This is a genomic window from Chitinophaga sp., assembly GCF_035538455.1.
Lineage (GTDB): Bacteria > Bacteroidota > Bacteroidia > Chitinophagales > Chitinophagaceae > Chitinophaga.
Window position 1 is genome coordinate 1 of the sequence record NZ_DATLKJ010000125.1, and the last position, 52,235, is coordinate 52,235.

General features: G+C 46.4%; 42 protein-coding genes and 1 riboswitch. Of the genes, 18 read left to right on the top strand and 24 right to left on the bottom strand.

Going from position 1 to position 52,235, the window contains the following annotated elements:
• Nucleotides 1-435 (bottom strand): mechanosensitive ion channel family protein (locus VM802_RS14855; RefSeq protein ID WP_325531802.1); only part of this gene is annotated, 435 nt, incomplete at its 3' end.
• 502 nt (nucleotides 436-937) lie between these two features.
• On the opposite strand from VM802_RS14855, the gene VM802_RS14860 reads away from it, so the two are divergent.
• A complete protein-coding gene (locus VM802_RS14860; protein WP_325531804.1) occupies nucleotides 938-1,894 on the top strand; it encodes a DUF3078 domain-containing protein in 957 nt (318 codons plus the stop codon).
• Between the two features lie 7 nt (nucleotides 1,895-1,901).
• Here VM802_RS14860 and panD read toward each other — a convergent pair whose 3' ends face one another.
• Both panD and VM802_RS14870 read right to left on the bottom strand, forming a co-directional pair.
• The gene (gene panD, locus VM802_RS14865; protein ID WP_325531806.1) at nucleotides 1,902-2,303 is read right to left on the bottom strand and encodes an aspartate 1-decarboxylase; all 402 of its coding nucleotides are present in this window, start codon (nucleotides 2,301-2,303) and stop codon (nucleotides 1,902-1,904) included.
• 117 nt (nucleotides 2,304-2,420) lie between these two features.
• Nucleotides 2,421-2,585 carry a hypothetical protein gene (locus VM802_RS14870; protein ID WP_325531808.1) on the bottom strand — a complete coding sequence of 55 codons (165 nt, stop codon included), beginning with the start codon at nucleotides 2,583-2,585 and terminating at the stop codon, nucleotides 2,421-2,423.
• A 48-nt stretch (nucleotides 2,586-2,633) separates the two neighbouring features.
• Here VM802_RS14870 and VM802_RS14875 point away from each other — a divergent pair, with 48 nt between their 5' ends.
• Both VM802_RS14875 and VM802_RS14880 read left to right on the top strand, forming a co-directional pair.
• Nucleotides 2,634-3,581, top strand: a complete 948-nt coding sequence (locus VM802_RS14875; protein WP_325531810.1) for a phosphotransferase family protein — start codon at nucleotides 2,634-2,636, stop codon at nucleotides 3,579-3,581.
• A gap of 65 nt (nucleotides 3,582-3,646) precedes the next feature.
• Nucleotides 3,647-4,987 carry a nucleotide disphospho-sugar-binding domain-containing protein gene (locus VM802_RS14880; protein ID WP_325531812.1) on the top strand — a complete coding sequence of 447 codons (1,341 nt, stop codon included), beginning with the start codon at nucleotides 3,647-3,649 and terminating at the stop codon, nucleotides 4,985-4,987.
• A 232-nt stretch (nucleotides 4,988-5,219) separates the two neighbouring features.
• Here VM802_RS14880 and VM802_RS14885 read toward each other — a convergent pair whose 3' ends face one another.
• The 3 genes from VM802_RS14885 to glk form a co-directional block, all read right to left on the bottom strand.
• The gene (locus tag VM802_RS14885; RefSeq protein ID WP_325531814.1) at nucleotides 5,220-9,161 is read right to left on the bottom strand and encodes an RHS repeat domain-containing protein; all 3,942 of its coding nucleotides are present in this window, start codon (nucleotides 9,159-9,161) and stop codon (nucleotides 5,220-5,222) included.
• A gap of 282 nt (nucleotides 9,162-9,443) precedes the next feature.
• Nucleotides 9,444-10,745, bottom strand: coding sequence for a chloride channel protein (locus tag VM802_RS14890; protein WP_325531816.1), 1,302 nt, complete (start codon nucleotides 10,743-10,745; stop codon nucleotides 9,444-9,446).
• Nucleotides 10,746-10,787: 42 nt separating this feature from the next.
• A riboswitch (Fluoride riboswitch) is annotated at nucleotides 10,788-10,859 on the bottom strand.
• A 9-nt stretch (nucleotides 10,860-10,868) separates the two neighbouring features.
• Entirely contained in the window at nucleotides 10,869-11,927 is a 1,059-nt protein-coding gene (glk, locus tag VM802_RS14895) for a glucokinase (RefSeq protein ID WP_325531818.1), read from the bottom strand.
• 99 nt (nucleotides 11,928-12,026) lie between these two features.
• Here glk and VM802_RS14900 point away from each other — a divergent pair, with 99 nt between their 5' ends.
• Nucleotides 12,027-13,808, top strand: coding sequence for a glycoside hydrolase family 15 protein (locus VM802_RS14900; protein WP_325531820.1), 1,782 nt, complete (start codon nucleotides 12,027-12,029; stop codon nucleotides 13,806-13,808).
• A gap of 95 nt (nucleotides 13,809-13,903) precedes the next feature.
• On the opposite strand, the gene VM802_RS14905 is transcribed toward VM802_RS14900, so the two are convergent.
• The 6 genes from VM802_RS14905 to VM802_RS14930 all read right to left on the bottom strand — a co-directional run bounded on the left by VM802_RS14905 (nucleotide 13,904) and on the right by VM802_RS14930 (nucleotide 21,990).
• On the bottom strand, nucleotides 13,904-16,090 hold the full coding sequence (locus VM802_RS14905; RefSeq protein ID WP_325531821.1) for a bifunctional alpha,alpha-trehalose-phosphate synthase (UDP-forming)/trehalose-phosphatase: 2,187 nt from the start codon (nucleotides 16,088-16,090) through the stop codon (nucleotides 13,904-13,906).
• 240 nt (nucleotides 16,091-16,330) lie between these two features.
• Nucleotides 16,331-17,293 carry a Gfo/Idh/MocA family protein gene (locus VM802_RS14910; protein WP_325531823.1) on the bottom strand — a complete coding sequence of 321 codons (963 nt, stop codon included), beginning with the start codon at nucleotides 17,291-17,293 and terminating at the stop codon, nucleotides 16,331-16,333.
• A gap of 10 nt (nucleotides 17,294-17,303) precedes the next feature.
• Nucleotides 17,304-18,212 (bottom strand): EamA family transporter, encoded by a 909-nt coding sequence (locus VM802_RS14915; protein ID WP_325531825.1) that lies wholly within the window; start codon nucleotides 18,210-18,212, stop codon nucleotides 17,304-17,306.
• Nucleotides 18,213-18,227: 15 nt separating this feature from the next.
• Nucleotides 18,228-18,845 carry a CGNR zinc finger domain-containing protein gene (locus VM802_RS14920; protein WP_325531827.1) on the bottom strand — a complete coding sequence of 206 codons (618 nt, stop codon included), beginning with the start codon at nucleotides 18,843-18,845 and terminating at the stop codon, nucleotides 18,228-18,230.
• Nucleotides 18,846-19,082: 237 nt separating this feature from the next.
• Nucleotides 19,083-20,279: a glycosyltransferase family 87 protein gene (locus VM802_RS14925; RefSeq protein WP_325531829.1), complete on the bottom strand. Its 1,197-nt coding sequence runs from the start codon at nucleotides 20,277-20,279 to the stop codon at nucleotides 19,083-19,085.
• A 73-nt stretch (nucleotides 20,280-20,352) separates the two neighbouring features.
• On the bottom strand, nucleotides 20,353-21,990 hold the full coding sequence (locus tag VM802_RS14930; RefSeq protein ID WP_325531831.1) for a hypothetical protein: 1,638 nt from the start codon (nucleotides 21,988-21,990) through the stop codon (nucleotides 20,353-20,355).
• Between the two features lie 109 nt (nucleotides 21,991-22,099).
• On the opposite strand from VM802_RS14930, the gene VM802_RS14935 reads away from it, so the two are divergent.
• Genes VM802_RS14935 through VM802_RS14950 form a run of 4 tightly spaced genes read left to right on the top strand, consistent with a single transcriptional unit; the run spans nucleotide 22,100 to nucleotide 25,659 of the window.
• Nucleotides 22,100-22,987: a decaprenyl-phosphate phosphoribosyltransferase gene (locus VM802_RS14935; protein ID WP_325531833.1), complete on the top strand. Its 888-nt coding sequence runs from the start codon at nucleotides 22,100-22,102 to the stop codon at nucleotides 22,985-22,987.
• The gene (locus VM802_RS14940) at nucleotides 22,987-24,318 is read left to right on the top strand and encodes an FAD-binding oxidoreductase (protein ID WP_325531835.1); all 1,332 of its coding nucleotides are present in this window, start codon (nucleotides 22,987-22,989) and stop codon (nucleotides 24,316-24,318) included. The genes VM802_RS14935 and VM802_RS14940 overlap by 1 nt, the downstream gene beginning before the upstream one ends.
• 22 nt (nucleotides 24,319-24,340) lie before the next feature.
• Nucleotides 24,341-25,072: an SDR family oxidoreductase gene (locus tag VM802_RS14945; protein ID WP_325531837.1), complete on the top strand. Its 732-nt coding sequence runs from the start codon at nucleotides 24,341-24,343 to the stop codon at nucleotides 25,070-25,072.
• Nucleotides 25,069-25,659, top strand: coding sequence for an HAD-IB family hydrolase (locus VM802_RS14950; RefSeq protein ID WP_325531839.1), 591 nt, complete (start codon nucleotides 25,069-25,071; stop codon nucleotides 25,657-25,659). Before VM802_RS14945 ends, VM802_RS14950 begins: the two co-directional genes overlap by 4 nt.
• A gap of 87 nt (nucleotides 25,660-25,746) precedes the next feature.
• Here the strand turns inward: VM802_RS14950 and VM802_RS14955 are convergent, their stop codons facing one another.
• Both VM802_RS14955 and VM802_RS14960 read right to left on the bottom strand, forming a co-directional pair.
• The gene (locus VM802_RS14955) at nucleotides 25,747-26,526 is read right to left on the bottom strand and encodes an acyl-CoA desaturase (protein ID WP_325531841.1); all 780 of its coding nucleotides are present in this window, start codon (nucleotides 26,524-26,526) and stop codon (nucleotides 25,747-25,749) included.
• A gap of 112 nt (nucleotides 26,527-26,638) precedes the next feature.
• Nucleotides 26,639-28,282 (bottom strand): ABC transporter substrate-binding protein, encoded by a 1,644-nt coding sequence (locus VM802_RS14960; RefSeq protein ID WP_325531843.1) that lies wholly within the window; start codon nucleotides 28,280-28,282, stop codon nucleotides 26,639-26,641.
• A 46-nt stretch (nucleotides 28,283-28,328) separates the two neighbouring features.
• Here VM802_RS14960 and VM802_RS14965 point away from each other — a divergent pair, with 46 nt between their 5' ends.
• Nucleotides 28,329-29,963, top strand: coding sequence for a M1 family metallopeptidase (locus tag VM802_RS14965; protein WP_325531845.1), 1,635 nt, complete (start codon nucleotides 28,329-28,331; stop codon nucleotides 29,961-29,963).
• A gap of 112 nt (nucleotides 29,964-30,075) precedes the next feature.
• Here the strand turns inward: VM802_RS14965 and VM802_RS14970 are convergent, their stop codons facing one another.
• Both VM802_RS14970 and VM802_RS14975 read right to left on the bottom strand, forming a co-directional pair.
• Nucleotides 30,076-30,735, bottom strand: coding sequence for an NADPH-dependent F420 reductase (locus VM802_RS14970; protein WP_325531847.1), 660 nt, complete (start codon nucleotides 30,733-30,735; stop codon nucleotides 30,076-30,078).
• Between the two features lie 151 nt (nucleotides 30,736-30,886).
• Nucleotides 30,887-31,624: a menaquinone biosynthetic enzyme MqnA/MqnD family protein gene (locus VM802_RS14975; protein ID WP_325531849.1), complete on the bottom strand. Its 738-nt coding sequence runs from the start codon at nucleotides 31,622-31,624 to the stop codon at nucleotides 30,887-30,889.
• 69 nt (nucleotides 31,625-31,693) lie between these two features.
• Between VM802_RS14975 and purB the strand changes: the two genes are divergently transcribed.
• Nucleotides 31,694-33,037, top strand: coding sequence for an adenylosuccinate lyase (purB, locus tag VM802_RS14980; protein ID WP_325531851.1), 1,344 nt, complete (start codon nucleotides 31,694-31,696; stop codon nucleotides 33,035-33,037).
• 423 nt (nucleotides 33,038-33,460) lie between these two features.
• On the opposite strand, the gene VM802_RS14985 is transcribed toward purB, so the two are convergent.
• Nucleotides 33,461-33,790 (bottom strand): YraN family protein, encoded by a 330-nt coding sequence (locus tag VM802_RS14985; protein ID WP_325531853.1) that lies wholly within the window; start codon nucleotides 33,788-33,790, stop codon nucleotides 33,461-33,463.
• 297 nt (nucleotides 33,791-34,087) lie between these two features.
• Here VM802_RS14985 and manA point away from each other — a divergent pair, with 297 nt between their 5' ends.
• A complete protein-coding gene (manA, locus tag VM802_RS14990) occupies nucleotides 34,088-35,290 on the top strand; it encodes a mannose-6-phosphate isomerase, class I (protein ID WP_325531855.1) in 1,203 nt (400 codons plus the stop codon).
• 87 nt (nucleotides 35,291-35,377) lie between these two features.
• Here manA and VM802_RS14995 read toward each other — a convergent pair whose 3' ends face one another.
• Entirely contained in the window at nucleotides 35,378-36,325 is a 948-nt protein-coding gene (locus VM802_RS14995) for an NADP-dependent oxidoreductase (protein ID WP_325531857.1), read from the bottom strand.
• Nucleotides 36,326-36,532: 207 nt separating this feature from the next.
• Here VM802_RS14995 and VM802_RS15000 point away from each other — a divergent pair, with 207 nt between their 5' ends.
• Nucleotides 36,533-37,825, top strand: coding sequence for an O-acetylhomoserine aminocarboxypropyltransferase/cysteine synthase family protein (locus VM802_RS15000; protein WP_325531859.1), 1,293 nt, complete (start codon nucleotides 36,533-36,535; stop codon nucleotides 37,823-37,825).
• 93 nt (nucleotides 37,826-37,918) lie between these two features.
• Here VM802_RS15000 and VM802_RS15005 read toward each other — a convergent pair whose 3' ends face one another.
• The 3 genes from VM802_RS15005 to VM802_RS15015 all read right to left on the bottom strand — a co-directional run bounded on the left by VM802_RS15005 (nucleotide 37,919) and on the right by VM802_RS15015 (nucleotide 41,548).
• Nucleotides 37,919-38,461 carry a hypothetical protein gene (locus tag VM802_RS15005; protein WP_325531861.1) on the bottom strand — a complete coding sequence of 181 codons (543 nt, stop codon included), beginning with the start codon at nucleotides 38,459-38,461 and terminating at the stop codon, nucleotides 37,919-37,921.
• Nucleotides 38,462-38,515: 54 nt separating this feature from the next.
• Complete coding sequence (locus VM802_RS15010) at nucleotides 38,516-40,936, bottom strand: AsmA family protein (RefSeq protein ID WP_325531863.1); 2,421 nt, start codon at nucleotides 40,934-40,936, stop codon at nucleotides 38,516-38,518.
• 72 nt (nucleotides 40,937-41,008) lie between these two features.
• A complete protein-coding gene (locus VM802_RS15015) occupies nucleotides 41,009-41,548 on the bottom strand; it encodes a thioredoxin family protein (protein WP_325531865.1) in 540 nt (179 codons plus the stop codon).
• Between the two features lie 123 nt (nucleotides 41,549-41,671).
• On the opposite strand from VM802_RS15015, the gene VM802_RS15020 reads away from it, so the two are divergent.
• Entirely contained in the window at nucleotides 41,672-43,900 is a 2,229-nt protein-coding gene (locus VM802_RS15020; RefSeq protein ID WP_325531867.1) for a multicopper oxidase domain-containing protein, read from the top strand.
• 115 nt (nucleotides 43,901-44,015) lie between these two features.
• On the opposite strand, the gene lepA is transcribed toward VM802_RS15020, so the two are convergent.
• A complete protein-coding gene (gene lepA / locus VM802_RS15025; RefSeq protein ID WP_325531869.1) occupies nucleotides 44,016-45,806 on the bottom strand; it encodes a translation elongation factor 4 in 1,791 nt (596 codons plus the stop codon).
• A 198-nt stretch (nucleotides 45,807-46,004) separates the two neighbouring features.
• On the opposite strand from lepA, the gene VM802_RS15030 reads away from it, so the two are divergent.
• The 3 genes from VM802_RS15030 to VM802_RS15040 all read left to right on the top strand — a co-directional run bounded on the left by VM802_RS15030 (nucleotide 46,005) and on the right by VM802_RS15040 (nucleotide 48,378).
• A complete protein-coding gene (locus VM802_RS15030) occupies nucleotides 46,005-46,262 on the top strand; it encodes an acyl-CoA-binding protein (RefSeq protein ID WP_325531871.1) in 258 nt (85 codons plus the stop codon).
• Between the two features lie 228 nt (nucleotides 46,263-46,490).
• A complete protein-coding gene (rocD, locus tag VM802_RS15035; RefSeq protein ID WP_325531873.1) occupies nucleotides 46,491-47,729 on the top strand; it encodes an ornithine--oxo-acid transaminase in 1,239 nt (412 codons plus the stop codon).
• 7 nt (nucleotides 47,730-47,736) lie between these two features.
• Nucleotides 47,737-48,378 (top strand): VIT1/CCC1 transporter family protein, encoded by a 642-nt coding sequence (locus VM802_RS15040; protein WP_325531875.1) that lies wholly within the window; start codon nucleotides 47,737-47,739, stop codon nucleotides 48,376-48,378.
• Here VM802_RS15040 and VM802_RS15045 read toward each other — a convergent pair.
• Together VM802_RS15045 and VM802_RS15050 are read right to left on the bottom strand one after the other, a co-directional pair.
• Nucleotides 48,375-48,755, bottom strand: coding sequence for a hypothetical protein (locus VM802_RS15045; RefSeq protein WP_325531877.1), 381 nt, complete (start codon nucleotides 48,753-48,755; stop codon nucleotides 48,375-48,377). The two genes, VM802_RS15040 and VM802_RS15045, sit on opposite strands and share 4 nt — an antisense overlap.
• Nucleotides 48,756-48,935: 180 nt before the next feature.
• Nucleotides 48,936-51,116 (bottom strand): S9 family peptidase, encoded by a 2,181-nt coding sequence (locus tag VM802_RS15050; RefSeq protein ID WP_325531879.1) that lies wholly within the window; start codon nucleotides 51,114-51,116, stop codon nucleotides 48,936-48,938.
• 280 nt (nucleotides 51,117-51,396) lie between these two features.
• Between VM802_RS15050 and VM802_RS15055 the strand changes: the two genes are divergently transcribed.
• Nucleotides 51,397-51,654 carry a hypothetical protein gene (locus VM802_RS15055; protein WP_325531881.1) on the top strand — a complete coding sequence of 86 codons (258 nt, stop codon included), beginning with the start codon at nucleotides 51,397-51,399 and terminating at the stop codon, nucleotides 51,652-51,654.
• A gap of 90 nt (nucleotides 51,655-51,744) precedes the next feature.
• Nucleotides 51,745-52,235, top strand: a 491-nt coding sequence (locus VM802_RS15060; protein WP_325531883.1) for a trimeric intracellular cation channel family protein, incomplete at its 3' end; no start/stop codon positions are given.

Sequence of the window (52,235 nt, forward strand, 5' to 3'; positions counted from 1 at the left end):
AGTGGTATTAAGGATATCGATCTGTTCAACAAACCCTTCCTTACCATCTGTTGTAATATATTCGCCCACCTTAAATGGTTTAAAAAACAGGATGATCATCCCGCCCGCGAAATTGGACAGGCTGCCCTGTAGGGCCAGACCAACTGCCAGACCTGCAGCTCCCAGCACTGCTACGAAGGAAGAGGTTGCAATACCCAGCATCGATGCAACGGTGATCAATAACAACCCCACCAATATAAAACGTAAAAAGCTGGACATAAAATAAGCGAGGCTAGCCTCGATGTTCCGTTTTAATATCTTGTTCTCAATAAACCGTGTTGTTTTTCGGATAATGTACAATCCCGCAAATAGTGTGGCGATCGCCAGCAATACGGATGGCCCTGTGGTAAGCAGATAGTTGATAACGTAATTCCCAATTTCGGAAAGTGATTTCATGATGGAGTGTTTTTAGTAGAAAAGTAAAAAAGGGGGTGTAGTACTATTTATCATAGTTCAATTGTGATGTTCAGATTTAAGTTGTTGTGTAGGCTTACTGAAACCCGTTTGTAATGGTTACCTGAGAATGTAAAACAATATAGATATGGATACCGTTTGTAAAGGTATAAAATATGAAGATGTAGAAGCTTTACTGGTAGCTATTTTCCTGTATTTGGACAATTTTTTTCATGAAATTACCAGAATGACGCCTGTTTCAGGTATTCATTTTATTCATTTCGATTTTGAATGAATAAGCTGCAAAAAAATTAAGTAAATTAGATTGAAACTGATATGGAAACCCCAATAACATCACTATTATTTATCAGAGATTATACAGCGCTAAAACATTTTCAATTATTGTAGATAAGCGACAGGTTAATCAGCCTGCCTGGGTCACTGCAAGACGGCCACCCTTGCTGCGTGATCCTCTTTATACCGGATTACTGACGAAATACGCACTATGAAAACATTATTGATCATCTGGTCGATGTTACTCCCGGTGACCGAATTACAGGCACAGGTAGATAGTATCCGGTTGTTTAGAGAAGAAGCCCAGAAGAAAATGGACCTGAGTGACGCAGACACGCTCATGCGGAAATGGAGAAGGGGTATTTCCGGCAATCTGACGATCAATCAGACCTCATTAAATAACTGGGCTGCCGGTGGTGATAAGTTTTCAATGGCCCTGGGAGGAAACTGCCAGATTTTTGCCATCTATAAAAAAGACAAAGTACAATGGTTGAATATTGCAGACCTGGCTTACGGCATTGTTAATTCGACCTCTTTGGGAAGCAGGAAAAGCGATGACAGGATTGATCTTTCGTCTAAATATGGCCACAGGATAAACCTTAGATGGTATGGGAGTCTGTTGGTAAACCTGCGGACGCAGTTTGCAAAGGGATACCAATATCCGAAAGACTCTGCAGCCATTTTTACTTCCAGTTTCTTTTCACCAGCATATTTGCTGATATCGCCTGGTATAGACTATAAATATGACAGTGCCCTGTCAGTGCTTTTTTCGCCATGTACCGGCCGTTTTATTATGGTGATGGATAAGTATTTGTCTGGCCTGGGCAATTATGGTTTGGATACCGGTAAACATGTACGGTATGAGTTGGGGGCGTACATCGCAATCAACTATTACAAAAAGATCGTGAAAAATATCAGTTATCGCGGACGAATAGATTTTTTCTCAGACTACAGAAATCATCCGGAAAATATCGATATATTTTTTACTAACCTGCTCGAATGTAATATCAATAAACTAATCGCTGTTATCTTAACCTTTGATCTGATATACGATGATAATGTCCATGTTGTCACAGACGAAAAGACCGGCACCACCGGGGCTCGTATGCAGATTAAGCAGGTTATAGGGGTCGGAGTATGTGTAAAGTTTAATGAGCATTGGCATTGATGCCCGATTACTTTTCATTATCATGCATTATACTCTCTTGAAATAAGACATTGCGGGGGACACTTTTGACCTTGTTATACTCATCCGGAAATACCGCCACAGGATGATGGTGTTGGGCTTCTTCAGGACTCATCGCTGCAAAGGACATAATAATCACCTTGTCACCTACCGCACATAACCTGGCTGACGGTCCGTTGAGGCAGATCACGCCGGAGCCGCGTTTGCCGGTAATTACATATGTTTCGAACCGTGCAGCATTGTTTACGTCCACTACAAGTACCTGCTGATACTGGATTAACCCGGCGGCATCCATCAGGTCTTCGTCGATGGTAATGCTGCCTACATATTGCAGATGAGCCTCTGTAATGGTTGCAATATGGATCTTTGACTTTAGCATGTTTATGGTCATGATAGTTCTGTTGAAGCGTGAATTAAAAAGAGAACAGTTGTCTGCAAGTATATTTTTTAATTCCTGAAAGCCTTGGTAAGAACGTGCTTTTTTTAGGTAAAATCATGCTGATAGCGCTTAGTAGAGTGAGGTGCCTTCGTTTTTGGTGCTAAAGAAGGCAGGAAAATGCCAGTTTTCCACGTAAAAAATATTGAACTTACGGGAGTGTACTTTGCCCACACCGGATGGTCGTGTGTTACTGGTAAGAAAACCCACTGATATGGTCTCCTGTCTTAAATTCATCAATTATGAAGTTTACAGTGGTGTCTATAACAACAAAATACAGTTGCTATGAAAACATATCAATTGAAAATACTGAAGGATTTTCTGCAACGATATTATATAAACGCCAGGGAGGTGAAATGGATAGGCAGTGGATGGTTTTCGGATGCATATAAGTTTACTTTCAATAACAGCACCTATGTATTTCGTATAAATTCCTTTAAAACGGATTTTGAAAAAGACCAGTTAGCGGCAGTCCGTTTTAACAGCCCGAAAATACCTGTTCCTGTAGTAAGGGGGATTGGAAACTTCTCCGAAGATTTGTTTTACTGTATTACGGATTTTCAACAGGGCTACACACTTCATCAGATCAGGAAACGCTATGGTGTCAAGGGCGAGCTGAAGTTAGTTCCACAACTATTGCATAGCCTGGAAAAGATACACGGCTTATGCACGGACGAATATCCAGGCTGGGGACTTACCAACGCCCAGGGAACAGGCAGATTTGCCAGCTGGACCGATTTTCTGACTGCACCGTCTGAAGAGAAGACCACGTTAAATGCTACTGCTGATCTTTCCTGTATGACTCCTTACGAGAACCTGCTGGGGCAGCTCAGGGCACATATGTTCTCATTTCTGGCATTTTTACCGGAGCGAAAATGCGTGTTGCATGGTGATTTTCGCAATGGCAATCTGCTTATACAATCAGGAAAAATAGCCGCCGTTCTGGATTGGGCAGAAATGAGCCTTGGCGACCCGCTGTATGATATTGTAACAATGGAAACTCCCTGGGAGGAAGAGCATGTACCTTATACATCTTTATGGAAAAAGGCATCAGAGCGAGTTGGCAGGCTGGAGCCCTTCTTTGAGGAGCGGGTTACCTGTTATCGTATTCACAGGGCCATCTTTGAAATAGAAGCCCATGCGCTGTTTAATAAACCAGACATTGCAAAAAAGATTGCAGCCTGGGCCGAGAAAAAACTCCGGTCGCCACAACGATCGGTTGTCAGCTATTAAGATATTTCTATCGATGTACTTATCCGATCAGAGTTGAATAATGAGATATTTTTAATCTTATATCAATGCCAGTTTCCGTTTTATTCATTGTGTCTGCATATGTAGGGCATTTTAATTCTGTAGCTGGTCTGGCTGCAGCTCTTCGCAGGAAAGGTGTAGAGATTTATATCGCCGGATCACCTGTACATGAAAATGCTGCGCGCAGAAACGGATTTAGTTTTTTGTCTACACCCTATCTGGACATTATTAGTACTCCCTTTGGGATAGACCGGAAATTTACAGGAATGAATTTCCGCGGTGTCCTGAAAGAACGGATGAAGAATAAAGAGATCATGGCACGTTTTCCGGAGGTGGTTAGTGATATCCAGCGGCTATGCCGCGATGTCCGCCCGGACATCCTGTTTTTTGATCCGTTTATGCTGTTTTATTATCCGGCATTTTATCCATATTGTAAAACCATATTCGCTTTATCACCTTATCCCTTACTTGATCCGGACAGAATGGTACCGCCGTATACCAGCGGCCTTATTGAGGAAAATGAAAATGTCCTGTTCAACAAAACCATTTTGGTATGGTGCCGGCAGTTTATCAGATACACTTTGTGGTCGTTAAAAGAAAGATGGGTATATGGTGCCTCTCTTTATACCATGATGCGGCGGCTATCGCAGCTCTGTAATTTTCCGGTGAAAGGAGAGTGGGCGCCACGGTATGTTTATTTCGACGTGCATTTCAAATCGGTACCTGAGTTGGTTCTCTTTGGGAAGGAGTTTGAGTTTAAAAGGAAAGCGCCACTAAGGACCAATGTATATTATATAGGTCCCTGTGTGGATGCTGCAAGAGAAGAAGCACCGATTGATCTCCATACTATTGACATTCAGGATAAGCTTATCTTATGTACGCTTAGTACTATTTCATTCAATGATGACATCAATATAAAAACCCGCTTTTTCGACCAGCTGATACAGGCTATGCGAGATCGCCCGGAATATACTTTAATAGCAGCACTGGGCGAGGGACTCCGTCCGGCTGATTTTAAAGATATTCCAGGGAATGTGTACCTGTTTATCACCGTTCCGCAGTTAAAAATATTGTCAAAGGCCGATCTGTTCATCAATCATGGGGGTAGCAATAGCATCAAGGAAGCAATTCACTTTGGTGTACCCGTTATTGTTTATCCCAATATGGCTGATCAACCAGGTGTAGCCGCCAGAGTGGAGAGCCATATGATCGGAAAACGTGGAGACTTCTATAAAGACAATGCATCACACATCGGAGAATCAATAGATGAGGTACTGGGAAACCCGGTTTATCTTAAAAATATGTACCTGATGAAAGCAAGATTTGCGGCTTATACCCAAAAGCCAGCAGCACTATATAAATATTTAAAAGAGATTGGCAGCTATTAAAGAGCGAATAAGTTGTTATTTCAGGTGGAAAGGAGGACTGGATAATCATATTCTATTCCTTCTAGGGAGTTTATATATTTAACATAATATTAATTATGAGATAATAAAAATCTGTTAAGTATAAGAATTTATAGCCTAATGGATTAAGTTCCATATATCAGCGAGGCTAATAAAAAAGCCGCAGCGATAACCGCTGCGGCTTGCCTGTTTGAAAATTAGTTTGAGTCCAAGATTATTTTCGGTACCCCGTTCCTGGTAAAATGTTATGAGTATAACTGAAATAATCATAAGGCGTTCCCTGGGCATTAAAGAACCATTCAGACACCACTCCTGATTTAATCAACACCTCGCTGCCGCTAAACGTTACAGATCGATTCGTTGTGGTTACCTTTTTATTGGAGTCGTATACTTCCTCGTAGTTTACGGTAATGTTATTGGCATTCACCTTATTGCCCTGGAGGTCCCGTAATACAATATAGATATTGGCCGTACGCTGGTAGTGTTCCGTTTCATCTATAACGCTTAATTCCCGCTCTTCAACACTGGCCACAATTACCGATGGAGCCGGACAGTTATTGGTAATCCCGAGATTGATCCATCTTGTTGTGTTGTAGGTCGGACTCAACGGGTTCATATCTTTTTGCTCTTTCTCTTCCTCACCGGTATTCTGATTACTGGCGTCTTTCTTACAGCGTTTAACACCAGTATCCGTCCATTTTTCAAGCGGGCAACCTGCGCTCACTCCTCCATCAACCCACTTAACAGTATTATAAGTAGCGCTGGCTGGGTTGAGATCTTTCTGTTCCAGCTCCACACGCCCCGTATTGTATCCGGCAGCACTCAGCTGGCATCTTGAGTTGCCTGTTGCTTTCCATAAAGGATCACTTGTATCGAGCACTTTGTATTTGTAATCAATAACCTTGAGTATTTTTCCCTGCACATCACGGATCACTCGTAACCGCGCAAAACCGTCATATTCATAGGTCACGATCTGGTTGTTGACATCACATTTACTGGTAATGCCCTGGTAAGGATCAATCGTATAAGTTGTTATCTGCCCATCACGCGGGTACATCTTTAACTCATCAATCAGTCCTGTACCGCTAACTGTGATCTCCGTGACATTACTCACTTCATATTGGTAGTATTTCCAGCTGTTATTGCCTGTGACTCCGGTAGTAGCCGGACTTGCACCATTCACCTGTGGTACCCCATTCTTAGCCCAGCAGGATACAATGTATTTACGGGCTGCTATCGCCGGAGTTTTAATCACACCACTGGTAAGGCTATACGCTTTTCTGCCAGTGATTCCATCAGCTACGCGGGCAGTCGACGGCGCCAGCCAACGGCCATTATCACTGTCGTATTCAAAACTGGTGTAGGCAATGTCATTGCTATCTGCATTGATACTGATAGCTATGGGCAACGAATTATTATATCCCCATATATAACTTTCACGCTGGCCGCCGTTTGTAGTTAATGTTCTCAGGTTAAGACCAGGAAGGTCATACACCTGGGAAGTCCTCAATACGTACCTGGCATCTTTCTGTAGCCCGATATTATAAGTCGTTTTCACAAAACTGCCTGCAGGTATAGGATCCGCGGTTTCCAGCACATGGGCTGTACTGTGTACAATTTTGCCGGTGCTCAGTTCGGTGTAGGTGTTCAATACGCCGCCCGTTACAAAGGTCTGTGTACCAGATCGGAGAAGACTGCGTTGTTCTACCGGATAGTTGATCTGGTATGCCGTCAGCATTTTGTTGTGTACATTGGATGCATCGGCAGACGAAAAATCAAACGGATAATAAAGTTCTGTTCTTTTAATTTTACCTTCACTGTTCTGCTCCTCTGTTGCTATTACCACCCTGTAGCTGTTATTATAGGTAAGATCCTTCACAGTTGTAACATAAGTATTCAACGCCTGATCATACAAAGTAGTAGTTTGCCTGGAGGGGTAGAACCCATAATATACCAGTGAATAGGCAGCCTTGGTAGTGGCAAATCGGCCATCCTGGCTCTTGCACACATCAAACCGGGTACCGTTTACAGCTTTTGCAAACTCTGTTGCCGGATCACCTACTACCGCATACTCACTGGCATTTTTCTGCAACAACTTACCGGTATTATTGTAAACCGCCTGTTCCAGCAACTGACCTCTTTTGAAGTCCAGCGATGTGAAAGGCACATAGGGAACATTCTGACGGTTATAGGAATTAATTGTTGGAATATCCTTATAACCATTGTCATGATTGGTAAACTTATAGATCGTATAGCCACCGTCTTTTTCTTTTTCCACCACTTCTGAATAGCCTACCGCTAGTCCGGAGGTATTCAGCGATACAGGAATAATAGTATTTGGTGTATAAATGGAATAGGTGAAATCCATTCCGTTATTATCCTTGCCACTCACGGCAAACCCGTACTGCGGCTTTACATCCAGTATACCGCTGCCCGGCAGGGTTGCAGGAGAAACACCCGCCGCATAGCCGGTCACGTAGTAGTATTCTTTTTCTTTCGTTTTACCCGCTTCATCTGAGCTTACAATCTTCGCAATGCGCAGACCACCGCCGTCTCCGGTGAGACTAGTCAATGAAATCCGGTCATTGGAAACAACCTTCGTATACTTATTCATCTCATAATAGAAACTTGTTTTTCCTCCGGTTGGATAATTAATCGTCTCCAGTATCCTGGCCTTTACATAATCTATATTGGGGTTTTTGGCAGTCTGGTAATTCACATTACTTACACCGGCAGGATTTTGTGCGCCGTTGTGGAATCCCCAATGGTCGCCCATTCCCTCAAGATAATTGGGCATTTCAGTACTATTGTACCCGAAGCTGTAATCTCTCGTCCTTCCGTTGAGGTTATCCTTGAATGACAGGCTATTCAGTTCCAGTCGTTTAAGCGGATTATTATTGTAATTGAAGAGAACTGACTCGTAGGTTTTGGCGTTGTTCTTTTCTGTGATGTTGATGCTGTCCAGTTTCAGCCAGACGAAGTTTTTGTACTTCTGATTTTCCAGGCTGTGTGTTATATAATAAGGAATATCTCCTGTCGCCTGTAGCATTTCCAGGTAATAATCTGTATCTGCTGCTCCATAGAACTTCCGGCTGATATTGGAATAATATACTGACGGATAAGTATACTCATCGCTCTTCGACATATTGAAGTCTATCCGGAAACTCTTGTTTTCTATTTTACGGAGATATACCGGCGAGATGATTCTCCCATTAGGAAAAGAACTGTAGGAAAAAGCGTCGCAGGAAATATCAAAGAAACCGCCTCCCACACCTGACAGATTGGTATTGATGTTATTGAGATACAGACTACTTATAAACGGTCCCCGTTCGTAAGTAAGATCTATTACATCCTCGCCGTTGGCGCTGATGATCTTACTGAGATACCACGTGGCTGCCATATGCCCGATACCATTTCTGTAATCTCTTTTATTGGGAGCAATTTCATCATTGTATTCAATGGCACTCGCACCGCCAAAGATATACTGATTGCCGTATTCGTCTGTAATGGTGAACTGCTTGAAGGATTTCGACATCACATTTGTTTCCACTACATATACCGGCTGTGTTACTACATACGGATCTATAAACTCATTATTAAACGCAATCTTCAGCGCGCGGTTTCCTTGTATCTGCCATTTACCTTTTTCATCGAGGAAAAATTTACCTGAAAATCCGAGAAAATTAAATACAAATTCATCCGGCTCTTCATCGAGCGTTTCTGTAATAGGATAAGATTTCATTGCAATATCTGACGCCCAGTCTGCACTGTTCAGTGTACCTTTGTTGAAGTAATAACCGGTAGTACCGCGAGGTATGTTCTCCAGGTGTTGCTCATCAAAAGAGCCCTTCACAGTCCTGGTAATGGCTCCGCCGGAAATGATACTCCAGCCTAGCCCCACCCAACCAGGATGAGCCTCCACCCTGTTACCACCTGCATGATAACTCAGGGAAAGTGGTAATGACAACTTCGGGCCTTTCACTTCAAAAATGGGAATCGAGATATTAGGGACACCTGAAAAAAATGACACGGGCACTTCACCGTAGGTTCCCAGCGACGCTGCATTTGGACTGGGGATAGACTGCCCAAGCGGTTTCACCTGGGCAAGACCAATCTGCACACAGCAAAGCAGCACGCACAAAATACGAGCTTTCATGGCATAGGATCTTTTCATATTCTGACAACAATTGTTAACAATGAACTAAATTATGTAATGGAATACCAGGTAAGGGATATATCCATATCAGGATGTTACCGCTTATGTGACGGGCATAACAACAGCCAATGGTAACAACATCTATCTGGTGGTGGAATATAGATATGCCGGTATATAGGCTTTAACTGGTAAACATATAAAACTGGTCGTTGGCAACCGGAACACAATCTAAACGATTCCGGATGATTTATCAAAACAACAAAAAGCTTGATATGAATAAGCTCAAAGCTCTCCTTTATGAGAGAATTTGGGTACGGCGAGGCGCTGAGCACCATAAATACCGGAGTGCCCGCTGAAATAGTAGGCCGTAAAACAGGCCACCGCAAAATAAAGTATATGGGAGGTCCCAAACAGTTCAACCCCCATTAATGTGCAGGCGATGGGTGTATTGGTAGCTCCTGCAAATACGGCTATAAAACCCAGTCCTGCAAACAGGTCCACCGGTGCGCCTAATAGTAATGCAAGCGTATGCCCCAATGAGGCGCCCATAAAAAACAATGGCGTCACCTCCCCTCCCTTGAATCCCATGCCGAGTGTTACAGCTGTGAAAACCAGTTTCCAAAGCCAGCTCCAGGTACTTACCTCGCTATCTGCATGAAATGCATTGATGATGCTGGCCCCCCTCCCACTCTCCGTATTCACGCCAAGGCCCAGGTAATCGTATGTTCCGCTTACATAACACAGCCCAATGATCATTATACCGCCAACTACCGGTATTAACCACGGAATTTTAATATAGGCAGCAGCGTTACGTTTAATGCTATGCATCAGTAATGAAAAAAGATAGCTCGTCAGCCCGAATGCCCCCCCGGCAAGTATCACTTGTACCAGCAATAACAAGTCTGTATGTACAAAGGGGATGCCTGCGGTACTTTCAGCAACAGCTGAAAGTATCTGGTAATGAGTATGGTGTATTCCCCAGGCACTGCATACAATATCCGCCAGCACTGCTGCAATGAGACATGGCACCAGCGCATCATAACGCATAGCGCCGATGGCCAGTACTTCCAACGCAAACACCGCCCCTGTCAACGGCGTGCCGAACACTGCACCGAAGCCGGCAGCAATTCCCGTCATCAACAAAATTCGTACGTCCTTTTGCGTTAGATTCAGGGTTCTGCCTATCCACCCTGCAATACTGCCTCCTATTTGTACTGCTGTACCCTCACGACCTGCGGACCCACCGAAAAGATGTGTAACAATGGTGGTGAACAGCACCAGCGGCGCCATACGCGCAGGCACACCACCACCCGGTTGGTGTATCTCCTCCATGATCAGGTTATTGCCCTTCTCTGCATTGCGGCCACCCAATCTGTATAACCACCAGATCAGCACACCGGCAAATGGCAACAGGTATAACAACCAGGGATGTTCCCAGCGGTAATGCGTTGCCTCATCCAGCAGCCATAAAAAAAGTGCGACCAGCGATCCCGCGATTAATGCCACAGGAAGCGCCAGTAATGTCCAACGTAGCAGCTCATAAGCCACTGTAATCTGTTCCGGTCTTGATTTGAATTGTTTCATATCCTACAAATAGCAGTTAATAATGATGTCCCATACATCATTTTATTTGTAGGCGCCATCAGCTCATTATTATAGAGCGGTTTGTATCAGGAAGACACCATTTCCCGTGCGTAAATGTAAGGATTAATCTTCTAATAAGCCAGCGTAGTAAGCAGCTCCCCACAATGCGGACTTGTCATTGTTCACAATATGTATGGGTACACTGGCCAGGAGTTCAGCCATCCGGTCGCTCTGGAGGTACTGATGGTAAAATTCTCCTGTCTCCAGCAAGGGAGCTATCTTTGGAGGAATACCGCCTCCCAGGAATAACCCGCCGGTAGCTTTCATCTTTAATACGAGGTTGCAGGATTCGCGGGCGAGGTAACGCACAAATAACTCCATCGTCCTGATGCAGATAGTGATTTTACCATCAATCGCTGTTTTGCTGATCACTGCCGCAGGGTCGCCGGCATGGATTGCATCGCGCAGCTCTGTTGGTTCTTCCAGCCCCTTCACGTCCCGCAGGAATTGATAGATCGCATAGATGCCCGGTCCCGATATTACCCGTTCCCAGCTGGCAATATCATATTTTTCCTGTAAGTAACGCAGCAATTGTATGTCCAGCTCTGTACGTGGCGCAAAGTCCGCATGTCCTCCTTCTGTCGGGAACGGATGATGATACTTGCCATCCCAATAAAGGCCAGCCATACCCAATCCCGTTCCTGGTGCTATGATCGCCATATTCCCGGAATTATCAGTGCTGCCGCGGTGTAAAGTGGTAAGCTGTTGGGGGGCCAGTGTGGCCAGGCCGTAGGCGGTGGCTTCCAGATCATTGATCAGGGCAACGGTCTTGACACCTGTACTCTGGCGTATTTCGTCTTCAGATAATTCTCTCGATAAATTGGTCAGCTCCACTTTTCCCTTCACTACCGGACCGGCAACGCCGATGCATATACGCTTTGGCGTCATCCCGCTTCCCTGGCTGATAAAATGTTGTATGATCTCTGCAAAGCTGGCATAGTCACGTGATGCATAAGTGTTTTCACGAACTACATCCAGTACTCCTTCTGCAGCGCGGAACAATGCCAGGTTAGTTTTAGTCCCCCCCAGATCTCCCGCCAGCAGATAAGTTACATTATCCCCCTCATGCACCGGGGATATAAACCGGGGCAGGTAGTGCTGCTTTTTCAATGTCTGCATCATGATATAAGCTTATCCTTAAAAATAGTAAACTTGGAACAGCATTTGCCCCTGATGAACAATTTTCTGAAAAAAATGTAAACCATTAAACAGATTACCGACATGGAAAGACATACCTATCAGACTGGACTTATCGGCAATTGCGGCTTCCTGGCGCACATTAACAGAAATACAAATGTAGACTGGCTCTGCTGGCCCCGCATGGACAGCACCTTCATCTTTGGAGGATTGCTGGACAAGAAGAACGGCGGAGAATTTTCCATTCTTCCGGAAGGTGATTATGCATCCCATCAATATTATCTTGACAACACCAATGTGCTCTGTACAGAAATTACGTCCTCCGAAGGCAGTTACCGTGTCACTGATGTTGCCCCGCGCTTCCTTCAGTATGAACGCTTCTTCAAACCGCTGATGCTGATCCGGAAAATAGAACCACTGGACGGTTCTCCTCGTATAAAAGTAAAATGCACTCCGGTATGTGATTATGGAGCAGTGAAGTTGCATCCGCTGAGAGGTAGTTCCCATCTGGAGTTTACAGGATGTGAAGAAAGGATCAGGCTCACCACCAACATTGCCATCAGTTACCTGATAGACGAAGAATCTTTTGTATTGAACGATACCAGGTATCTCATACTTACCTATGGTCATCCCCTGGAAGCCCCACTAGCCAGCACTGCTGAACGCTTCCTGCGGGAAACCATTACCTATTGGCGCACCTGGATCAAACATTCATCCATTGCCAATTATTTTCAGACATATGTGATCCGTGCTGCGCTTGCGCTGAAAATACACCAATATGAAGATACCGGCGCGATCATTGCCGCCAGTACCACCAGCCTGCCTGAGTTCCCTGATAGCGGCCGCAACTGGGATTACCGGTACTGCTGGATGCGCGATACCTATTATGTGATAATGGCGCTAAACCATATCGGCCACTTTGAAGAGATGGAACGGTACTTCGGATATATCACCGATATTTCCTTCTCCAGTGATTTCCGTTATCAGCCATTGTATGGCATTACAGGTCAGAAAACGCTGGTAGAAAATATATTACCGCATCTCACCGGATATATGGGTAATCAACCCGTACGCGTTGGCAATCAGGCATATGAGCACATACAGAATGATATCTACGGACAGGTGCTGATATCCATGCTTCCGTTATATACAGATCATCGGTTTATTTTTTCAGAGAGAAAGGATTCAGACAGATGGATCAATTTTCTGTTGAAGAAAATTGAGCATACGATAGATGAGAAAGATGCAGGCATATGGGAATTCAGGAACATGGCCAACATCCACTGTTATACCAACCTGTTCCAGTGGGCTGGCTGCAATGCCGCAGAAAAGATGGCGCGTACTATCGGCAATGACGACCTCGTGCAAAAGGCTATTGAGTTGAAAGAACGTGCAGCTGCACACATAGAAAGCTGTTACGATCCTGTCAGAAAAGTGTATACCAACGCTGCTGGCAGTCAGCATCTTGACGCCAGTACCCTTCAGCTCATCATGATGAACTATCTGGATCCGGCATCAGAACGGGCACGGGATCACCTTGCTGCGCTGGAACGAGAACTGAAAACACCTGAAGGGTTATTTTACCGCTACCTCCACTCCGATGATTTCGGTAAACCGAAAACTACCTTCCTCGTTTGCGCCTTCTGGTATGTAGAAGCGCTGGCTTGCGTAGGTCGTCTGGAGGAAGCACAGCGTGAATTTGAAAGACTGCTCCAGTACTCCAACCACCTGCTGCTGTTCAGTGAAGATGTGGAAGCTTCAACTGGCAGCCAGTGGGGGAACTTCCCCCAGGCATACAGCCATGTAGGCCTCATGAATGCAGCATATCGTATAGCCATGAAACTGGATATGCCTATATTTCTATGACTGTGATTCACGTGATTTTTGTGATTATCCTGATGAGTGAACAAATGTCCAACCGTCATCTTCTTTCATCAGGATAATCACAAAAATCACATGAATCACAGTTCAGACTTTCGCGTTAACGTCCTCAGCAAATGCCTTACCTCATGATAACTCCGTAAGTAATACTGTGCGGCTGACACCTGACTGCCAATCTTAATAGTAAAGGCATTGGAAGGCATCGACTTAAAAATATCTTCATCCGTCACATCATCTCCCATCGCCATTATAAAATCATACTTCTTATGATTCAGCCAGCTGAGCGCCGCTTTACCCTTGTTGATCTCAATATTTTTTACCTCGATCACCTTATCGCCGGGCAATACCTGTAACCCTTGTTCTGCAGTATAAAAACGTAACGTATCTGCCAGCTCATTGGCACGCAGCTCGCCGAGGCCAGATTCTACTTTCCGGTAGTGCCACACCAGCGAGTAACTTTTTTCTTCTATGAAGGCCCCCGGCGTGCGGTCAGTGAATTGCTCCATTACAGGTATCAGGTCCTGCTTCCAGCTGTCGCTAAGCCCGGGCAGCTGATACCACTCTCCTTCTTTTGTCTTCTGCCATGCCCCGTGTTCAGCGATCAGATCCAGCGGCATGTGCCCGAACCATTCTCCTAATGTTGCATGGTTACGGCCACTGATCATCACCACATCATTTTCGGGAGGAGCAGCCAGGTCGCGCAACAGCTGGTACAGATCCGGGTCAGGTGAAGCCTGGTCGATATTCGCCTGGAAACCTACCAGCGTACCATCATAGTCGAGGAAGATAATCCGCTTGTTTGCCTGTCGGTATTCTTGCCTTAGTTGCACCGCTGTTTCCTGGTTCACCATACGTGCCAACATATTTTGCTGCATCAGGTTTACTTCTTCGAGTTTTGTCATGAACAGCTGTACCCAGTGATGTATGTTGAATTTGGATACGACCTGACGCATTTGCTTCATCCTTCGTTCCTGTTCCGCCAGCGGCATATTAAGGGCATCAACTATGGCGCGGGCTATAGCGCCAATGTTATTGGGGTTTACAATGATAGCATCAATCAGTTCTTTAGATGCACCAGCCATTTCACTGAGGATCAGTACACCGTCATTATTAATCCTGCTGGCCACATATTCTTTACTGACAAGGTTCATACCATCACGCATGGGTGTTACCAGACCAATATCAGCAAAACTATAGAGTGCAGACAATACTTCTACCGGGTAAGAGCGGTAGAAATACTGTACCGGATGCCAGCTGAGTGTACGGAAACGTGCATTAATATTACCCACCTGCTTGTCGATGTCGTCACGCAGTTCTTTGTACTTAGGTACCGTATCCCTTGAAGGCACCACGATCATGTATAATATGACCTTGCCCTGGTACTCCGGGTACATTTGCAGCAGCAGTTCGAATGCTTCCAGTCGCTGCAGGATGCCCTTGCTGTAATCCAACCGGTCGATGGACAGCACCATGCGTTCCTGCTGAAAGTTCTCCTTCAGCTGCCGAACCTGTTGTTGTACTGCGGGGGTACCAACCAGGGACGAATATTTGTCGTAGTCAATTCCCATCGGGAACGTTTCCACCACAATTGAGCGATCGTTATATGATACCACATTGGCTGCAGTGGTAACAGGGAGTATACGCGTCACCGCTTCCAGGAAATGACGGGTATCGTCATAAGTATGAAATCCCATCAGATCGGCGCCCAGCATACCTTCCAGAATCTCGGCCCTCCACGGTATCAGGCGGAAGAGTTCAAAAGAAGGGAAAGGGATATGCTGAAAAAAGCCAACAGATATATCTGGCATCTCTGCCCTGATCATTCCTGGCAATAGTAGTAACTGGTAATCATGTATCCAGATCGTATCCCCTTTTGCAGCAACCTGCAAAATTATATCTCTGAACTTTTTATTCACCTCGTAATAAGTGTCCCAGTGTACCTGTTCGTAGCGCGCATACACGGCCATATAGTGGAAAACCGGCCACAGTGTTTCATTGGAAAAGCCTTCATAATAGTTGTTGATCTCTTCCTGCGAAAGAAATACCGGCATCAGGTTAGACTGCCGTAATTGCTTCGTAATCTTTTCCTGTTCCTTTGGATCGCTTATTTCTTCTCCGGGCCAGCCTATCCAGATGTTATTTCCATCTCTGTAAATAGATCCCAAACCGGTAGCCAATCCGCCTTCACTGGTCTGCAGTGTAAGTTCGCCGTTCTTGTCCGTAATTTTCACCGGTAGCCTGTTCGATACAATAATGGTTTTTCGCATAGTCAGTTTATATATCTATTAACAAATTACTCGCTAAGGGAACGCACCAACAAAAACAAATAATGCACCCAAAAGAGCGGAACCCGGATTAATCAGTAAAATGCTGCTAAAGCGGCGGAGGTTCATCAACAGGGTTTATCCGGAGCGGATAAAGGGCTATTCCTGGATTATGTGAGATTGCAATATAAGGTTTCCAGGGGGTAAAAGGAAGGTAAATATCTCAACAGCAGCTGGGCACGGTTAATATCTGCCCAGTAATTTTTCCATTATATCCATACCTGTAGCAGCTTCAGCAATGCTGCAAGGGTTGGGGCCTTCGCCCCTGAAATATTTTATCACATCCAGAATAAATGGCTCCTGCACATGCGCAGGTATGTCAAACCGGAACGCTTGTGTACGACCATTGCTGTGAAGCGTTACGTGGTCGAAGTTGGTAAAGAAGCTGAAATGTATGCTGCCATTGCTTCCTGTGATGATGCACTCATCGGCCGTTTCTTCTTCGGGAACGTTGAAGTCCCAACTACCGTTAAATAAGATATCATTCTCAAACAATATCTGTCCACTAACGGTCTGGGCTATACGTGGATCAGGTCCGGTACTCATCCCGTTACATGCCTGAGGCATACCGAAAAGCCAGAGCATAATATCAAGCTGGTGCGGAGCCAGGTCATGAAAGATACCTCCACCTGATTGTGCCGGGTCCACCCGCCAGCCAGCCTGCTCCAGAGACACATGTTTCCAGAGACGCAGCTGGATCGCATGCACTTTTCCGATGAATCCTTCCTGCAATAGTTCGCGGACACAGGTAAACGGGCGCAACCTGCGACGATAATGAGCCACCGAAGCCTTCACGCCACTTTCGCTAACGGCATTGGCTATACGGTGCGCAGCAGCAGCATCCGCTCCCACCGGCTTTTCAATATAAACAGGATATCCCCGGGCTATGGCGGCCAGTGCATATTCTTCATGACTGCCGGGCGGAGTGGCTATGTAAATTGCATTGGCGGCCCGCTCATCCAGCATCGTATAAGCGTCATCGTAGTAACGCCCCACTCCGAACCTCGCGGCATACTCCATCGCCAGCTGCCTGTTGCGCCGCATGACAGCCGCCACGGTACTGACGCCTGGCTGCCAGAAAGCCGGACCACTCTTTACTTCGGTGACATTGCCACAGCCGATAAATCCCCATTGCAGTTTTTCCATATGCAGAATATTATTTCTTACCAAGTGTCATCAGTATCACGCCGGCAATAACAATAGCAGAAGCGATTCCTATCAGCGGCGTCACCGCTTCGTTACCGATGGCCCAACCCAGCAACATTGCTACTACCGGGTTCACATAGGCGTACGTAGCGGTAAGTCGCGGGGGGGCATTACGGGTAAGCCAGCTGTAAGAAGTGTACCCAACCAGAGAACCAATGAACACCAGGTAAAGATAAGCTGTGGTAGTTTCTGCTGTTATCCCTGCCAGCGTTCCCCAGGCATCCGGTTCCAGAAAGGCGCTCGCCGCAAAAGAAAAGATGCTGCCCGCCAGCATCTGAATAGCCGTACTCGTCATTTGCGTTGGCATTGGCAGCCGCTGCACAAACAGGGAACCGGTAGCCCAGCAGATACTACCGAAGGCTACAATCCCTACTGGCCATAACGGAAACGAATCTATGTTTCTTGCGGAGAAGGGATTGAAGAGGATGAATAATCCAACGAAACCCAGCACAATACCAGCCACTGTAAGCAACGCGGGCTTCTTTTTACTGAAGAAGGCCCAGTCAAGCCCAACAAACCAGGCCGGCATTGCCGCCACAATAAGCGCCACCAGCCCCGACGGCATATAATGTACTGCGAGGGCCACACTGGTATTCCCGATCCCTATCAGTAATACGCCCACGAAGCAGGCAGACAACAGCTGCTTTTTCATAGGCCACGTTCTCTCTTTATAATATCCGATCGCCAACAGGATACTCCCTGCCAGCAGAAAGCGCAGGGCGGATATGAGAAACGGTGGTACTGCCCTGGTGGCAATCTTCATCCCCAGGTAGGTGGATCCCCATACAATATACACAGCCAGCAGACACAGGATCATTTTTGAGGTAAGCGGGTTTCCGGTTTTAGTTGTCACGGTCATGTTGATTCTTTTTAGCTATTGATCTTTTCGTTTCCGTTGATACCATTGCTGGACTTTATTGACATCTCCGCAGGTAGCCATGTTGCACCATCTGCGGGAACCATTGCGGCTTTTGTCGAGGAACAGCCAACCGCAAGCCGGACACTGTTTTACCTGCCTGAGCCTTTCCGAAGTGTACAGGTCTGTCAGTGATTTTACGAGCAGCCAGTTAACCAGCTCCAGAGCTGGCGCATTGAAATGCAGGACTCCCCGTTCTTCTGATTGCTGCCAGCCGATCTCTATGTTGGCATATGCCTCTGCAACGAATGTATTGAGCAGCTGCATATCTTCCGCCGCCGCTTGTTTCTGAATCATGGCTCTGCCCAGTACCCGTACAATCAGTTCCCTCAGCTGTATACTCCTGTTAAATACTGCAGCGGCTTTCTGCGGATATCCCTTGGCCAGCCGTTCAAGGGTGTTAATAGTTTTAGGAGACAATGCCCCGGCATGACCACTCCAGACAAGCAGATCTTTATAACCTGAAAGGTAATCATGATTCTCGGGCTTCATCCTGTTGCTGACTGTATTGGCAAAATCAAGGCACAGGATTCCTCCATCCAGCCGGAGTGTTTGTATCGGTTTTTGTGTTGACATAAACGCCCGTTTCACCGGGTTTTACACAAATATAAAACATATTACTAACCAGCTAAATTAATTTTACCGGTTAATAAAAACAGGTGATTACTCATGATTTCATCAACATAAACAAACCTTATAACAACATCGGAATAAGAATCTAAAAATCAACCTGTTACAATATAAAAATCGCCCCGGGAAAATATGTTCCGGGGCGATAACTGATAGTATTTTAAGCGGCTGCTACAGGCAGATTCAATATATTTTCACTTCACGCATCAATGGCGGAAACAGCAGGGATTCGAGTATTATCTTCAGCCACACAACAGAACAAAAAACAGCCTTTACAGCAAAGGGCTCGATATAAGTTCTGGCTATCCAATAGGGTGTAATAAGATCCGTAGATGAGAACGAAGTGAACACAAGCGTCAGCACTACGAGAATTGTATTAATGGGTTTCAGAGGCTGACTGAAATACCAAATGGCAACTCCCATCATCGCCAGAATATAAGTAGGCGACTCTCCCTTATGATTGAAGATCACCACCCATAATAAAATGGAGCATAATATCTGTAACCGGAAAGAAGGCTCCCGGTAATAACGAAAACGGATAAATGGTAACGTAAATATGGCCGCAGCAGAGAGCACAAATGCCTGTTTATTGATAGGCATGTTAAACCAGGTATGCCACCAGCCCATCACCGAAACGCCATAGGAAACGGAATAGTCATTGCCCAACAGTCGCCCCCAGCTTTTGTAAAGAAACAGCATCTGGTCCCAGCTAACCACCAGTAAAGGCATCAACCCAATAAGTAAAGTCCATAATACAGTATACGCTGCCGCCTTCCAGCGCTCAGGGTACAGCAGGAATAATGACAGCGCTACGATACCGAAGATTTTAATATAGATGGTGATCACCACCAGCAAAGTGGCAGCCCAGACCTTTTTGTTTTCCATGAAATGCCAGGCGAGCACCAGCGCTCCCCCTATCATCACATTGATCTGGGAGCTGGTCAACGCAATCATCATTTCAATCGCAAGAAACAACATCATCGGCGGCTTCCTTTCCTTCAGTACCGGCACCACCTGCATAGCCCAGATAAAAAAAACCACATTCATAACATTCCAACTTATCAACGCAGGTACATCGGGCATCCAGGCGAAGAGACCCATCCAAAGAGCAAAAGAAGGACTGTACTTATATAGGTCGTAATACTCCGCCGGATAAAGCAGGTAAAGATCTTTATACGCAATGAGGTGTTTCCACGAACTCTTGAATATCAGAAAATTATTGTAGCGGGTCCAACCGTTCTCATCATGCGCTACTAATGATGAATGAAGAGAAATGACCACCGCCATCAGCAGGAAAAAGAGATAAAGATATTTCACAGGGATCCTGCTTACGACATGACGTAGTTTCTCCCAGCGGCCCCTTGGCACAATTGCTTGCATGTTCCTTTTTTATAGTGTCCAGTTATGGTTTAGTTGTTTATAACAGCGGCTGCAAGCAAAAATATATAAAAATTTAATGTTTTACATAAACTTCAATAATAGCATTGGTTGGCCGCCTGGGAGCCAGGAAGCTATCCACCTGCCGATAGTGTTGTTTCAACTCGTCCCTTAGTGCAAAAGGGAAAAAGTTATTCAGGGAGGGTGCATATTCATACAGTACCAGATCGTAATGCTGCTGTTGCACTTTTTCACGGAAGGCGGCAAGCTGGCGGTTGAACATCCCTACGCCCAGGTGATACCACAACGGGTAATCAGGACCCGTTTCCAGTTTGAAAGGCATCGCTGCTGCCAATGGCGTCAGCTCCGTCATATTCAGCACTTTAATGTCCTGCTTCTTTTCCTTTACTACCGGTAACGCCAGTAGGCGATTAATGCCTTCCACTGTCTGAGGCGGCATATATATCTTATGGAACACTGGCTGGTCTGCAAATACCCATTTGGAGACCGGCACATCTGTTGTGTCAGATGACAGCATAAAGTTACGACGCGACACCACGTTCTCATGACTCATATCTCCGGGAGTATAGGTTACCTCTTTCACCGGGAATAAACGATCGGTAAAACGGCCAATGTATTTCCACCAGGTACCGGACCACCAGAATAAGACCAATACTGTTGCAGCCAGCAAAGACTTACCGCCATCAATCTTTAATGGCAGCAAGCTGCACAGCCAGCTGGCAATGAAGGCAAAAGCAAAGCTGTGGAAGAAAATATTGTTATCCGGCGGCGTATAGCTGGTCACTTGAAAAATAGCCGCTTCGCCGAGGATACCAAGTGTGAGCAGCGCAAACAATACCTCCCTCCGCTCATGTATCCATGTACGCCATTGCTTCACACCTGCTGCCAGGCATAACACAGCAAGCATAAGGTACCCCTTGATCCAGTCGGAGTTGCCCATGATCTCATCTGTAAAATCATTCAAGGCTAACCGTGAGTTATGTGGAGGCTGACCATGGTTGTACCAGTAAGCAAAACCCGGCATCAACGGTACAATAAAGATGCATGCAATGATAGCAAACATAACAAGGAACACTGGCAGGTCCAGCCAACGGCGCGTTTCAAAGCTATTATAGGCAACGAGCACCAGGCACAGCATTAATGCCATTCCTCCGCCATCCTGTTTTGTAAAGATGGAAAGAAACACAAACAAGGCAGCCAATGCCATCCTGATATAGCGGCCCACAGCCTTCTCACTGAAAAAGGACGCCAGCAGAAAACCCAGCGCCACCAATTCATACACGATGACAGTATGATTGTACCAGGGCCAGAAATTGAAAAAGGAATAAGATAATACAAACACCAACACAGATAACAGTCTTACACCCGGAGAAACACGTAATGTTTTCAGAATGGAACGAAATGCAAGTCCGGCTATAATATTAATGAACACCTGGGCTTTTACCAGCGTTATCAACTGTGGACCAAATAACTTAAAAAAGATAGCAGGTATGATCCAGAATCCGTATCCCAGCGGCGTTCCGAAATCTTTGAAAGGAACCTGGCCGGAAGATATGCGGTAGGCGCCTTCCCACGACAAAAATATGTTTACCCTGTAAGGAAACGTTACAAACAACGGCACCAACGCCAGCGCAACAATAATGACAATTTCTAAGATGGCCCACCGACGGCCCTGTTGGGATAATGTAGACATAAATGATAACTGGGATTGGCTGCAAAAAAACAAAAATTACAGCAATATAAGTGTAACCAAAAGTAACTGAATAAATTGTAACTTGCGACGTCAACTTTTACTACGCCCCATGGAATATATCAAACTACTGCGGCTGAAACACTGGGCTAAGAATACCTTTCTTTTTATCCCCCTGTTCTTTGCGGGGGATCTCTTCAATGTAGAAAAAATATTACAGGTACTTCTGGCTTTCTTCGCCTTCAGTATTACCGCCAGCAGTATATATATTATCAATGACTACCGCGATATTGAAGCTGACCGCAAGCACCCGGTGAAGTGTAAACGCCCGCTGGCTTCCGGCAAAGTATCGGTCAGTGCTGCACTGGTGTTATTTGCATTGTGTATTATTGTGGGCTTCGGGCTGGCCCTGCTGGTGAAGCAGAAGTTTGCCTTTGTACTGGGCATTTACTTTATTCTCAACCTCCTGTACTGCTTCGGATTGAAGATCGTATCCATACTCGACATTATAATATTGGCTGCAGGCTTCGTACTACGCGTGAAAGCAGGCGGTGTGGCCGGAGAAGTGGCAATGTCGGAATGGCTGATGGTCATGGTTTTCCTGCTGGCCCTGTTTATGGCGGTCGCCAAGCGCCGCGACGACGTGCTGATTAAATTGAACTCCGGCCAGGAAATGAGGAAAGCCGCCAAAGGATACAACCTCGATTTCATGAATGTGATGTTATCCCTTGTCTCTGCGGTGATCATTGTCGCATATCTCATGTATACAATGGCCCCCGAAACACAGGAACGCTTTCATACCTACCGTCTTTATTACACAACACTTTTTGTAATTGGCGGATTATTGCGATATTTGCAGATAACCTACGTGGAGAACGATACCGCTTCTCCCACCAAGATCCTATATAAAGACCGTTTTATTCAATTAACCATACTCCTGTGGGTCCTGAGTTTTTATGTAATAATTTATTTGCCCACTAACAATAGTTTTTTTGAATAATGCAGAAACGGCTAGCAAACTGGGGAAACTACCCCGCCATCGTGTCTGAGGAAAGTAGCTTTACGCAGGAAGATCAGCTCCGGCGGTTTATCGGGGAGAATACCCATCTCATTGCCCGCGGCAACGGCCGTTGCTATGGCGATGCTTCCCTTGGGGAGCACAGTATTTCCATGCTGAAGTACGATAAAATACTGGACCTTGATACCGACAACGGCATCCTCGAAACACAGGCAGGTGTTACCCTGGATCAGATACTGGATCTTATCGTTCCCAAAGGATGGTTCCTTCCTGTAACCCCCGGCACCAAATTTATTACTGTCGGCGGCGCCGTAGCCTCAGACGTACATGGCAAAAATCATCACGTGGAAGGCGCTTTCTCCGGTCATATTATTGATATGGATGTGATCACCGGAGATGCCACTGTCACCTGCTGTTCTCCTGAGCTACATGCCGATCTCTTCTGGGCTACCTGTGGAGGTATGGGGCTCACAGGTGTCATCACCCGCGTGAAATTCCGGCTGAAGAAAATATCCACCGCCTATATCAAACAAGCGCAGATCAAAGCTAAGAACCTGGAAGAAGTGATCCGCCTGTTTGAAGAATATAAACATTATACCTATTCCATGGCGTGGATCGACTGCCTTCAGAAAGGTGATTCTTTTGGTCGTAGTATCCTGATCGTTGGTGAGCATGCAAACCCGGATGAACTGAATGCACGGCAGCAAGCGTCCCCACTAAAATTAACGCCTAAACGAAAACTGGCGGTCCCCTTCAATCTTCCGTCTTTCATACTAAACACACTGACCGTTAAAGCCTTTAACTGGCTTTACTACGGGAAAAATATAAAGCGGGAAATACACAATGTTGTGCCTTACGAACCTTTCTTCTATCCGCTGGATGCCATCCTTCACTGGAACCGCGGCTATGGCAAGGCTGGCTTTGTACAATATCAGTTTGTGCTGCCGCTGGAACAGAAAGACGGCCTGGTAGCTATTCTGAAGCGGATAAGCGACAAAGGCTGGGGATCATTCCTGGCGGTGCTCAAGGTATTCGGAAAACAGGAGAGCCTTATCTCCTTTCCAATGGAGGGATACACCCTGGCGCTCGACTTCCCCGTACGCAAAGGTCTCTTCGCTTTCCTCGATGAGCTGGATGAAATTGTGCTGCAATATGGAGGAAGGCTATATTTGTCTAAAGATGCGCGGATGAAGCAGGAAGTGTTCTGGAAGAGCTACCCCCATGCTAAGCGCTTTGCAGAGATTGTGGCTCGCTATAATTCAGGTAACCGTTTTATCTCCCTGCAATCAGAAAGATTATCACTGACAAAATAATCAGGATTCAAAAGACCATTACATGCCCACAGTACTACTTTTAGGCGCCGGCTCGGATATGGCCATCGCGATAGCCAGGAAGTTCGCCGCCGAAAAATATAACATTCAACTGGCTGCCCGCAATACGGCTGCCCTGGAACCACTGCAGAAAGATCTGCAGATCCGATACGGTATCACCGCTACAACGCATAGCTTTGACGCCACCGCTTTCGATACACACCCGGCCTTTTATACTGCCCTCCCCGTACAACCGGATATTACCATTTGCGTATTCGGCTACCTCGGTGATCAGACCAAAGCCCAGGAAGACTGGACAGAAGCCCGCACAATCATTGACACCAATTATACCGGCGCCGTATCTGTGCTAAACGTTGTAGCTGAAAGTTATGCTGCAAAGAAGGCAGGCGCCATAGTGGGAATCAGTTCAGTAGCAGGTGAAAGAGGAAGACAGAGCAACTACATGTACGGCAGCGCCAAGGCAGGTTTCACCGCTTATCTCAGTGGTTTACGCAACCGCCTTTTTCGTAGTAGCGTACACGTTATGAGTGTGCAACCGGGCTTTGTAAACACCCGCATGACCCAACACCTGACACTTCCGCCTTTACTTACCGCCCAGCCGGAAGCCATTGCCAATGCAGTTTTCAGTGCAGTAAGGAAAAAGAAGAACACTATCTACGTGAAATGGTTCTGGCGTTACATCATGTTGATTATTAAACTGATACCGGAAGGCATTTTCAAAAAACTCAAACTGTGAAAGGCATTGCATTCTTTGATTTCGACGGCACCATTACCTGCAAGGATACGCTCTGGGAAATTATCCGCTTCCAGAAAGGCGCTACTGCTATGTATGCCGGCATCATCAAACTGCTGCCCGACCTGGTTCTGTTTAAGTTAAAGAAGATTCCTGCACAGGATATGAAGCAACGCGTGCTGGAATATTTTTTCGGAGAGATGAAGGAGCAACAGTTTGCCGATGCATGCCGCAACTTCTGCCATAACAGGCTGCCACAGCTGATCAGGAAACCAGCATTAACTGCTATACAAAATCATCAGTCAAGCGGACACCAGGTAGTGGTAGTTACCGCTTCCGCTTACCACTGGGTAGCCCCCTGGTGTCAATCCCTCGGTATTGCCTGCATAGCCACACTGCTTGAAGTGAAGGATCATCGTATTACCGGAAGAATACTGGGAATCAACTGCAATGGCCACGAGAAAGTAGCGAGAATCATGCAGGAGTATAACATGGAAGATTATGGGGAGATATATGCTTACGGCGACAGTGAAGGAGATGCGCCCATGCTTGCACTATCGCCTCAGCCACAATTTAAACCATTTAGATAAGCAGATCAGGCTGACTCCAAATAAAAAATGTCCCACAAATGTGAGACACTTTTTATTATTGTAACAGATTGATTGTACTTATTTTCCTTACGCTGCTTTTGATTTCTTCAGCTGCGCAGGCGCCACCAATGCAGGTTTCAGTTTAATGATTCCTACAAAGTTCATCAGTTTCATCACCTGGTAACTGGGATCCAGCTCATACCATTTCTTGGCGAAATTAGGACTGTCTTTAAATTTATGGTGATTGTTCTGAAACAGTTCGCCCAGCAGGATAATGCCCCAGGGGGAAGTGTTGCGGGAATGGTCACCGTTATCAAAATTGCTGTAACCATATTTGTGGCCGCACCAGTTTACGATAGCGCCCTGTACAGGTCCCATCAGGAAATGGATCGGGAGCAACAGGTACAGATACCACATGCCGGCAGGCACAAACACTACATAAAATGCAACATAGATAGCCATCCATGCAAAACGGGTAATATTACTATCACCAACCTTGTCCATAGCATCCCATTCAGGCAGTGGCTCAGACGTGAATTTAGCATCCACTGTGCTGGTACGGGTTACAAAACCGTTATAGATCTTACGGGTCTGCACCATCATCGTCCAAACATCCTTAAAGAAGTGTGGAGAATGCGGATCCTTTTCAGTATCACTGTACTCATGGTGCATGCGGTGCATAACGCCATAGGCTCTCGGGATCAGGTAAGATGAACCCTGGAAGAACCAGGTGCAGAAGTAAAAGAACTTCTCCCAGAATTTATTGGTGGTATACATCTGGTGAGATGCATAGCGATGTAAATAGAACGTGTGGAAGAACAATGAAAAGAACCAATGCACACAGAAGAATATCAGAATCGCCGTCATTAGAATTTTTACGTTGAAAAGTGACAAATAATCACCAAAGGTACGCTAAATCAGGGTAACTTAAATTAAAATGTCAGCTTTCCTGTGAAGGAAATGTTAAAATAACTTATATCTATATTTTTCTTACCCTCCGCAGGTCCAGCAGGTTCATTCCATGTCCGGTGAACCCCTTGATACCAGGTTGTATCAGCCGGATTACCTCATCATAGAACAAAGGTACTACCGGAGCATCCACCATCACCATCCTGTCCATCTCCCTGTATAATTCATAACGGGTGCTGTCATCATTCTCTTCCAGCGCCTTTTCATAGAGCTCGTCAAATGCCGGGTTACTGTAACGCGTATAGTTTGGCGGTGCAGGATTCTTACTGTAAAACATAGCTAGGTAACTTTCTGCATCGGGGTAATCAGCAATCCAGCTGCCGCGGAAAAAGAGCGCCTGCGATTTGGCCGTCTGTTCCAGCAGCAAACTTTTCTGTATCACTTCCACCTGAACACGGATGCCGGTTTCCTGCAACTGATTGGCTACATAGTTGGCCAGGTCTGCATATATAGGAATAGACAACAGCTTGATAGCCGGCATCCCTTTACCGTCCGGATACCCGGCCTCCCCCAGCAGCTGTCGCGCCAGCGCAGGGTTATATGGATACCCTTTCACCTTATCTGCGTCGAACGAAGGCAGGCCGGCAGGTATGAATCCTGACAATGCTGCCGTTCCAATGCTGTTGCGGAGGTACATCATCATTTTCGTACGGTCGATACCGTAGTTGATTGCCTGCCGTATCTTTCTGAGCTTCACGGGAGAATGCTTTACCACCGCAGCGCTGCTGTCTACCAGGAAGCCGAGGTACTCCACATTCAGGTAAGAATGCTTCTGTAGAATCATCCTGCCCTCCCATTCCTTTCGGAGCTGTCCTTGCTTGGTAAGCACTTCATCTTTAAAAGAAGCGTCAATATCATTCATGAAATCCAGTTGTCCCTGCCGGAACATCAGGAACTCAGAAGCTTTGTTGTCCAGGAAACTGATTTGCACGGCGTCCAGGTATGGCAGTCCCCTGCCGGAGCTGTCGCGTTCAAAGTAAACGGGATTCCGGTGCAGTACAAGCCCCTGCCCTTCATCCCAGAAGAAGAAACGAAAAGGCCCGGTGCCACAGGGATGGCTGCGGAAATCTTTCCCGTATTTCTCTATAGCTTCGTGCGGCACAACCGAACAGTATTGCATACTGAGAATACCCAGGATAGGATGAAAGGGATGGATCAATGTGAGCTGAAAGGTAGAATCGTTGAGCGCTTTGAACCCTTCTCCTGCTTTCACCCTTCCATTGAAGATCCAGGCGCCGGAAGATGCAGTGGCCGGGTCCATGATGCGTTGCAGACTGTATACCACGTCTTGTGCAGTGAGCCTGCGGCCTTTACCGTCGGGAAAGATTTCACTGTCATGAAAATACACGTCTGTCCGCAGATCAAAGGTATAGGTAAGATGATCATCCGATACGCGCCACTGTTTTGCAAGCGACGGTCTGATTACCAGTTCATCGTCTGGTTCTACCAGCGTATTATATAGCTGCTTTACCGCCCAGATCACCGCCTGGTTCTTGGCAAAGGCAGGGTCCAGGCTGCTGATGCCTTCGGTCTGGTTATACCTGAATACCTGCCGGGAACCACTTTCCTGGCCTCCACAGGCCGCCAATAATAAACTGCATAGTCCTGCAAAACAAATCTCTATAATAACCGCCTGACAATAACAACTTTTCATTTGACGGTAAATTAATATCTTTCAGAATAAAAACAGAAGAATAAATATGCGTAGCATACCTATGCTTTGTATGGCTCTGCTGGCAACATTTACAGCAGGAGCTCAACAACGCTTCACCAAAGCGGACACTCTCAGAGGCACGATTACCCCACAGCGCGCCTGGTGGGACGTTACTTCCTATGACCTCCATGTACAGGTAGATCCTGACAAACAAACCCTCATCGGTTTCAATACCATCACCTACAAAATACTCAAGCCTGACTCTACTATGCAGATAGACCTGCAGGAGCCGATGCTGATCGATAGTATTGTGCAGGATAAAAAATCACTGGAATTTACCAGAGATGGCAACGCATGGTTTGTGAAGATGAAATCACCCCAGCTGGTAAATAAAACCAAACAGCTTACCATCTATTATAATGGACAACCTCACCGTGCTAAAAATGCACCGTGGGACGGCGGCGTGGTATGGGCAAAAGATAGTCTCGGACGCCCGTGGATAGCCACCGCTGTACAGCACCTCGGCGCCAGTGTATGGTGGCCCAACAAAGACCACCAGAGCGATGAACCGGAAGACATGACCATCAGCGTTACCGTTCCGTCAGAGCTGACTGATGTCTCCAACGGCCGTCTCAAAAAGAAAACAGAAAACGGTGATGGCACTGCCACCTATACCTGGTATGTAAGCAATCCGATCAACAACTATGATGTGGCACTCAACATCGCTCACTACACAGAGATAAAAGACAGCTACTCCGGTGAAGGCGGCCGGCTTGAGCTAAGCTACTGGGTACTGGACTATAATGAAGATAAAGCCCGTGAGCATTTCCAGGTGGTGAAACCTATGCTGAAATGCTTTGAATACTGGTTTGGCAAATATCCTTTCTATAAAGACAGCTACAAACTGGTGGAAACGCCATACCTCGGAATGGAGCACCAGAGTGCTGTGGCATATGGCAACAAATATCAGATGGGCTATATGGGCCGCGATCTTTCCGGCAGCGGCTGGGGCCTGAAGTGGGACTTCCTCGTGATCCATGAAAGCGGACATGAATGGTTTGGCAACAGCATCACCACAAAGGACATTGCTGACATGTGGGTACATGAGGCTTTCACCAACTATTCTGAAACGCTGTTCACCGGCTGTCAGTATGGTCCAAAGGCTGCCAGTGAATATATCCAGGGTATCAGAAAAAACATTAAGAATGATGTGCCCATCATTGCGCCTTACGGTGTGAATGTGGAAGGCAGTGGAGATATGTATTACAAGGGTGCCAATATGATCCACAACATCCGGCTGATCATGAATGACGACGAGGCTTTCAGGCAACTGCTGAGAGGACTGAATAAAACATTCTATCATCAGACTGTTACCACGCAGGAAATAGAGAGCTATATCAGCAATGCCCTTGGCGTGGATCTAAGCAAAGTATTCGATCAATATCTGCGTCATACTACCATCCCCACCCTTGAATACCGGATCAATGGTCAGCGTCTGCAGTTCAGATGGGTGACAGATGTGAAAGACTTCAACATGCCAGTGAGAGTAAAACTGGATGAAAGCGGGTACAGACTTATATATCCGGGTACCTTATGGCACACTGTTAATATTACTGTACCAGGTGTGAAAACGCTGGACGTGGATAAGGGCTTCTACATTAATGTAAGGCAGGTACAATAATTTCATTGACAGGCTTGATGATGAGCGACGATATTGGTATCCGTGTATAAAAGGGAAGGCCGGTATGAATGATTCATATCAGCCTTCCCTTTTATAATATCTTTTAATCTGCTTATTCTCTCAGCAGTTTGAAGGCATGGCCGCTGCTGTCATTCAGGTAGCCGTAGGCGGTCCATAAAATAGATAAGGGTTCTATACTGCGGCTCATCTCAATGGTGCCCATATCAGCAATATCGTTCCAGCCAAATTCGTGTAGCAGGTTTATTACCAGCTGCTTTGCTTCGGAGTTATTGCCAGCAATAAACATGGTGGGCGAGCCATCTTTGAAATTAGGCTGAAGCATATGCTGATGGCCGATACAGCTGAGCGCCTTTACCACGCTGGCATCCGGAGGAAGCCATGCCTGGATTTGTTCTCCGGCAGAGTTATTATGTCCTATTACAAAAGTGAGCCGTCCATGCTCATCGGGGCCTTTCCCATCAAGTGGATTCGTTACATCCACAACGGGCTTATGTTTGAAGTTCCAGATACCTGCAGCTTCGATGGCCTTCTTCGTTCCTATCCAGCTGGTACAGATGATAATCAGCTCTCCGAATTCTGCAGCTTGTCTGAAAGTGCCTGCGGCAGCCTGTTTCCCCTGCCTCTTGATCCATTGTTGCAACGACTCCCTGGATGGATTACGTGTGCCAATAGTAACATGGTGGCCTGTTTGAATAAGCCCCTTTCCTAGTGTTAGCCCTACCGGACCACTGCCCAGGATGCCGATTTTCATGACCGCATATTATTTGGTGAGAATATGGACTATCTGTGAAATATGAAGATACTTAATAATTGTCATATAGCGATTAGGGATTGGCATACAGCATTCAGCCCCAGGAGGATAACCACCAGGGGCTGATACAAAGAGCGCTCAGCTGATGCCTTTACTGAAGATAACCCAGGAACTTCAACATGCCCTGGCGTTTTGCAGGCGTAAGCGGATAGCTGATATTATGGGTATAATAAACAGAAAGATCATACAGATCGTAAGAATTCTCAGCCACTACTGCAGGAATGTTGTGAATACCCGCCCCCGTGGCTTCATTGAACTGGCTTGTGAATTCTTCGGGTAGCTGCTTGTTGCTGATCCAGGCGGCAAACACAAAAGGAAGGCTTGTAAAGCGCACCCAGTGCTCTGCAAGATCATATATGTAAGGAGATACTTTACGCTGGGCCAATGCGCGGTCGCCAATCACTAGTCCCGCATCCGTACCTTTTATCTTATCCTGGTAATCGTCTGATGTGGCCACAAACTCTACATCCAGCTTCCAGTATTCACGAACCAGCACCTGCAACAGCGCTACGGATGTACGGCTCTGGTAGTCGAGATAGATCCTCTTTATTTCATTGAGCGGAACATCACTATATAAACACACGGATGCAACGGGTCCTTCTGCACCAATACAGTAATCTGCTATAATATGGTATTCTTTCAACCTGGGGATGACAGCCACAGGCACCAACGCCACGTCTACCTCCCCATCTATAAGCTGCTGGGCTATCTTAGCCGGATAGTCCATCGATAATTCCATCATCTCCATCACCGGATGATCCCTGAATCCAAACAATAAAGGCTTCGTATTCAAATAACTTACAGCCGCAACTTTTACTTTCCGTTCCAATTTCAGTAATTTTGAAGCTGCAAAAGTAACTAAATCCGGAATAACAAAGTTCCAAACCGATAATTCATTATGCAACTACAACCATTAACTGCCATTTCCCCGCTGGATGGGCGCTATCGCAAGCAACTTGACGAGCTGGCTAATTATTTTTCTGAATTTGCGTTGATCCGTTACCGTGTGATGGTAGAAGTGGAGTACTTTATTGCACTGTCCGAGCAAAAACTATTCTCACTGCCAAAACCTAAAATACCGGCACTGAGAAAGATCTACCAGGAGTTCACTATTGAACATGCACAGCTGATCAAGGACACTGAGAAGATTACCAACCACGATGTAAAAGCCGTAGAGTACTTCCTGAAGAATGAACTGAAAAACCTTGGCCTGGAAGACAAACTGGAATGGGTACACTTCGGCCTTACTTCCCAGGATGTCAACAACACAGCCACTCCTCTCCTCTGGAAAGATGCTGTGGAACATGTTTATATGTCTGCTCTCGCCAATCTGCTGCTCTCACTTAAAAAGATGGGCCAATCATGGATGAAAGTATCCATGCTTGCCCGTACACACGGACAGCCCGCATCTCCCACTATCCTGGGAAAGGAAATAATGGTATTTGTAGAAAGACTCGAAGGCCAGATCAAGCTGCTGGGCGATATTCCGTTTGCAGCCAAGTTTGGTGGCGCTACCGGCAACTTCAATGCCCACTACGTATCTTTCCCTAAAATCAACTGGGAAAAATTCGGTGAGAAATTCGTGAATACCACACTGGGCCTGCAACGTATGAAGTATACCACGCAGATCGAGCATTATGATAACATCTCCGCGCAATTCGACGCATTGAAGCGCATCAACAATATCCTGATTGATTTCTGCCGTGATATCTGGACATATATCTCTATGGACTATTTCAAACAGAAGATCAAAAAGAATGAAGTAGGCTCCTCCGCCATGCCGCATAAGGTGAACCCGATCGACTTTGAAAACGCAGAAGGTAACCTGGGCATCGCCAACGCCGTGTTTGAACATCTCAGCGCCAAGTTGCCTATCTCCCGTTTACAGCGCGACCTCACCGACTCTACAGTGCTCCGTAACCTGGGTGTACCTTTTGGCCACACCCTGCTGGCTACGAAGTCGCTTCAGAAAGGACTTGACAAACTCATTCTCAATGAAGTCAAGCTGAAAGAAGATCTGGACAACAATTGGGCTGTAGTAGCGGAAGCAATACAGACTGTGCTGCGACGCGAAAATTATCCGCAACCTTATGAAGCCCTGAAAGAGCTTACCCGTGGCGGAGAACAGATCACGCAAAAGAGCATGCACAAATTTATTGATGGCCTGAAAGTAAGCGCAGCCCTCAAAAAAGAACTGAAAGCTATTACGCCACACAACTACACTGGTTTGTGGGGTCTGTAACAGCCTGACATAGAAAAAGCTCCGGGTATCTCTCCCAGAGCTTTTTCTTTTTACAATAATCTATATCTGACTCCCGAAAGCAATACAACAGCTACCGCTGCCGCGCTTCGAATTACAATATTTAACCCTACCCTTATAGAGGATGGTATAAGCAACTGTCTTAGTTTCAGGCTCCCTGGCACAAAGAAATCCAGATGGTCACGATCTGTTTGATGGTTACAGTTTTTTCCAGGGAAATGATTGGGTTTGAACGGACTGGTATCCCAGTGCTCAAAGACAATGCAGGGTTAATTTTTAAAAGCTCCGCAAAGATATATAAAAATTATTTTACAATAGTAGATTTACAGATATGTTTTTTGTTAATCAGACGTTAACGAATATACGTGTCTCTCCTGTTACAGGAAACAGCCTATATAACCGGTTTCAGAACACATCCTTGAAATGCATCAGTTCATAGCTCCCATCATCCTGGAAGGTAATAGCGATAATATCAAATCGGATCGCTGATGGATACAGCTGAAAATATTCCAGGTAGTCCGCAGCTACCGCCTGGATGTGGTCCTGTTTTCTATGATCCACAGCGGCTTCCGGCCACCCGAACCGGTTGCTCGCTCTCGTTTTCACTTCAATAAAATAGATACAGCCATTCTTCTCTGCTACAATATCAATCTCCTTCCGGGATGATACCCAGTTGCAATGTCTGATACAACAGTGTTTGCTTACATATGCCTTTGCAATGGCCTCACCACGCATGCCTAACCATGATTGCCGCTGGCTTTTGAGGTTCCGGTGATTTTTTTTGTTGATGATCGGATTTTTTTGAGTTAAAAAACTGATCACTTAAGATAAATATCTTTGGGTAAATAATCATCCGCGTATTAAAACTGATCAACCTGATCAGTCATCACGATCCAATCGATCAACTCAATAACAATCAATGACTCAGAGTGATTACAATAATCAAATAAATCAAAGGCATTGTTGTATTTTCGCCCGCACAATGATTTATAATTCTATTCATTAACTGACAGCAAACAGATTTAACCATATATGAAATTATTCAGACTGAACGGCAAGGTCCAACATTATGCGTGGGGTGGTTACAACTATATTCCTGAATTGTTAGGTGTGGCGCCATTCGGGAAGCCAAGTGCAGAATACTGGATGGGGGCGCATCCCAGTGCCCCTTCTGCCATCGCTACCGGCAACGGTGTTATTGCTTTGAATGAACTGATACTGACTGATCCTGCAGCACTGGTCGGCCCTAAAGTATGGGACCGTTTTAAAGAACTCCCCTACCTCTTTAAGATTCTGGACGTGAAAGACATGCTGTCTATACAGGTGCATCCGACAAAAGCAGAAGCAGAAAAGGGCTTTGCACGTGAAAATGAAGCAGGTATTCCGCTGAATGCGCCGCACCGCAACTATAAAGATGATAACCACAAACCGGAGATCATGGTGGCCTTGAGCGAGTTCTGGCTCCTGCATGGTTTTTTACCGGAAGATAAATTACAGGAAGTACTGACATCAGTACCAGAGTTTGTATCACTGGTAAGCATATACGAAAATGAAGGCTACTACGGTCTGTATAAAAGTGTAATGGAAATGCCACAGGCATTGGTAAATATCTTGTTGCGTCCACTTACCACCCGCGTGATATCTGCTTACCAGGCCAATCAGTTGCCCAAGTCTGATCCCGGCTTCTGGGCTGCCCGTGCAGCATTGAACGTTCCTGAAGGAGAGAGTAATATAGACAGAGGAATCTTCTCCATCTACTTCTTTAACATCGTACAGGTACAACCCGGTCAGGCTGTATTCCAGGATGCTGGTATCCCGCACGCTTACCTCGAAGGCCAGAACGTAGAACTGATGGCCAATTCAGACAATGTGCTGCGCGGTGGCCTTACCCCGAAGCATATTGATGTACCAGAACTGCTGAAGCACACAAAGTTTGAAGCAGTGCATCCCAATATCCTGCAAGGCGATGATGCAGCGGGTGGACTGGAAAAAATCTATCCTACGCCTGCTCCCGATTTCGCTGTCAGCAAAATTAATATCCGGAAAGGACAGATATATGAACATACAGCCAATGCTGCGGAAATACTGATATTAATGAGCGGAGACGCTACCATTAATGGCTCAGATACATTGACGCTGCACAAAGGTCAGAGCGTGTTTCTAGCCTATAGTGAAACATATCAGCTGAGTACAGAAGATCACGCTGAACTGTTTAAAGCTACCGTGAATATTTAGCTATTTTTTTATGTTGTTATGTAGATATTTTGTTCCAAAAGAAATCGCTTCAATGTAAAATATCTACATAACAACATAAAAAAATAACTACATCAGGATCACCGTTTTCCCAGTCGCCTTTCCTTGCCTGTTATTGGCAATGGCTTCCGGTACTTCATCCAGGGAGATCTTTCTTTCCACCGGAATTTTCAGCGTTCCATGATCGATCAGGAGCGCAAGCTTATTTAATGCATCCGGCGTGCTGACGGTTTCAAAGTTACCTCCCTCTAATCCTTTGACAGCCAATGCTGCATCATCCGCTACAAACACCGTCGTATATGCTCCTCCGCCCGGTTTCACGAGATCGGCGTTAGCATTGAATCCGGCCCCGTCGCTTACCAGGTCAATAAGACCATTGATGCCCTGCGGGAACTGTGAGTTCACCTGTTGAGTCACAGGAGCCTCCTTATAGTTGACAGTATAAGTAGCTCCCAGGTCTTTCATGCGCTGCGCATCTGCTGCGCCGCCAACCGTGGCAATCACTTTAATACCCTGAATGGCTGCCAGTAATGTAACAAAGGAGCCAACGCCACCGGTGGCGCCATTCACCAGCAACGTTTCGCCTTCCGACAAATCAAGTTTGTCCAACAGCTGTTGCGCTGTCATACCAGAAGTAGGTACTGCCGCCGCTTCAGCTGCGCTGGCGCTTACCGGCGCATAGGTGATGGCAGCGCTTTCAGGCACTACGGCATATTCTGCATAAGAGCCTTCACCAATCGGTGCATGAATAAACTGGCCATATACTTTATCGCCTTTCTTAAAACGTTTCACTCCTTCTCCCACTTCTTCTACCACGCCTGCCCCATCCACACCCATGATCATGGGAAACTGGTGAGGCATTTTACCGTCAAGAATACCATCCGCCATTTTCCAGTCGAATGGGTTAATGCCGGCAGCTGTCACTCTTATCAATACAGTCCCTGCTCTTACAACAGGTTTGGGGAGGTCCATTACAACCGGGATGTCTTTGAATTGATTAATGGCCACTGCTTTCATGATGTTAATTTTATATGAGGAAATATTTTACAAACGGGGTCCACGTAAATCAATCCTGCAAATCCGCCGCGGGGTTACGTGTAGTCGTGCTCGTTAACAAGGTCTTTCAGTTTCATGAATGTTAAAGATATTATTTTTTTTGAGTTTCATTATTAGTCCACTATATTTGTAGACTAACTATCATTTATACACGCAAAACCCGTTTCTATGTCCACAAAGCCATTGCACTTCGATACCTTACAGGTTCATGCCGGCTACCAGCCAGACCCCGTTACCAAAGCGGCAGCTGTACCTATCTATCAGACTACGTCCTATACTTTTGATAGTGCTGAGCACGCTGCAGACCTTTTTGAGCTGAAGCAGTTCGGCAACATATACACCCGCATCATGAACCCCACAACAGATGTATTTGAAAAAAGAGTGGCAGCACTGGAAGGCGGCGTTGGCGCACTGGCAGTGGCTTCCGGACAGGCGGCGCAATTCATCGCGCTCCATAATATCCTACTGCCCGGAGATAACTTTGTGACGTCCTCCTATCTCTATGGCGGCACCTACAATCAGTTTAAGGTGAGCTTCAAAAGAATAGGCGTGGAAGCCCGATTCGCGGATCTTGAAAACCCGGAAAGCTTCGAGACGCAGATAGATGCAAATACCAAAGCCATCTATGTAGAGACTATCGGTAATCCGGGGTTTGCCATCCCCGACTTTGAAAAGATCAGCGCTATTGCGCGCAAGCATGATCTGCCGCTGGTGGTGGATAATACATTCGGGGCCGCCGGTTACCTGAGCCGCCCGCTGGAACATGGCGCCAATATCGTAGTACAGGCTGCCACCAAATGGATAGGCGGGCACGGCAACAGTATTGGCGGCATCATTGTAGACGGCGGCAATTATAACTGGGGCAATGGCAAGTTCAAACAATTCAGTGAACCTGATGATGCTTATCATGGTATGAAGTTCTGGGACGTATTTGGCGCTGCCAGTTCGTTTGGGAACATCGCTTACATCATCAGGGCCAGGGTAACCGGCCTTCGCAGCTGGGGACCCGCACTGGCGCCGCAAAATGCATTCCTTTTCCTCCAGGGGCTGGAAACGCTTTCCCTTCGTGTGCAGCGCACGGTAGACAATGCACTACAGCTGGCGCAATGGCTGCAACAGCATCCACAGGTGGAGTATGTAAATTATCCCGGCCTGCCGGACAATAAATACCATGTACTCGCCCAAAAGTATCTCAGGAATGGTTTCGGTGGGGTGTTGAGCTTTAAGGTAAAAGGCGGCAAGGAAGCAGCTGACAAGCTCGTACAGTCGTTGAAGTTAATATATCATCTCGCCAATGTTGGAGATGCCAAAACTTTGATCATTCATCCCGCCACAACCACCCACTCACAACTGAGCGGGGCAGAACAAAAAGCAGCCGGTGTAGAACCAGGACTGCTGCGCATTTCACTGGGTATCGAACACATTGAAGATATCAAGGCGGATCTCGAACAGGCGTTTTGATTTTTTATACTGTTATTTCTTATGTAGAATTTTAAAGAAAAGGACAGGCCTTCTTCAAAAAGGACCTGTCCTATCAGAAGCATTTTTCCAGGCTCACGGCCTGTACATCATATGTTGCAATTCCCAATAATAACCGGTAGAAATATAATGTTCAGCCAGTAGCCGCTTTCTGTCATCGTATACCCGGGCAAGCACGATTTGCTGATCTTCGTCTTTGGGATCCAGATTGCCGTCCTCCTCATCGATTCGCGCCAGCTGTTTATCCAACAAATCTTTCTTTTTGATCTCCAGTTCCATAATAGCCTCTCCTTCCGATTCTAATTCTCCCGCCATATTGCCATCCACTGCAAAAGTGGTTATCCGCGTAATATACCCTTTTCTAAATTCAAACAATTGGTAAGCAATGCCACAATGATAGGGAATCGGATTCCGCTTGCGATCCATTCTATAGCGTAGTATATCACCTTTTCTGTTAGTAGCTTCCACTTCATCGCTGCCCACACGAACAACACGGAGTCCTGAAGTATCAAATTGCTTAACCCTGGATACGGCCAACCTGGTTATTTTATTGACTTGCTGAGCGCCGGCGCCAATGGGTATCAACACAAAAAAAACACCCCATACAATATTCTTCATTCCTGTTCTATTGTGAAATTCCGATAAAATAGTATCCATACACACAAATATAACCTAATCCCCTTTTCCTAGTTTGATCTTCACCTTTCCATCCTTCCCTGAAACAGCACGCAGATGCACGATAATGCCTTTCCTGCTGCGGCGGAACTTCTCCTGCTTGTCTGTGATTGCAGAATCTTTTGCAGGGTTGCGCAGGGGAATGTCCATATTGATATTGGTGCCGCCGCTGAGTCCATATACACCGTTCACATCGATATTCACGGCACTGGAAGCAATACGCATCGGTGGGATGTTGATCTTATCCCCCTGCACATGAAAGGTGCTGCTGAGGTTTTCAAAGGTGATGCTGTCCAGCCTTCGCTTGCGGAAAATAAAATTACCGATGTCTGCCAACGGTTCAAAGTCAAGCAATGCGCCATTTTTCAGGCTGAAGCCTATGTCGCCGAACAACGAGTGTTTGCGGATAGTACCGTCGTCCTGGATGATGCCGCGGATATTGGTTTTTGCGGAAATGATGCCTTTTAAGTTACGGCCTGTAAGGCCATCCATCCCGAAATTATCAAATGCATCAAATACTTGTGCAATGCGCATGTTGCTCACAACAGCATTCAGGTTAAAGGTATTATCATTCCCAACAGGATTCACACGTCCGCTCACTTCTGCCGATCCGCCTGCGTGCAGCATCGAAAGTTTGTTAAGTAACAAGTCAGTTGCGGTAAGCGACAGCCCCGCTTTCACCTGCTGTGCTGTAAAGTGACGGAACACTACTTTATCCAACAACACCTGCATCTGCACATTACAACCAGCCAGCACGTTTTCCAGCTGATGCGATACACGGCTCATCTTTGCCCGCTGTTTGGCTGCTGCTTGCTTGCCTTTCTTGCGCATCGACAAAAATGACCTGAACTCATTCAGATCCACCAACGGGCTCCGGATATTCCAGCTCAGCTCAATCTTGTCAGGCGCAGTAAAGTAAGAGTTCAGGATATTCTTCATCTTTCCATCCATCTGCAAGGAGCTTTTCTGAGACTGTATACGGATGTTTTCCAGTAACAGGTCCGGCCCTGTAAAACGTAACAGGGCGTTACAGTTGTGGAACGACAGATTACGGGGCAAATAGGTGAATGCGCCATTCTGCACCTGAACGGTTCCATACATTGCTGATGGCACGTTGTCATCTTTCAACACTGGCCCTTCGTAGTTCAGATCGGCAGCGGCAGTACCATCTTTGAACAGTAGCGGCATATCACCGGTCTGATCGTTGATGGCAGTTAAGGGGAAAGCTGAAGTAAAGTGACCCTGCAATACCGGACGCTTCAGGTTTACAACACGTATAGTATCTGCTTTTATAGGAACATCACCCAATGAAGCTTTCAGGCCAAACAGGTTGACCGATGAATTTTCATCTGTATGCCCATGACCTTGCAGCACCTGGTTATTGAACCTGCCGGCGAAGCTGCAATCAGACCACTCTCCTACGGCGCTCACCAATGTATTGTTCTCTGTTTTCCATCTCACCACCACATGCGGCGTATCCCTGAACTTCATATGTCCGTTTAGCTCAGCTTCTGCGTCCAGTGGCCCTTTCAGGGTGATAGTATTCAGTTTCGAAGAGATGTTGGGTGAAAGCCAGGAGGCAGCATCCTGCAGCAACACTTTGTTGGCATTGATCTTCAGCGTAAAAGCCGGCGGTTTCTCCGCGAAGGAGAACTGCCCTGCAATATCCACAGGCGTATTGTCAATCCTTATTGCCTGCCGGGGTATGTTGAGCAGCTTTGTGCTTTTGTTGAAAGTCAGTGCCAGGTCCAGCCCCAGTGTTTTATTCTTCAGGTAACTCCCTTTACTGGTATTGAATGCAAAATCTTTGGTGATGATCTGTGAACGTATTTTAAGATCGATCAGTGAATCGGTAGGCTGTATCCTGCCATCCAGCTGTTGTATGTCCAGCCGGAACATTTTTAATTTCTGCCGGTTGTCTATCACGAAAGTGATACGCTCCATAGACAGCCTGTTTATCTCTGCGTCTTTCGATGTACCCTTGCGATGCTTTGTCGAATCGCTGCGGAATATGCTGGTATTGGAATAGCCGGAGGTGTCGGTATACAGGTATATACTGCCGTTCTCCAGTGTGATCTCTTTCACATCGGTATGTTTGCGCAGCAGAGATAACGTGTTCACCCGTACGAAAATATAGCTGACATCAATTAGCGGGTGCTTATGTTGTGTCCAGAGACTGTCTTTCAGCACTACGCTGCGCAGCTCAATAGACATATTCGGAAAACTTCTGAACAGAGAGGGCTTCATATCGCCAATGGTCAGTTCACCATTCAGGTTGTCATTCACACGTGCCGTCAGCTGTTTCAGAAATAGTGCCTTGTTCGACTGGATGTACCACCCCATTCCCAGTAACAGAATAATGATAAGTCCAATTATACTTCCCGCTGTGATCAATGCAATTTTAAGCCACTTACGCATGCTTGAGGTTTTAATTCCTATAACATCAGGTCAGACAAACAGTTCAATCGTAATCAGCTTTTTAACTGCTGATTATATGCCGGTAAACCGTGTCCTTACAGCCTGCAATTCAGTTGCGTTCATGTGGGAAGTTTTCTTCAGTACACTGATAAAATAATCCACTTCTTCTTTCTTTGAAGGGCAGCCTACATTCTCCGGCTTCCCACCGTCTATAGAAGCACGGCTATCGGCCAGCAAAGTGCCGGAGGCATCAAACACAAGCCAATAGGGAATTCCGGACTGGCCGCCATGATATTGTTGTAACATGGCCTCTCCCCCGGGATTCTCCAGCGCCTTTTTATCCTTTGCCTCACTCACAGTAATATGGCAGATAACATAGTTATCATTAAAAGCCTTCCTGCAGGATACATCATTCATGGCGGTGTCCATTTTATGGCACCAACCGCACCAGGAGGCGTGGAAAATAAGAAACACTTTCTTCTTCGATTTCCCCGCCTGGGTACAGGCGTCCTTCAATACCTTTCCGGCGGAGGCAGGAGTCTGCTGCGCATTTGTGACAGCAAAAGAGAAAAGCATCACAGCGATGGATAATGACAATACGAATGGCTTCATATCAAAATGGTTTTAACAATGGTAAGGTTTATATATAATTGGCTATTATTTACATAATATGTCTTTTCCCGCACTTGGGCGCAGGTTTTGTGACAATCGGTAAAAACAATATTACCACTAAATATGTTAGTTCTCAAAGTAAATCCAACTGTGCGCTACCTCTTCACCTTTACCCTATTGCTGCTCCTGGCTGTTCAGGCCGGTGCACAGCACCAGCACCAGCATCAACAACCGCAAGTAAGCGGCCGCATAGTGACATATGATCTCTATATTGCCGACACTATTGTAAACTACACCGGTAAAAGAGTGCATGCGATGAGCATCAACGGGCAGATTCCCGGTCCGCTGCTGGCATTCACTGAGGGTGATACCGCCATAATACGGGTACACAACAAAATGATGCATGAAACTTCTCTCCACTGGCATGGCCTACTGCTGCCCAATATTATGGACGGCGTGCCGTATCTAACTACACAGGCTATACGCCCGCATACAACATTCACCTATAAGTTCCCGGTCATTCAATCCGGTACTTACTGGTACCATTCCCATACGATGCTACAGGAGCAGAGTGGCGTATATGGCTCTATCGCGATACAGCCCCGTGAGAAGAAATACAAGACAGACGATGATATTGTACTGCTGTTCTCCGACTGGACCAATGAGCATCCGCATGAGGTCATGAAAACACTGCGTCGTAAAGATGAGGCCAACGAATGGTACGCTATCAAAAAGAAATATCCGCAAAGCCTCGACAAGCTAATACAACATGGCGCCTGGAGTGAGCGTATAAAATATGCCTGGCAGCGTATGCCTCCAATGGATCTCAGTGATGTGTACTATGATGCGTTCCTCCTGAACGGGCAACGTTCCCTTGACCTTTCCGGGTATGCGCCAGGCAGCACTATACGCCTGCGTGTTATCAATGGTTCTTCTTCTTCCTATACCTACCTTCAATATGCGGGCGGCCCGCTGCGGATCATCGCTGCTGATGGTAAGGATGTACAACCGGTAAGTGTGAACCGCATCCTGATCGGTATTGCAGAAACGTACGATTTCCTGCTCACTATTCCTGAAAAAGGCGCCTGGGAGCTGCGTGCCACTGCGCAGGATGCAACCGGTTACGCGTCTGCATGGATCGGACACGGCGACAGCACCCACGCTGCCGGCATTCCCCGCCCTAACGTATGGCGCATGAGCGGTATGATGGGACTCACTGCTGTTAACATGCCTGATGCCATGAACATGGAAGGCCATGACATGAATATGCAAATGGATCACGGCAACATGAACAACATGAAGGATATGGACGATATGAAGGATATGGATCACAGTAAGATGAAATCCATGACAGCAGCAGATTCCAGTGTCTATGAGACATTCAGCTACCCGTTACTCAAATCAGCGGAACCAACGGTATTTCCAACGGATAAACCTATACGAAAAGAAACATTACGTCTTACGGGCAACATGTACCGCTATGTATGGAGCATCAATAACAAGACCTTATCCCAGGCTGATAAAATCCTGATTAAAAGGGGGGAAATTGTACAGTTCAAGCTGGTCAATGAAACCATGATGAACCACCCTATGCACCTGCACGGACATTTCTTCAGGGTACTGAATGGCAACGGCGATTACTCTCCGCTGAAGCACACACTGGACATACCTCCCATGAGTACTATCACCATTGAATTTGAGGCTACAGAAGATAAAGACTGGTTCTTCCACTGCCACGTGCTCTATCACATGATGACTGGTATGGCCAGGATCGTGGAATATGAAGGCAGCACACGGGATACAGCCCTGGATGATTTCCCCTTGAAGAAGATGTTGCGGGAAGATAAAGAATGGATCTTTTATGGCAGCATCGCCGCCAAAAGCCATATGGCTGAACTGAAGGCTAACTACTTTAACAGGAGCAATGCGTTTCGTCTTGAGGCAGACGCCAACTATAGCGGACAGTATGAGGCAGACGCCAGCTACGAACGTTATATCGGCGACTGGTTCCGTCCCTACATTGGTGTTACCAGCCTGCGACAGACCTATTATCAGGTATTCAGCGGTAAAGAAGTGTTCCGCCAGGAAGTAGATTTGGTACCCGTGGTGGGTATCCGTTATACATTGCCCTTCTTCATTGAATCAGACCTCCGCATCAATTCACAAGGCCGTGTGAGGTTCGGATTAGAGGGAGAACAATGGCTGCTTCCCCGGCTATTTTTCAATTGGAAAGCCAACACCGACTGGGAATATCACCTTGATCTGCAATACATGCTCACTAAGAAGTTCTCTTTGTCAGCAGGTTATGACTCCAGGTACAGATGGGGTGGCGGGTTGCTGTGGCGGTATTAACTGTGATGTTGATGATTGGGACGAAGACTATAAAAGAATAACCCGGCACGTATTAATGTGCCGGGTTATTCTTTTATTATATTAAGCGGAACTCAGTCAACAGGATTCAGCACCGTTAGTCGAGTTTCAGCACAGCCAGGAACGCTTCCTGCGGTACTTCTACGTTACCGATCTGGCGCATACGTTTCTTACCTTCCTTCTGTTTTTCGAGGAGCTTACGTTTACGGGAGATGTCACCGCCATAACATTTGGCCGTAACGTCTTTACGCATGGCGCTGATGCTTTCGCGGGCAACAATCTTGGCGCCTACTGCAGCCTGTATGGCAATGAGGAACTGTTGACGCGGGAGCAGCTCTTTCAGTTTCTCACAGAGTTTGCGGCCGAAGTCCTGCGCACGGGAACGGTGAATCAGGGCGCTTAAGGCATCCACTTTGTCACCATTCAGGAGGATGTCCATTTTTACGATATCGCTTTCGCGGAAGCCGATCGGCGTATAGTCGAATGAGGCGTAGCCGCGGGTCTGGCTCTTCAGTTTATCGTAGAAGTCGAACACGATCTCAGTGAGCGGCAGTTCAAACATCAGTTCTACCCTGGTAGTGGTGAGATAACTCTGGTTCAGGAGGATACCACGTTTGCCGAGGCAGAGCGTCATGATATTACCGATGTATTCCGGCTTGGTGATAATCTGCGCGCGGATGAACGGTTCTTCGATCTTCTCCATCTTGGTAGGATCAGGCATTTCGGTGGGATTGTTCACCAGAATGACCTTTTCCTTGGTGTCATATGCGATAAAGCCTACGTTGGGAACGGTTGTGATAACGGTCTGGTTGAATTCTCTTTCCAAACGTTCCTGGATGATCTCCATGTGCAGCATACCAAGGAAGCCGCAGCGGAAGCCAAATCCCAGCGCCTGTGAGGTTTCCAGCTCATAGGTGAGGGATGCGTCGTTCAGCTGGAGTTTGTCCATGCAATCGCGTAGCTCTTCGAAGTCTTCTGTTACTACCGGGAAGATACCGGCAAATACCATTGGTTTTACTTCCTGGAAGCCTTTGATACCCTCTTTGGAAGGATTGTTGGCGAGGGTGATGGTATCACCCACTTTCACTTCTTTCGCGTTTTTGATACCAGTGATGATGTATCCTACGTCGCCGGTATTTACTTCATTGCGGGGATCGAGGCCCAGCTTGAGGATACCTACTTCGTCTGCTTCATATTCTTCCCCGGTGTTGAAAAAGCGGATCTTGTCGCCTTTCTTGATGGAACCGTTGAAGATGCGGAAGTAAGCGATGATACCTCTGAAAGAGTTGAATACGCTGTCGAATATGAGCGCCTGCAGCGGAGCTTCAGGGTCGCCTTTCGGAGCGGGTATGCGTGCTACGATAGCTTCGAGAATCTCTTCAACACCAATACCTGTTTTACCGGAAGCGAGCAGGATTTCTTCTTCCTTCACGCCTATCAGTTCAATGATCTGGTCCTTTACTTCTTCGATCATGGCGCCAGGCATATCAATCTTATTGATAACGGGGATGATCTCGAGGTCATTTTCCAGTGCGAGGTACAGGTTGGAAATGGTCTGCGCCTGGATGCCCTGTGCGGCATCTACCAGCAGCAGTGCACCTTCACAGGCTGCCAGCGCACGTGATACTTCGTAGGAGAAGTCAACGTGGCCGGGAGTATCGATCAGGTTAAAAACATATTTCTGGCCGTCTTTGGCGAGATAGTTCATCTGGATGGCGTGGCTCTTGATCGTGATACCTTTCTCTCTTTCAAGGTCCATATCGTCCAACACCTGCGCCTGCATGTCGCGGTCAGAAATAGTCTTGGTCTGCTCCAGCAGGCGATCCGCCAGGGTACTCTTCCCGTGGTCAATATGGGCAATGATACAAAAATTGCGAATATTCTTCATATGTTAATTTACTGGCAATGAGCGTCAATCGCAGCCCATCGCACCTTTTCCAGCCTGCAAAGGTATTAAAATTAGTTTATTATTGTTTAGGGATGTTAATAAAAATACCTGCTTTGAAGGGAATAGTCGCCAGCTTCATTTTTGACAGATTAAATTTAAATCCTCATCTTAGTAAAAGAACAATTTAAATTTAGCAATATGGAATTAACAGCCCAATTCGAAAAAGCCGTAGCAGACAGCAAAACACTATCTGAGAAACCCTCCAACGAAATACTTCTGCAGTTGTATTCCTTGTTTAAACAAGGTACCGAAGGTGATGTAAATACGGAGCCTCCCGCCAACCCATTCGATTTTGTGAACAAAGCAAAATATGAAGCCTGGACTTCCCTGAAAGGTAAAAGCAAAGAAGCAGCCATGCAGGAATACATTGATCTCGTTAGCAGACTTAAATCGTGATTCTATTATGACTTTTTTTGATTGTCCTGATGGGAAGGAGTTGATAATGAAGCGTTAACGGCCTTAAGGTGGACTTGATACGGAGTTGACATGGACTTGATCACGATAATATATTGGGCCGTCATCGCCATCATCATATCCTCTCTGCTCTTTAAATTAATCATTTACACCCCTTCAGGATAATCACAAAAATCAGTGAAATCACAGTATTTACAGTAATTTCGTGTTATGATACCAGCATATACAATTAGTGAAAGAACCCAACATTACCTGGCACTGGAAGAACAGTACGGAGCTCATAACTATCATCCGTTACCAGTAGTGCTGGAGCGTGGTGAAGGGGTATTTTTATGGGATGTGGACGGAAAGCGTTATTACGATTTTCTGTCCGGTTATTCTGCCGTAAACCAGGGCCATTGTCATCCCCGGATCATTGCCTCTCTGATAGAGCAGGCACAGAAATTAACTTTAACCTCGCGCGCATTCCATAGTGACTTACTGGGTGAATATGCGCAATATATGAACCGCTACTTCGGGTACGATAAAGTATTACCCATGAATACCGGCGTAGAAGCAGTGGAAACAGCGTTGAAACTCTGCCGTCACTGGGCCTATATGGTGAAAGGCATTCCCGAGAACAAAGCGAAGATCATTGTATGCGGGAACAACTTCCATGGACGCACCCTGAATGTTATTTCGTTCAGTACCGATCCTACTGCGCGCAATAACTTCGGGCCCTTTATGCCGGGTTACGAGATCATTCCTTACAACAGCCTGCCCGCACTGGAACAGGCGTTGCAAGACAAAAACGTGGCTGGTTTCCTGGTAGAACCGATTCAGGGTGAGGCTGGCGTAATGGTACCTGATGAAGGTTTCCTTGCCAAAGCACACGCTTACTGCCAGGATGCCAACGTACTGTTCATGGCGGATGAAATACAGACCGGCCTGGCCCGCACCGGCAAAATGCTGGCTTGTGATCATGAGAACATCCGTCCGGATATTCTCATACTTGGTAAGGCCCTCTCCGGCGGCACCCTACCTGTAAGCGCCGTGCTGGCAGACGATGAAATCATGCTTACCGTTAAACCCGGCGAGCATGGCTCCACCTATGGCGGCAACCCGCTTGCCTGCAAAGTGGCGATGACTGCGCTGGATGTGCTGAAGGATGAAAACATGGCCGCTAATGCAACTGCAATGGGTGAACTCCTCCGCAACGGGCTGAGAGACCTTCATTCACCTTTCATCACCACCGTCCGTGGTAAAGGACTGCTAAATGCCATCGTTATTCAACATGCAGATCCGGAAGCCGCGTGGGACCTCTGCCTTACTTTAAAGGAAAACGGCCTGCTCGCTAAGCCAACACACGGCGACAAGATCCGCTTTGCGCCGCCGCTTACCATCACCGCCGCACAGGTGGCCGACTGTGTACAGATTATCAAAAAGAGCATGGATAAAGCCTTCAGCTGACAGCAGTATGAATACATCAAATAAAGCCATCCGCAGTTCCGGATGGAAGACAGATTACCTGATCGGATTCCCTGACGGGTTATTCCTGCTGTTCTTCGCTACCCAGGTTATACAGGGCTTCCCTATAGAAGTACAAACCTTCTATACCATCAACCTGTGCATATGCATCATGGGAGCCATACTTGTCATGTTTAGTGCATACCAGGCCAATAAAGGTGATACACAACACGACAGTCCGCTCCTCTCTGATGAAGAACGTACCAAGCTGCAACGCCTGGATATTAATGAAAATACGATCTCACTGATTGCTGATGAGATGGTGAAGGATGCTGCGTTATGGGAAAATACCCTGCAACAGGAACAGGTGAAAGAAACGACGTTTAGCCCTCTGCGCGCTACACGCAGTGCCTTGTTTACCGGCTTCTTCTTTTTATTGGGAGGAACTTTATCTTTTGGCCCCTATCTCTCTAACGAGAACTTCACGGCGGCCTCTCAAACTAGTACGATGCTGGTTTTTCTGGGATTAACCATCTTCAGTTTTACAAAGGCCAGGATCACCAACCAGCGCCCTTTACCGGTAATACTCCGTTACTGGTTAATGGGCGCCGGTATTTTTGGTGGCGCCTGGCTGCTGCATAAAATATTTTAAGGACGGGTGCGCGTAAACAGGACGCAGCCAAATGCGATTGCCGCAGCTGCCAGTGAAAGGTACAGGGCAACACCCGTTTGCGGGCACTCTCCCATCTCACAACGACTAAACAATACCATATTCCTGAACGTCCACGCCAGCAGAAATCCGGCTACAAACAGGTTGACACGTGCCACAGGGCGTTTCTTCACAAAGAATATAATAATTGCCACAACAGCCAGCACAATACTGAGCTTGCCCGGTTCGCCATAGTTGGAACCGGTGGTGTTCACGCCCGTAAATATGAGGTGCCTGCTTTCAATCGTTGCCCATGGCAGGAATGCGCACACTATCACTGTCAGCGATGCTATAATCCCAATAATACCCGTCTTTGACATGTCTGTTTTTTGATTTTTCTATTTCTTTATTTTCTTATTTATGATTTGGGGATTATTTGATTTTGGAATTTTTAAATACATCAAAGATGCTTCGCTGCATTTAAAAATTCCAAAATCAAATAATCCCCAAATCGGACATCAAATATCCAAATAAAAAAATAAGAAAATAAAAAAATATCTCTACTTCGCTCCCGGCTCACAATGCGTGCGCAGGTAGTTGGTATACAGGGTAGACAGGTGCTCGTAGGTACCAGCACCTTCTGATATACCGTGTGTACGGTTGGGATATGACATGAACTGGAACTGTTTGTTATAGCGGATCAGTTCATTGAGCAGCATTTCTGCATTCTGATAGTGCACGTTGTCATCTCCGGTGCCGTGAATATACAGCAGGTTTCCTTTGAGATTACGGGCATAGGTGACGGGAGAACCCTTTACAAAATCTTCCCTGTTCTCTTCCGGTAAGCCCATATAGCGCTCCTGATAGATGTTATCATAAGTCAGCTGATTGCCTACGGCTGCAATAGCGATCCCTGTTTTGTAAATATCCGGATACTGGAACAGGAGGTTAAGCGTCATAGAACCGCCGCCGCTCCAGCCCCATACGGCGGTACGTGCAGGATCGATGAAAGCATATTTCTTCATCAATGCCTGTGCAGCCATCGCCTGGTCGCGTGCATTGATAATGCCCACCTTGCGGTAGATGCTCTTGCGCCAGTAACGGCCTTTGGGCAGCGGTGTGCCGCGGTTGTCCATAGATACATAGATGTAGCCGTCGGCAGACATGTCGCCGTTATACAGGAAGTTACGTCCTGCACCGATTACATCGAGTGTGGTAGCGCCTGCGGGCTCACCGTATACATAGAATACCACCGGATATTTCTTAGCAGGATTGAAGTTATTGGGCTTTGTCATCCATCCGTTGATGGTGATACCATCCACCGTCGTCACTTCAAAATACTCTACGTGATTACGATTGACAGCTGATTTCTTCAGTGCGTTCACTACCGCGTTGGTACTGCTGGTATGTGCAGGCAGGTCCAGATTTTCTTTCACCGGGTAAGTGAAGGAGTTGCTGAACTCATGTATAGCCCAGGGACCGTAGGGCGACATTTTATACTCATGTGAACCCTGCTGGTCTGCAGGGGTAACGCGTACAGCTTTACCACCGGCCAGCGGCACTTTATAAAGATATTGCTGTGTAGGATTTTCGGGGGATGCAATGAAGTAGATAAGATTATTAGGTTCATCTATCTTCACAATACTGATCACATCATAATCACCGGGAGTCAGCAGCGTAGCTTTACCGCCTTCGGATGAAATGTTGTACAGATGGCGCCATCCGTCCTGCTCACTTACCCAGATGAATGCTTTACCGTTGCGGATGAAATCCCAACCTGCGATGTTGTCGTCATCCCAGCGTGATTTTACATCGATCCATGCACTGTCGGTTTCTGTGTAAAGTCCGCGTACCTGGCCGTTGGAAGCATTGCACACCATGATCTTACTTTCATTCTGCTTACGATTCAGTTGCTGGATGATCAGTTCATTTTTTCCGGGCATCCACTCCATGCGGGGGATATAGTGCTGCTGGTCGTCGCCGGGAACCTGCATCCAGGTTGTTTTAGCAGTCTTTATATCGGCAACGCCTATACGACAGGCGGAAGGACTTTCTCCGGCCACCGGATATTCTACAGGGACAGTAAATGAATAGATAGAATCAGTGTTGTTGATCATGAGGAAGTCTCTGATCTTGGTTGCATCGATCTGCCAGTAGGCGATGCTGTTACCGTCGGGACTCCAGCGGAAGCCGTCACGGCAGCCGAACTCTTCTTCATAGGCCCAGTCGAACGTGCCATTGATAAAGCGTCTGGTGCCATCGGTAGTAATAGCTGTAATGGCGCCGTTGCTGAGATCTTCCACATATATATTATGACCGCTCACGTAAGCCGCTTTGGAACCATCAGGAGATAACTTGGCGAACATCAGTGAAGAAGCGGGCTTGTTTTTGCCCAGTTGCTGGAGCTTTCCGCTGGCGAGATCAAGTACCCAGTAGTCGCCGCGTGTTTCATAGCGCCATACTTTTTTCGAATTGGTGTAGATGAGGAGTTTTTTTTCATCGGCGGAAAAGTGGAAGTCCTTTACCGGTAGCGGGCGGGATTGCCCTGCAGGAGTGAGTTTTTCAACCGGCACTATTATTGTTGATGATGCACCAGACAGTGGGTCGGCGATGATGCCTGTCTGGTCTGCCTTGTAAATGGACCGGCCGTCGCGGCTCCACCTGATTCCTTTTCCTGGTTGCGCCAGCAAGGTATTGCAACTGATTACAACGAGGATAATTAATAATTTGATCTTATTCATTGCTTCAAAATAGTGAATCACAATGGTAGACAATTTTTAAAATAAAAAAAATGAAGCAGGGGAAAGCGCAGATTAATGATGATGAAAGGTTAACTTCTGAAGATAGAACATTTTTCATTTTTTGTTTAGAGATGTGGATAAAATTATGCATTAATTAAAAAATATTCCTTCCAATTTTCCTATTTTTATGGGATCATTTAACAATTAGATAATGATAATCAACTGTTTAATCGGCAACTTTTAATTAACAAAAAGCTATCCTGTAGAAAAACCATTAGTTATGATACATGTCACCTTATCTTACAAGAATCAGGAATTTATTCACTTTGAAGATACCCTGCTGGCACAGATTGCAGAGAATACCAAACGACTGTTATACGCCCTGTTAGAAGATATTTACGACTTGTTGGCCCTGGAGAAAGGACATTTCCGCATCAATCTTGATCATCAGCCCAAAATAGAAGTGGAAGGATTCAGCACGGATCTGCGTAACCAGATAGAACGCACCCTGCGCGGTGAATATGACTACGACTATTGATGCATAAGCCCACGGCAATCCGGTAACTGTACACACGTTGTAATTCCCTTTTCCTGATTATCTTTATCGCGAATTTTTCAAAGAAGGGGGATGCAATTAACCTTTGTACACGGATTAGAATTACTGGGAACTTTTGCTTTTGCCATTTCAGGCGCAACGGCAGCTATCAATAAATCATACGACGTAATTGGCCTGCTGGCGCTGGCTTTCATCACGGCCATCGGGGGCGGTACTGTACGCGATCTGCTGCTCGGCGCCACCCCCGTAGCCTGGATGACGGACGAGCTGAGTAATACGGCGATTATTGTTGCCGCCATCATTGCTTCGTTATTCTTTTCCTACGTAAAAAGACTGAACCGCTGGCTCAATATTTTCGACGCCATCGGGTTGGGACTGTTTACTATTACCGGTATCAACAAGGGGCTGGCTGCTGGTCTCCCCGCTCCTATCTGCATTGCCCTCGGCGCCATCACCGGCGCCTTTGGTGGTCTGATGCGCGATGTGATCACGGGCGAACATCCTGTTCTTTTCACCCGCGAAATTTATGCGATGGCCTCTATATGCGGCGGTATCGTTTACCT

What these genes read in the sequence shown, in the direction of transcription:
- purB (WP_325531851.1), top strand. Translation starts at nt 31,694, where the DNA reads ATGCAACTACAACCATTAACTGCCATTTCCCCGCTGGATGGGCGCTAT.
- VM802_RS14910 (WP_325531823.1), bottom strand. Translation starts at nt 17,293, where the DNA reads ATGGAAAAACTGCAATGGGGATTTATCGGCTGTGGCAATGTCACCGAA.
- rocD (WP_325531873.1), top strand. Translation starts at nt 46,491, where the DNA reads ATGATACCAGCATATACAATTAGTGAAAGAACCCAACATTACCTGGCA.
- VM802_RS15000 (WP_325531859.1), top strand. Translation starts at nt 36,533, where the DNA reads ATGTCCACAAAGCCATTGCACTTCGATACCTTACAGGTTCATGCCGGC.
- VM802_RS14860 (WP_325531804.1), top strand. Translation starts at nt 938, where the DNA reads ATGAAAACATTATTGATCATCTGGTCGATGTTACTCCCGGTGACCGAA.
- panD (WP_325531806.1), bottom strand. Translation starts at nt 2,303, where the DNA reads ATGACCATAAACATGCTAAAGTCAAAGATCCATATTGCAACCATTACA.
- VM802_RS14945 (WP_325531837.1), top strand. Translation starts at nt 24,341, where the DNA reads ATGCCCACAGTACTACTTTTAGGCGCCGGCTCGGATATGGCCATCGCG.
- VM802_RS14920 (WP_325531827.1), bottom strand. Translation starts at nt 18,845, where the DNA reads ATGTCAACACAAAAACCGATACAAACACTCCGGCTGGATGGAGGAATC.
- VM802_RS14995 (WP_325531857.1), bottom strand. Translation starts at nt 36,325, where the DNA reads ATGAAAGCAGTGGCCATTAATCAATTCAAAGACATCCCGGTTGTAATG.
- VM802_RS15050 (WP_325531879.1), bottom strand. Translation starts at nt 51,116, where the DNA reads ATGAATAAGATCAAATTATTAATTATCCTCGTTGTAATCAGTTGCAAT.
- VM802_RS15040 (WP_325531875.1), top strand. Translation starts at nt 47,737, where the DNA reads ATGAATACATCAAATAAAGCCATCCGCAGTTCCGGATGGAAGACAGAT.
- VM802_RS15055 (WP_325531881.1), top strand. Translation starts at nt 51,397, where the DNA reads ATGATACATGTCACCTTATCTTACAAGAATCAGGAATTTATTCACTTT.
- VM802_RS14985 (WP_325531853.1), bottom strand. Translation starts at nt 33,790, where the DNA reads ATGCGTGGTGAGGCCATTGCAAAGGCATATGTAAGCAAACACTGTTGT.
- VM802_RS15045 (WP_325531877.1), bottom strand. Translation starts at nt 48,755, where the DNA reads ATGTCAAAGACGGGTATTATTGGGATTATAGCATCGCTGACAGTGATA.
- VM802_RS14915 (WP_325531825.1), bottom strand. Translation starts at nt 18,212, where the DNA reads ATGACCGTGACAACTAAAACCGGAAACCCGCTTACCTCAAAAATGATC.
- VM802_RS14870 (WP_325531808.1), bottom strand. Translation starts at nt 2,585, where the DNA reads ATGAATTTAAGACAGGAGACCATATCAGTGGGTTTTCTTACCAGTAAC.
- VM802_RS14955 (WP_325531841.1), bottom strand. Translation starts at nt 26,526, where the DNA reads ATGACGGCGATTCTGATATTCTTCTGTGTGCATTGGTTCTTTTCATTG.
- VM802_RS14880 (WP_325531812.1), top strand. Translation starts at nt 3,647, where the DNA reads ATGCCAGTTTCCGTTTTATTCATTGTGTCTGCATATGTAGGGCATTTT.
- VM802_RS15010 (WP_325531863.1), bottom strand. Translation starts at nt 40,936, where the DNA reads ATGCGTAAGTGGCTTAAAATTGCATTGATCACAGCGGGAAGTATAATT.
- VM802_RS14905 (WP_325531821.1), bottom strand. Translation starts at nt 16,090, where the DNA reads ATGCGAAAAACCATTATTGTATCGAACAGGCTACCGGTGAAAATTACG.
- VM802_RS14900 (WP_325531820.1), top strand. Translation starts at nt 12,027, where the DNA reads ATGGAAAGACATACCTATCAGACTGGACTTATCGGCAATTGCGGCTTC.
- VM802_RS15030 (WP_325531871.1), top strand. Translation starts at nt 46,005, where the DNA reads ATGGAATTAACAGCCCAATTCGAAAAAGCCGTAGCAGACAGCAAAACA.
- VM802_RS14965 (WP_325531845.1), top strand. Translation starts at nt 28,329, where the DNA reads ATGCGTAGCATACCTATGCTTTGTATGGCTCTGCTGGCAACATTTACA.
- VM802_RS14935 (WP_325531833.1), top strand. Translation starts at nt 22,100, where the DNA reads ATGGAATATATCAAACTACTGCGGCTGAAACACTGGGCTAAGAATACC.
- VM802_RS14960 (WP_325531843.1), bottom strand. Translation starts at nt 28,282, where the DNA reads ATGAAAAGTTGTTATTGTCAGGCGGTTATTATAGAGATTTGTTTTGCA.
- VM802_RS14875 (WP_325531810.1), top strand. Translation starts at nt 2,634, where the DNA reads ATGAAAACATATCAATTGAAAATACTGAAGGATTTTCTGCAACGATAT.
- VM802_RS14940 (WP_325531835.1), top strand. Translation starts at nt 22,987, where the DNA reads ATGCAGAAACGGCTAGCAAACTGGGGAAACTACCCCGCCATCGTGTCT.
- manA (WP_325531855.1), top strand. Translation starts at nt 34,088, where the DNA reads ATGAAATTATTCAGACTGAACGGCAAGGTCCAACATTATGCGTGGGGT.
- lepA (WP_325531869.1), bottom strand. Translation starts at nt 45,806, where the DNA reads ATGAAGAATATTCGCAATTTTTGTATCATTGCCCATATTGACCACGGG.
- VM802_RS14930 (WP_325531831.1), bottom strand. Translation starts at nt 21,990, where the DNA reads ATGTCTACATTATCCCAACAGGGCCGTCGGTGGGCCATCTTAGAAATT.
- VM802_RS15015 (WP_325531865.1), bottom strand. Translation starts at nt 41,548, where the DNA reads ATGAAGCCATTCGTATTGTCATTATCCATCGCTGTGATGCTTTTCTCT.
- VM802_RS15020 (WP_325531867.1), top strand. Translation starts at nt 41,672, where the DNA reads ATGTTAGTTCTCAAAGTAAATCCAACTGTGCGCTACCTCTTCACCTTT.
- VM802_RS14890 (WP_325531816.1), bottom strand. Translation starts at nt 10,745, where the DNA reads ATGAAACAATTCAAATCAAGACCGGAACAGATTACAGTGGCTTATGAG.
- glk (WP_325531818.1), bottom strand. Translation starts at nt 11,927, where the DNA reads ATGATGCAGACATTGAAAAAGCAGCACTACCTGCCCCGGTTTATATCC.
- VM802_RS14885 (WP_325531814.1), bottom strand. Translation starts at nt 9,161, where the DNA reads ATGAAAGCTCGTATTTTGTGCGTGCTGCTTTGCTGTGTGCAGATTGGT.
- VM802_RS15005 (WP_325531861.1), bottom strand. Translation starts at nt 38,461, where the DNA reads ATGAAGAATATTGTATGGGGTGTTTTTTTTGTGTTGATACCCATTGGC.
- VM802_RS14970 (WP_325531847.1), bottom strand. Translation starts at nt 30,735, where the DNA reads ATGAAAATCGGCATCCTGGGCAGTGGTCCGGTAGGGCTAACACTAGGA.
- VM802_RS14925 (WP_325531829.1), bottom strand. Translation starts at nt 20,279, where the DNA reads ATGCAAGCAATTGTGCCAAGGGGCCGCTGGGAGAAACTACGTCATGTC.